Annotated in this window: 44 protein-coding genes, 2 tRNA genes and 3 pseudogenes (2 of these 49 running past the window's edge); 31 read left to right on the top strand and 18 right to left on the bottom strand. The window is 39.7% G+C overall.

Translation table 11 applies throughout. The annotated features are described in order from the left end of the window. From DHU68_RS05725 to DHU68_RS05675, 11 genes are all read left to right on the top strand, one after another. On the top strand, positions 1-694 hold the 3' portion of the coding sequence (locus DHU68_RS05725; RefSeq protein ID WP_160111081.1) for a hypothetical protein. The gene continues 329 nt to the left of window position 1, outside the view; the window shows 694 of its 1,023 coding nt (coding positions 330-1,023); its start codon lies off the left edge, out of view; it ends in the stop codon at positions 692-694. 68 nt (positions 695-762) lie between these two features. After that, positions 763-1,836, top strand: coding sequence for a P22 phage major capsid protein family protein (locus DHU68_RS05720; protein ID WP_255412458.1), 1,074 nt, complete (start codon positions 763-765; stop codon positions 1,834-1,836). 11 nt (positions 1,837-1,847) lie between these two features. Next, positions 1,848-2,318: an N-acetylmuramoyl-L-alanine amidase gene (locus DHU68_RS05715; RefSeq protein ID WP_108822009.1), complete on the top strand. Its 471-nt coding sequence runs from the start codon at positions 1,848-1,850 to the stop codon at positions 2,316-2,318. Positions 2,319-2,324: 6 nt separating this feature from the next. Beyond that, a complete protein-coding gene (locus DHU68_RS05710; RefSeq protein ID WP_108822008.1) occupies positions 2,325-2,729 on the top strand; it encodes a hypothetical protein in 405 nt (134 codons plus the stop codon). Further along, positions 2,716-3,117: a hypothetical protein gene (locus DHU68_RS05705; RefSeq protein WP_108822007.1), complete on the top strand. Its 402-nt coding sequence runs from the start codon at positions 2,716-2,718 to the stop codon at positions 3,115-3,117. The genes DHU68_RS05710 and DHU68_RS05705 overlap by 14 nt, the downstream gene beginning before the upstream one ends. Beyond that, positions 3,099-3,677, top strand: a complete 579-nt coding sequence (locus tag DHU68_RS05700; protein ID WP_108822006.1) for a hypothetical protein — start codon at positions 3,099-3,101, stop codon at positions 3,675-3,677. The genes DHU68_RS05705 and DHU68_RS05700 overlap by 19 nt, the downstream gene beginning before the upstream one ends. A gap of 8 nt (positions 3,678-3,685) precedes the next feature. Continuing rightward, a complete protein-coding gene (locus DHU68_RS05695; RefSeq protein WP_108822005.1) occupies positions 3,686-4,159 on the top strand; it encodes a hypothetical protein in 474 nt (157 codons plus the stop codon). A gap of 228 nt (positions 4,160-4,387) precedes the next feature. After that, on the top strand, positions 4,388-8,134 hold the full coding sequence (locus DHU68_RS05690) for a hypothetical protein (RefSeq protein WP_108822004.1): 3,747 nt from the start codon (positions 4,388-4,390) through the stop codon (positions 8,132-8,134). 1 nt (position 8,135) lies between these two features. Next, complete coding sequence (locus DHU68_RS05685; RefSeq protein ID WP_108822003.1) at positions 8,136-9,083, top strand: hypothetical protein; 948 nt, start codon at positions 8,136-8,138, stop codon at positions 9,081-9,083. A 5-nt stretch (positions 9,084-9,088) separates the two neighbouring features. Continuing rightward, the gene (locus DHU68_RS05680) at positions 9,089-11,446 is read left to right on the top strand and encodes an SGNH/GDSL hydrolase family protein (RefSeq protein ID WP_108822002.1); all 2,358 of its coding nucleotides are present in this window, start codon (positions 9,089-9,091) and stop codon (positions 11,444-11,446) included. Positions 11,447-12,062: 616 nt separating this feature from the next. Next, positions 12,063-14,495: a hypothetical protein gene (locus DHU68_RS05675; protein WP_160111080.1), complete on the top strand. Its 2,433-nt coding sequence runs from the start codon at positions 12,063-12,065 to the stop codon at positions 14,493-14,495. Here DHU68_RS05675 and DHU68_RS05670 read toward each other — a convergent pair. Next, entirely contained in the window at positions 14,492-14,893 is a 402-nt protein-coding gene (locus tag DHU68_RS05670) for a hypothetical protein (RefSeq protein WP_160111079.1), read from the bottom strand. The two genes, DHU68_RS05675 and DHU68_RS05670, sit on opposite strands and share 4 nt — an antisense overlap. A 62-nt stretch (positions 14,894-14,955) precedes the next feature. On the opposite strand from DHU68_RS05670, the gene DHU68_RS05665 reads away from it, so the two are divergent. After that, on the top strand, positions 14,956-15,297 hold the full coding sequence (locus tag DHU68_RS05665; protein WP_108821999.1) for a hypothetical protein: 342 nt from the start codon (positions 14,956-14,958) through the stop codon (positions 15,295-15,297). A gap of 499 nt (positions 15,298-15,796) precedes the next feature. Here DHU68_RS05665 and DHU68_RS05660 read toward each other — a convergent pair whose 3' ends face one another. The 4 genes from DHU68_RS05660 to nhaA form a co-directional block, all read right to left on the bottom strand. Next, the gene (locus DHU68_RS05660; RefSeq protein WP_026625793.1) at positions 15,797-17,140 is read right to left on the bottom strand and encodes a TIGR00341 family protein; all 1,344 of its coding nucleotides are present in this window, start codon (positions 17,138-17,140) and stop codon (positions 15,797-15,799) included. A gap of 99 nt (positions 17,141-17,239) precedes the next feature. Beyond that, positions 17,240-17,938, bottom strand: a complete 699-nt coding sequence (locus DHU68_RS05655) for a TrkA family potassium uptake protein (RefSeq protein ID WP_026625794.1) — start codon at positions 17,936-17,938, stop codon at positions 17,240-17,242. A 12-nt stretch (positions 17,939-17,950) separates the two neighbouring features. Further along, a complete protein-coding gene (locus DHU68_RS05650) occupies positions 17,951-19,345 on the bottom strand; it encodes a TrkH family potassium uptake protein (protein WP_108821998.1) in 1,395 nt (464 codons plus the stop codon). After that, positions 19,345-20,673: a Na+/H+ antiporter NhaA gene (nhaA, locus tag DHU68_RS05645; RefSeq protein WP_080904973.1), complete on the bottom strand. Its 1,329-nt coding sequence runs from the start codon at positions 20,671-20,673 to the stop codon at positions 19,345-19,347. The genes DHU68_RS05650 and nhaA overlap by 1 nt, the downstream gene beginning before the upstream one ends. Positions 20,674-21,071: 398 nt before the next feature. Here nhaA and DHU68_RS05640 point away from each other — a divergent pair, with 398 nt between their 5' ends. Then, complete coding sequence (locus tag DHU68_RS05640; protein ID WP_080904972.1) at positions 21,072-22,250, top strand: hypothetical protein; 1,179 nt, start codon at positions 21,072-21,074, stop codon at positions 22,248-22,250. A 42-nt stretch (positions 22,251-22,292) separates the two neighbouring features. Continuing rightward, positions 22,293-24,290 carry a BCCT family transporter gene (locus DHU68_RS05635; protein WP_108821997.1) on the top strand — a complete coding sequence of 666 codons (1,998 nt, stop codon included), beginning with the start codon at positions 22,293-22,295 and terminating at the stop codon, positions 24,288-24,290. A 97-nt stretch (positions 24,291-24,387) separates the two neighbouring features. Here DHU68_RS05635 and arsM read toward each other — a convergent pair whose 3' ends face one another. From arsM to DHU68_RS05605, 6 genes are all read right to left on the bottom strand, one after another. Beyond that, positions 24,388-25,197, bottom strand: coding sequence for an arsenite methyltransferase (gene arsM / locus DHU68_RS05630; RefSeq protein ID WP_108821996.1), 810 nt, complete (start codon positions 25,195-25,197; stop codon positions 24,388-24,390). Between the two features lie 21 nt (positions 25,198-25,218). Next, positions 25,219-26,253 (bottom strand): ACR3 family arsenite efflux transporter, encoded by a 1,035-nt coding sequence (gene arsB, locus DHU68_RS05625; protein WP_108821995.1) that lies wholly within the window; start codon positions 26,251-26,253, stop codon positions 25,219-25,221. Beyond that, the gene (locus DHU68_RS05620) at positions 26,246-26,671 is read right to left on the bottom strand and encodes an arsenate reductase ArsC (RefSeq protein WP_108821994.1); all 426 of its coding nucleotides are present in this window, start codon (positions 26,669-26,671) and stop codon (positions 26,246-26,248) included. The genes arsB and DHU68_RS05620 overlap by 8 nt, the downstream gene beginning before the upstream one ends. Positions 26,672-26,744: 73 nt before the next feature. Beyond that, on the bottom strand, positions 26,745-27,206 hold the full coding sequence (locus DHU68_RS05615; RefSeq protein WP_255412457.1) for a GNAT family N-acetyltransferase: 462 nt from the start codon (positions 27,204-27,206) through the stop codon (positions 26,745-26,747). 4 nt (positions 27,207-27,210) lie between these two features. Further along, positions 27,211-27,531 (bottom strand): helix-turn-helix transcriptional regulator, encoded by a 321-nt coding sequence (locus DHU68_RS05610; RefSeq protein ID WP_108821993.1) that lies wholly within the window; start codon positions 27,529-27,531, stop codon positions 27,211-27,213. Positions 27,532-27,862: 331 nt separating this feature from the next. Next, the gene (locus tag DHU68_RS05605; RefSeq protein ID WP_108821992.1) at positions 27,863-28,954 is read right to left on the bottom strand and encodes a site-specific integrase; all 1,092 of its coding nucleotides are present in this window, start codon (positions 28,952-28,954) and stop codon (positions 27,863-27,865) included. Between the two features lie 814 nt (positions 28,955-29,768). Here DHU68_RS05605 and DHU68_RS05600 point away from each other — a divergent pair. Next, positions 29,769-30,011 (top strand): helix-turn-helix transcriptional regulator, encoded by a 243-nt coding sequence (locus DHU68_RS05600; RefSeq protein ID WP_108821991.1) that lies wholly within the window; start codon positions 29,769-29,771, stop codon positions 30,009-30,011. Between the two features lie 17 nt (positions 30,012-30,028). Next, positions 30,029-30,643: pseudogene (locus DHU68_RS05595) on the top strand (DNA methyltransferase); the annotation flags it as partial. On the opposite strand, the pseudogene DHU68_RS05590 reads toward DHU68_RS05595, so the two are convergent. Beyond that, positions 30,643-32,015, bottom strand: a pseudogene (locus DHU68_RS05590) (DNA topoisomerase); the annotation flags it as partial. The pseudogenes DHU68_RS05595 and DHU68_RS05590 sit on opposite strands and share 1 nt — an antisense overlap. A 23-nt stretch (positions 32,016-32,038) precedes the next feature. Beyond that, positions 32,039-33,529, bottom strand: a complete 1,491-nt coding sequence (locus DHU68_RS05585; RefSeq protein WP_108821990.1) for a DUF3945 domain-containing protein — start codon at positions 33,527-33,529, stop codon at positions 32,039-32,041. Between the two features lie 352 nt (positions 33,530-33,881). Between DHU68_RS05585 and DHU68_RS05580 the strand changes: the two genes are divergently transcribed. The 15 genes and pseudogenes from DHU68_RS05580 (at position 33,882) to DHU68_RS05510 (ending at position 53,158) form a co-directional block, all read left to right on the top strand. Continuing rightward, positions 33,882-34,268 carry a hypothetical protein gene (locus DHU68_RS05580; protein WP_108821989.1) on the top strand — a complete coding sequence of 129 codons (387 nt, stop codon included), beginning with the start codon at positions 33,882-33,884 and terminating at the stop codon, positions 34,266-34,268. Between the two features lie 566 nt (positions 34,269-34,834). Next, on the top strand, positions 34,835-35,038 hold the full coding sequence (locus DHU68_RS05570) for a DUF2281 domain-containing protein (RefSeq protein ID WP_108821987.1): 204 nt from the start codon (positions 34,835-34,837) through the stop codon (positions 35,036-35,038). Between the two features lie 245 nt (positions 35,039-35,283). Next, entirely contained in the window at positions 35,284-36,447 is a 1,164-nt protein-coding gene (locus tag DHU68_RS05565) for a DNA-binding transcriptional regulator (RefSeq protein ID WP_108821986.1), read from the top strand. A 416-nt stretch (positions 36,448-36,863) separates the two neighbouring features. Next, positions 36,864-39,746: a TonB-dependent receptor gene (locus DHU68_RS05560; RefSeq protein WP_255412464.1), complete on the top strand. Its 2,883-nt coding sequence runs from the start codon at positions 36,864-36,866 to the stop codon at positions 39,744-39,746. 32 nt (positions 39,747-39,778) lie between these two features. Then, complete coding sequence (locus DHU68_RS05555; RefSeq protein WP_108822145.1) at positions 39,779-41,395, top strand: RagB/SusD family nutrient uptake outer membrane protein; 1,617 nt, start codon at positions 39,779-39,781, stop codon at positions 41,393-41,395. Between the two features lie 233 nt (positions 41,396-41,628). Then, complete coding sequence (locus DHU68_RS05550) at positions 41,629-42,606, top strand: Tat pathway signal protein (protein WP_255412456.1); 978 nt, start codon at positions 41,629-41,631, stop codon at positions 42,604-42,606. A gap of 36 nt (positions 42,607-42,642) precedes the next feature. After that, positions 42,643-44,064 (top strand): Gfo/Idh/MocA family protein, encoded by a 1,422-nt coding sequence (locus tag DHU68_RS05545; RefSeq protein WP_108821984.1) that lies wholly within the window; start codon positions 42,643-42,645, stop codon positions 44,062-44,064. A gap of 69 nt (positions 44,065-44,133) precedes the next feature. Beyond that, positions 44,134-45,369: a sugar MFS transporter gene (locus DHU68_RS05540; RefSeq protein ID WP_108821983.1), complete on the top strand. Its 1,236-nt coding sequence runs from the start codon at positions 44,134-44,136 to the stop codon at positions 45,367-45,369. 7 nt (positions 45,370-45,376) lie between these two features. Then, entirely contained in the window at positions 45,377-46,537 is a 1,161-nt protein-coding gene (gene nagA, locus DHU68_RS05535; protein WP_108821982.1) for an N-acetylglucosamine-6-phosphate deacetylase, read from the top strand. A gap of 141 nt (positions 46,538-46,678) precedes the next feature. After that, positions 46,679-47,566: pseudogene (locus DHU68_RS14365) on the top strand (IS110 family transposase); the annotation flags it as partial. Positions 47,567-47,582: 16 nt separating this feature from the next. Further along, on the top strand, positions 47,583-47,918 hold the full coding sequence (locus DHU68_RS14360) for a hypothetical protein (protein ID WP_255412465.1): 336 nt from the start codon (positions 47,583-47,585) through the stop codon (positions 47,916-47,918). A gap of 328 nt (positions 47,919-48,246) precedes the next feature. Beyond that, a complete protein-coding gene (locus tag DHU68_RS05525) occupies positions 48,247-49,224 on the top strand; it encodes a hypothetical protein (RefSeq protein ID WP_160111078.1) in 978 nt (325 codons plus the stop codon). A 251-nt stretch (positions 49,225-49,475) separates the two neighbouring features. After that, positions 49,476-50,804 carry a neutral/alkaline non-lysosomal ceramidase N-terminal domain-containing protein gene (locus tag DHU68_RS05520; RefSeq protein ID WP_108821980.1) on the top strand — a complete coding sequence of 443 codons (1,329 nt, stop codon included), beginning with the start codon at positions 49,476-49,478 and terminating at the stop codon, positions 50,802-50,804. Next, a complete protein-coding gene (locus DHU68_RS05515) occupies positions 50,801-52,120 on the top strand; it encodes an L-fuculokinase (RefSeq protein WP_108821979.1) in 1,320 nt (439 codons plus the stop codon). The genes DHU68_RS05520 and DHU68_RS05515 overlap by 4 nt, the downstream gene beginning before the upstream one ends. Before the next feature lie 117 nt (positions 52,121-52,237). After that, positions 52,238-53,158: a transposase gene (locus DHU68_RS05510; RefSeq protein ID WP_221405552.1), complete on the top strand. Its 921-nt coding sequence runs from the start codon at positions 52,238-52,240 to the stop codon at positions 53,156-53,158. A gap of 127 nt (positions 53,159-53,285) precedes the next feature. On the opposite strand, the gene DHU68_RS05505 is transcribed toward DHU68_RS05510, so the two are convergent. The 5 genes from DHU68_RS05505 to DHU68_RS05485 all read right to left on the bottom strand — a co-directional run. Further along, a tRNA-Asp gene (locus tag DHU68_RS05505) sits at positions 53,286-53,362 on the bottom strand. A 197-nt stretch (positions 53,363-53,559) separates the two neighbouring features. After that, positions 53,560-53,636, bottom strand: a tRNA-Asp gene (locus tag DHU68_RS05500). Positions 53,637-53,847: 211 nt separating this feature from the next. Then, the gene (locus DHU68_RS05495) at positions 53,848-55,947 is read right to left on the bottom strand and encodes a S9 family peptidase (protein WP_108821977.1); all 2,100 of its coding nucleotides are present in this window, start codon (positions 55,945-55,947) and stop codon (positions 53,848-53,850) included. Between the two features lie 182 nt (positions 55,948-56,129). Beyond that, a complete protein-coding gene (locus DHU68_RS05490) occupies positions 56,130-57,044 on the bottom strand; it encodes a sugar phosphate isomerase/epimerase (RefSeq protein ID WP_108821976.1) in 915 nt (304 codons plus the stop codon). 12 nt (positions 57,045-57,056) lie between these two features. Then, positions 57,057-57,671: the final stretch of a Gfo/Idh/MocA family protein gene (locus DHU68_RS05485; protein WP_255412455.1), read on the bottom strand. 750 nt of this gene lie beyond the right edge of the window; the window shows 615 of its 1,365 coding nt (coding positions 751-1,365); its start codon lies beyond the right edge, outside the window — the gene reads right to left on this strand; the stop codon is at positions 57,057-57,059.

The raw sequence follows: 57,671 nt of genomic DNA, 5'->3' as shown, positions 1-57,671 counted from the left end.
AGACCCTAAACTCATGCTTGAGGGGCAAACCTTACCCACAATTATAAAATGTCGTTTGCGCGAAGCTTCTATCGTAGGCATCGGGGCAAACCATAACGCGCTGAAACTATACGATAGTGAGGGCGTAGAGATAGATATAACCGACGAAGTAAAACTCTCTGATTTTATTAAACCATATAAAAAAGTAAACAATATGAATGAGGAATTACTAAAACTATTAAACCTATCCGATAAAGCGGACGATAAGGCTGTTATCTTGGCTATTGTAGCGCTAAAAGATAGTAACAAAACTTTGACTGATGCAAACACAGCTTTGCAGGCTAAAGTCGATAAACTGGAACTCGCCGACAAAGAAGCGAAAAAGGCAAAAGCTGCCGAGTTGGTAGACGCTGCAATTAAAGAGGGGCGTATCAATGCAGACGCCGAAGGTAAAACTCGCAAGTCGTGGATTGACTTATTCGATAGTGATTTTGAAAAAGCTAATAATATGCTGGCTGGTCTACCTGGTCGCAAATCTGTAAAAGAGCAAATTGACGAAGCTGGCGAGAGTTCAAAAACCGAATTAGCCGACCTACTGGCGAAGAGCTGGGACGACCTGGATAAGAGCGGCAAGCTGGTAATTCTTAAGGATAAGTACCCCGACGCGTATGCCGATAAGTTTAAAGAGAAATTCGGGAAAGCTCCCAACGCTTAATCACTCTTTAAATAGTCTTTAAAGGCAATTTAAACGAAACTATTTTATAACTAAAACAGATAGAAACAATGAAACTGAAAACTTTATTTGTGCTTATCACAGCACTATTATTTAATGTCATAGGGGCGCAAGCTATGTCTTTCGCTTCGGGCTTGCCTTTTGCCGCTATTTTTGGCGGTGGGGCGTTGCTTAGCCTTTTCGGTGGGGCGGCTTCGGGTCATGTAAATATGGCTATTCAAAAAGAGATTTGGATGTCTACAATAGTCGAGGGGCTATTTGCTGACAACTCATTCTTAAGTAAGGCTATTAATGCCGACGAGTTTGTCAATATGGGTAAAGTGGTACATATCCCGAACGCTGGGGCTGCATCCAAAACTGAAAAAAATAGAACTACCTTACCAGCCACAGTGAAAAAACGTACCGACAAAGATTTAACATTTAATCTTGATGAGTACACTACCGACCCCGTACTTATCTCTCACGCCGAGACTGTCGAACTTTCTTACAATAAACGCGAGTCTGTAATACGACAAGATAGGTCGAAACTTCACGAAGATGTAGCCAACGGAATTTTATTCTCATGGTCGCCAGCAAAAGCGAATACTATTCTCACGACTGGTGAGGCTATTGCCGCCCATACTGACGCTGCAACTGGCGAAAGAAAAGCGCTGACAAAGAAAGATGTCAATAATGTAATGAAGCGATTTAATAAAGACGATGTGCCTCAAGAGGGGCGTTATTTATTGCTTGATGCTGATATGTATAGCCAGCTTTTGGACTCTATGACAGAGAAAGAAGCGGACGCGTTCCACAACCTGGCAGACCTTAAAAACGGCGTAATAGGTAAGCTTTATACATTTAATGTAATCATGCGCTCCAAAGCTCTTCGCTATACTGGTGCGACAGCCCCAAAAGACTGGGAAACAGCAGGAGCAGCAACAGACTGCGCGGCGGCTTTGGCTTGGCATCAAGATTCTGTATGCCGCGCTTTGGGCGAGGTTGCAGCTTTTGAAAATGAAAAAGACGCAACTTTCTACGGCGATGTGTATTCGTTCTTGTTGCGTGCTGGCGGTCGTCCTATGCGCGACGATATGAAAGGCTTATTGGCAATTGTTCAAGATACTGCTCAAGCAGCAGGATAACCCGTTCAACGATGCCAAACAAATTACAATATTTAGTAATCCATTGCACAGCAACGCCCCAGGGGCGCGAGGTTACAGCCGACGAAATTCGTCGCTGGCATACTAGCCCGCCCCCCGCTGGGCGAGGTTGGCGACAAGTGGGCTATCGCAGGCTAATACATTTAGACGGGTCGGTCTCTGAGCTGGTCGCAAACAATGACGACAATATCGTAGACCCGTGGGAGATAACCAACGGCGTAGCTGGTAAGAACTCAATATCTCAACATTGGGTATATGCTGGCGGTGTGGCGTTGGATGGTAAAACCCCGAAAGATACCCGTACGCAAGCCCAAAAAGATACATTGGAAACGCTGGTAAAAGATTTTAACCGCCGTTTTCCTACTGTCAAGATAGTCGGGCATAATCATTTTGCCGCAAAAGCCTGCCCGTCGTTCGACGTACAAGCCTGGTTAAAACAAATAGGTATTAATCAAACTCTCTAAGGATTTATGGAAGCTTTTATAGAGATATTTCAAAGTATAGTAATGCCAGGCGTAACGCTGATTGTCGGTTACTTCGGGTGGAAAGCTAACGCCGAAAAAAACAAACTGAAAGCAGAAGTCGAGGGCATGAAAGCTACTAACGTAGCCAAAGAAATAGAAAATCAAAACAGTTGGATTGACCTCTATAAAAAGCTCCATGACGATTTAGCTCTTCGTCTTACGGACGCTGAAAAAGAAATATCGGAACTTAAAAAAACAATTTATATACATGAAGTTGCATTTCAAAAGGCTAACGCTTGCCCTTATGGCAATAATTGCCCTATCATTCATGAGCTGTCGAAGTCGAAAAATATTAACAAGCGAAAAAAGAGAGCAGACGACACAGACAACCGACAGCGTGAGCCGCCTTGAACGCCGCACAGTCAAGCCGATAATCACGCCCCAGGCGACAGCTAAATTAAGCATCAAACCCGAAGACCTGGCAAAGCTACCCCCAGGGGCAAAGTTTGAAAACAAACAAGGTAACGCCACGGCTACTGCAAAGGTAGCGCCTGATGGCACAATAGAAATAACAGCCAACTGCGACAGCCTCGTCCTCTTAGTCGAAAATTTAGAAACTGAGGTGTATCGTTTGCAAAAGGAAAACAAGGCACTTGTAACCAATATAAACAAAAAAGAGACCGTAGAGCTTAGCGGTTGGCAACATTTTCAGATAAAAGGCTTTTGGGTCTGTATAACGATAATAGCAATTTATTTAACATATAAAAGAATAAAACGAAAATGGCAGAAGAAAAATTAAAAATAAAATGGCGCGTTGCGGGTATTGACTTTTCTGATAATACCGATATTAAAGACAAAACGACAGCAAACGCCGCAGCTTGGGTTACAGCACCGAGGACTTTACGCGACGACGAGCTGCTGATTACACCGCCGACAGTCAATAAAAACCCTATCTATTCGCATGAGGCAGATGCGCCCGAAGAGAACGAGATAACCATCGGCGACCCGCGTAATATTACGGGTTCATTTATCAAAATGACAACCGCGCAACTGGTAGACCTTGTTGGCGGCAAGATGGACGGCACGGCTTACGTTATGGAAGATGTACTTAAGGTACTCAAGAAAGCAATACGCATCAGATTTCAAGGCGGCGGTTGGGTTGTATTTCCACGCGTCGAGGGTTATGTGTTGCTTGATATGAATGTAGGTTTTGAGGGTAGAATAAAAGCTCCTTTTGAATTTACGCCTTTAGCTTCTGACGATGGCAAGTCAGGCGGTATTTGGGAAACCGACACGTCGGCAACAGCCCCAGCCGCAGCACCACTGGCAGCCCCCGCGAATACTGGAACGACTAAATAATTTAGGCTATGGCTGATACTCAAGTAAAAGCCGCCAATCTATTATTGGATAGGGGTATTCGGTTTAATATACCCGATGCCCCTTTCCTGGATAGAATAAGGCGCAAAAACAAGTTACTCATTCGCCCGCTCAGAGGGGGTACGATTGCCGAAATAGCGGTACTCATTCTTGAGAATGAGTTAAATAAACCTTTGACAAATGTAGAACTGCATGCGCGCCTGAAAGTGATAAGCAAGATAATAGCCACGGCGATACTCAATGACAAAGAAGATATTGCACTCAAGCGCGACGAGCTTGCCGAGCGCCTGCATTGGAAAATACCCGCTCATATTCTTATTAAAGCTTACAGATACATAGAGGACTTAAACGAATATGAGGGTTTTACGAATATTACCAACTTCTTCAATCGGACAATAAAAGTGATCATGACGAAGAGGACGGGGCAGAAGATAAAAGGGAGTCAAAAAAGCGAACAAGAGTAATCGGCTTACATAGCCCTTTTGGTTTAATTCAGCAGCTTAAAAAGAATTACGGCTATACGCATGAGTATATACTTTGGGGGCAACCCTGGATATTATTCTTGTTAGAAATGGCAGACCAGCCGCAGACCGTAACCATGAGCGCCGAAGAGATAGAAAACGAAAATACACCCGTTGTCAGCTCTGCAAACGATGCTTTGCAGATGTTAGGCAGAAAAAAACAATAAGACAATGTTGGAGCCAGTAGAGATAGATATAAACATGAACCAAAACGTCAGCGAAGAGTCTGAGAGGGCGACGCAGGGCGTTAATGATATGACTAATTCGGTTGATGTTCTTGAAAAAGAAATAGCCCGACTCGAAAAGGTCGTTAAGGATATGTCTGTCGCCCTGGCTGAGCAAGAAAAGATTATAGAGTCTTCGAATGCTGATTTTGGCGAGTCCGAAAGCCGAATAGAGAGTATGCGGGAAGCTTTGGAAAAAACAAATAAAGAGCTTGCCACTTATCGCCAGGTAGCCGAGCAGGCAAGCGCTGCCGTATCTCAAGGGGCAGACGTTACCAGCGTAATGAATGATGTAACCGAGGCGCTGGCTGAGACTGAGGCAACCCTTACCGAGAACGCACAAAACCTTATAGATAATCAGAACGAGATAAACGACGCCCTGGACGATGGGGCTGAAAGTGCCGACACATACAGCGCGTCGAACCAAATACTTAGCGAAGCCCTTAAGCGCGTTGCTACTGCTTTGGGTATAGAAAATACTCAAGTAAGAAACGCGGTTACAAATGTGCATGTTATTACTGCCGCCAAAAAGGGCTGGTCGAAAGCCGTAAGTATTTTAACGACTAACCTGGGCTTGTCTACTATGGCAAGTAAAGCGCTTTTATTAACGGGTATCGGGGCGCTTGTCGTAGGTATAGGCGCTTTAGTCTTTGCCCTTAAGTCCTGGTATGATGCCAACGACGCGAATAAACGCGAAATGGAAAATCTAAACAGACTGAGTGAGCTTACGGCTAAAAATTTAGGCGATTTAAGAACAAAGTACGCACAGTTGCGCAGCGAATGGCAAGCCGCAGCCTCAGACCTAAAAACAAAAGAGGCTTTAGTATTGAAAAATATTGACGCGTATAACTCTTTCGGGGTTGTTATTCGTGATGTAAACGACGCTGATAAATTATTTACAGAAAATACGCCCGAAGTTATCGAAGCCATGAATAAGCGGGCGATGGCTGCCGCAGCTATTGAGCTGGCAGGCGAAAAATATAAAGAGTCCGTTCAAAAACTGATGGACGCCGAAGCCCGAAAAGACAACCCGACCTTTTGGGATAAGACAAAGGGTTATATGTCCTGGTTCGGTCTTCAATCGGCAGGCATACATGAGGACAGAGGCAAGCTAATAAAAGAGTGGGCAGAAAAGGGCGCGGCTGATGAAAAAACAGAGGCGGGCAAACTGGAAGCCGAAGCCCTGGACTTTATTAAACGAGCGATGGGCTGGTCTGATGAAGCAACTAAGGAACTCGAAAAAGCGGGCTTGGATAGTTCGGACAAGATTGCCGAGAACTCAAAAAAACACTTTGAAAATATACGTGACGCCAATCAAAAGATAATGGACTCTATGTCTAAAGATATGATAGGGTCTAAGGCGTGGAATGAAGCCAAAAAGAAACGAGACGAAGCGACTAACATGCTTACACTTTGGGATAAAACTAAGCCTGCCAAAACAAACCCCGAAGAGAAAGCAGCCGACAGCCTTGAGAAAATGTCTTACGATATTCAGAAAAAAATAAGTGACGCCCGCGTAAAAGCGATACATGAGGGCGCAGAACGTGAGCGCGCGGCGGCAAAAGCTGAATACGAGCAGACCCAGGCTGATATAGAACAGAAACTTAACAAAATAGCCGAGCTTGAGAAAAAGACGGGTAAGCCTGCCAAAGAACAACGCCTCGGTTTATTAGAACTTGACGTAGCGGCGACAAAACAATACGAGAACGAACTAGACCGTATAAACGCTCGCTCTAAAAAAGATATAGACAGTATCTTCGCCGAAGTGAATGCGCGTTTTGCCTCTGAGCTTGATAGAAACATAGCCGAGATAAACGGCTACTATGCCAGCCTTATAGCCGAAGCTGAAAAGGCGGGGGCTAGTATTGAAGAGGTGCAACGGCTGAAAGATGCCCAGCAAAAAGATATAGACCGCGCAGGCATTAACGACCAGCTACGCAAGGCAGACCTTGACGAAGCCCTCGAACTGGAAAAAGCGGCGAACCTTGAAAGTATAGGACTGACAACCATAGCCGAGCAGACCAAATATGAGATAGTAAAAAAATACCTGGCTGAGCGTATTAAACTATTGCGCGAACTGGGCGATGATTCGGCAAATAAAGAGGCTGATATTTTAGAGGAACGCCTCAAGGGTATGCAGTCAAAAACGGGGTCGAAAAGTATAACGGGGCTTGTCAATGGCGCATTATTTAAACAAGTTTCTAAAGGCTTTGAGCAGGCGGGCATGTCTGCCGAAGATGCCGAAAAGAAAGCAAGCTCATTGTTTGGAAGTGTGCAAAAAGGTGGGGCGACCGCTTCGGCTGTTATCGGCGAGGTCAAAGGCATGTTTGGCGGCTTAAGTGAAGAGTTCGACGCCGCACTTGACAGCCTGGGCAGCATTGCCGAGGGTTTTGCTACGGGCGGTATCGCTGGCGGTGTAATGGCTACCATCGGGCAAGGTATTAAAATGTTTTCTCATTACCGCCAGGTAGAGAAAGAACACCAAAAGGCACTTAAAGAACTTGCCCTGGCTAAACTCGAACTGCAACGACAATATAACCTCTTGCTACTCAAAGAGCAGCTTTATTATAAGCAAGGTAGCAGCATATTCGGCACAGACCAAATACGCAGCGCGGCTAACGCGATCAATACCTACCGCGATACAATGAAAAAGCTTAAAGAGGAAATGCAGGGCGACTGGACGCCTAACAAGCAACTCGAAAAGGCTTTAGAGAAACAAGTCTCAAAAGGCGGTTTCATAGGTGCAATTTACAAAGGTCAATTAGACGACTACAAGCTACATTTAGAAGCTTACAACAAAGGACTTGCAGCGCTGGCAGATGTAGATATAGTAACGGGCAGCAAGAAAAAGGGCGCTCTTTGGTGGCGTAAACGCGTAGATGTTTATTCGCCTTTGCTTGAGGTCTACGACGACTTGATAGATAAAGAGGGTAATCTAAACACGGCGCGACTTGAGGCGGTAATCGCCAACGAGAAAATGAGCGACGAGAACCGCGCCTTACTTCAATCTTTGTTAGACCTCGACGCCGCAGCCAAAGAAGCCGAAGAGCAGCTAAAAAGCTACTTAAGTCAAACTTTCGGGGGCTTGGGCGACTCGCTGGCTGATAGCATCGTTACGGCATTTAGGACGGGCGAAGATGCTGCCCTCTTATTTAAAGAGAATGTTACCAGCGTACTCGAAGACCTTTCTAAACAGATGGTTTTTAGTTTGTACCTAAAAGAAACATTCGACAAACTGGAAAAAGATATACAAGGCGCATACGAAGACCTCGCCAGCGATAAGCTGACAGAAAAACAACTATCTGAAAAGATAACGAATATACTGGGCGGGTTCTTTGGCGGTCTTGATGCAGACGTAGAAAAGGCAAACAAGTTTCTTGACGAGTTTTGGAAAAATGCAGAAGCTAACGGCTTCGACCGACCAGAGGGCGAACGCCAGGGAGCAACGGGCGGCTTTGCCAACGCTTCGCAAGATAGTATAAACGAACTGACTGGCGGCGTGTATGCCGTGCGTCAGATGGTGGGCGATATACGAAACGACAACCGCGAACAGCTACTTATTGACCGTACTATTTTGGGACAGTTGAATATTTTAGTTGAACGCTCCGAGTATTGGTTCTTTCTTTCAGACCTGGACGATATTAAAAAGAGCTTAAGCAGCATAGAGTCTTACGGCTTAAAAATGAAATTGTAAAATGAGGGGTAGTGTAATTATAAACGGCGTAGATATTGCGGACTTTGGGGCTTTTATTCTCAGAGGCGGCGACCATGACATATTGACCATGCCAGCGCGTACCGAACCGAAAAAAAACAACTGGTTCGAGTATGATGGTCTTGATGTCGATTTGTCTGAGGTGTTTTTTAATGCCCGCTCCCTGCTTATTCAGTTCTATTTATCAGCCGATAATAGCTTTGAATACGAACTAAATTTAAGCCTCTTTTCTTCACTGATTACAAGCGGATATATAAATTTATACAGTCGCGAATTTAATCGAACATTTAAATACCGCTATTTGTCAGCTACCGAATATAACCACAAAGGCGGGCTATATAAGCCAGGGGACAAGCGCGGGGCTTTTACAGTTAGCTTTTCGATGGATGACCCTATACAGTTATTTAAAGACCCAACCATTCTAGCTCCCAACTCTACCTATAAGCATGCTACTCATATATTGCTTAACGGTATAGACCTTGGAGAATTTGGTATTATTGTAAACGAAGCGTATAGCTCCATGCTTAAGCTCCCAGTCGTCAAGGCTCCATTAACCCGAAGCTTTGCTCGCCGTTCAGGATTATGGGCTTATCCTAATTCAAACCCTAGATTCGAAGCAAAGGAGATAGCTTTAAAATGTACAATGCGGGCTGATAGCCGTGAGGAATTTTACCACAATTACGAAGCACTTTTTAACAACCTCTCAAAAACCAAATCTTTACAAATCGAAAGTTATATCGGTGAAGCTGAATGCTATTACAGTAAGATGGAAGATTTTAAAAAAATGGGAGTTTTCTCGCGTGGTATATTGGTTTCTTTTACTCTTAAACTTATACAAATTGACGCGGGGCTAACCGTGTTTGTGCTTGGAGCTGAGGACGGCTCAGCTTTATTGACAGAAGCAGGCGAATATATTGAAATAACAAGATAGTAACTATGGCAAAAATTAAGATAATAAAAGGTTCAGAACTACCCATTGTAGAAGATATAAATAAGTCTACTTTTTTGGCTTATGAAAATAAAACAATAGGCTTAAAATCGGGGCGTATTGATTTTTCAAAGATGTCTCCTTTATTCGGCATTACACAAACTATTGATGATTCTACAACGACAGCCCCAGCAAGTAAAGTTATTAAAACGACTTTAAAGACGTTAAAACTGTCTGATAATCCTTTTGTTCCAGAAATACAAGGAAGTGCGGCAATGCCCGTTGAACAATGGCGTAACTTTATTTTGGGTTTAGAGCTTAATATAGAGTATAACCCGAATTTGTTTTACAGCCCCGCTATTGTTGTTAAAACAAGCAACTACATAGCTGTTAATATTTATTCGTCTGAGAATAGATGGACAAACCAAAACGCTAAAACAGTAGCAACTTTTCAAGTTGCGGGAGTGGGTGTCGTTGGTCTTACTAACGATTACGGCTCTATTGTTATTAATACAAATTTTGCGCCCGCATCATCGTTAGAGTCGCAATGGGCTGCTTATGCAGGGTTGTCCTCAAAAGTTTTTAATGCCGATAATAGCGAAAATATTAGATTGTTTAAGGCTCAAAATCAGCTATCAGAAACAAATAAACAGCTTGCAACAAAAAGCCCTATATCTGATAGAGAATATAACCCGTTTGATAAATCAATTCAGGACAGTACAAGTATGACAGTCGAACAATGGCGTAAGTTTATTTTGGGCTTAGAGCTTAATATAGCTTATAACCCGAATTTATTTTACAGTTTTACGATTGTTAATGTGAGCGACTCTAGTCTGAATATTTATATATGGAGTTCTAAGAATAGATGGACTAGCGACGAGGCTGTAAGTGTAGCAACTTTTAACGTTCCTAAAAATGGGGTGCAATATATTGAGAATGCATACGGTATAATTTGTGTCGATACAAACTTTGCGCCCGATGCAAATGTACAGTCGCAATGGTTTGTTTATAGCGGTCTTTCGGCTAGTGTATTCAATAAAGACAATAACGAGAATATCCGACTCTATAAGAGGACAAAAGAAATAACAAGTAATGTTTATGATGCTTTTTTGCCGCCTAAAATGTATGCAGTAGTAGGCAAAGAGTTTAATCTGTATTATGACACTTTCATTCTTTGCCCTGAGTATGGCAACGGGCAACCGCCGTTTATGTTCGATACCGAATGTGTAAAAGGTGCAATGGATAAACGCTCTTTTCGATTTACGCCGACAACCGCCGATGTTGGCGAGTTTGATTTTTCGCTCAGAATGTTAGACAAAAGTGGTAATGTCGTTAAAACGCTAACAAGTAAATTGGTTGTCGTTGATGCCGTTTGCCCCGATATTGAAAAAACTATTATTTGTATTGGTGATAGCACAAGCGATGACACGGCAGACGTAACGAAACAACTTCAATTAAACCTAGCTGAATGTAGCGGGGTTACACCTCTATTTTTAGGCTCACATCACCCCGCGCCGTACAAAAACGAAGCAAGAACGGGTAAAACGTATAGTTTCTTTGCAAATGGTGATACAGCTTACAGATTTAATTTTGAGGGTGTAGACCCGAACTTAGATACAAGTAATATTTACAAATTTAGGGGCTATTACTTTGATAATGTGAATAACGCTATCATGTTGATACACCGATGGAAAATTAACGCAGACGGCACGGGTTATGCTATCGGCTACCATTGGAACGCATTTACACCGCCGACAACTTTTCCCGCAATATTAAAGCCTACAAGTAGTAGTAACCCGACTTTGACCGTTACATCGGTTGATAAAATAAACTATTCGGTATTAAAGGATAACGAGGGCACAGGCGTTTTGAATTTCGGATATTATCGCACTGAAGCTTTAGGGCTTACAAGTGATAAAAAAATAGATATTTTGACAATGGATTGCGGTATTAATGACCTTTCGGGAGTATTGTTTACAAGCTCGCAAATAAATACAGTTGTCAATAATGCAAAGAAAATCATTGATGCTTTTATTACTGACAATCCAAATGGAAAAGTAGTCTTTTGCTTGCCTAAATCCCGAAATAGTGATTTGAGGTCTACAAGCCGCAATATGTTACGCTATAATATTTTCAATTTCAGTAAAAAAGCGGTTGAAACATTCGCTAATTATGAGGGTGTAATTATTTCACAAAGCGGCTTTGCGATGGATAGATTTTACGGTTATCCGTTAATTGAACAAAAGGTTGCAAGCAGGTACGAAGAAACGCTTTTGATGGCGAATAATGATGTACACCCACGCACAGAAGGTTATTATCAAATTGCTGACGGAATGACTGGCGCAGTTTTAGTGGCTTTAAAATAAAACAACTTTTATGGAACGATTTAAAATATTCAGCCATACTGGCGTATTATTGCTTGATGACTTTGTAGACGATAGTAGCTACCGCCTGCGCGAGATAATGGGAGACAACCGCCTTGAGCTTCGTTTCTCGTTACCCGAATTTATACAGATTGACGAGGGTTCATATTGCGATTTTATGACAGAGCGTTACTGGATGCCGCGCGCCCTGGACTATGTAAAAGAGCATAGCGAAAAGTTTACCTATACACTTAATCTTGAGGGGTCGTTATGGATGCTTAAAGCTACAAAGTTTAAATTCTTTGATTATCTGAATGAGGGCAACACGGTAAAGCCGACCAGCTCGTTTAAATTGAAGTTCCCGATCACGGCAACGCCACGAATGATAGCCGACTTGATTGTCGCCAACTTGAAACTGAAATACCCGCAATATCCGTGGGTAGTTGGCGAATGTATCGAAAGCGACCCTATTACGTTAGACTTCAATCACGATTTTTGTTTTGACGTCCTGGCTAAAACAATCAACGGGTTCAAAACAGAATGGGAGCTTGATAAATATACCCTGCATTTTCGCCGCGTCGAACGCCTGGATGCCAAGGGCAATAAGATTAACTTTAAGTTGTCTTACGGTTACAATAATGGTATTTTGGGCGGTATTCGTCGCATACAGTACGACAATACCAAAATAATAAACCGCGTATATATTGAGGGTGGCGAGCGCAATATAGACCGCTCAAGCTATGGGAGTGATACGCTTCTACTGCCTAAAAACAAGCGAATAACTTACGAGGGTATCGAATATACGACCGACGCATCGGGGTCGTATCTTGAGCGCGTTAAGCCCCTGGCTGGGGAAGACGATAGCCTTGATATTACAAAGTTTTACCCGCGCCGTGTGGGTACGGTATCAGCAGTAGAAGAGATAAACGACAAACAAGGCTTTTACAACATCATTGACAAGGATATACCCGAAGACCTCGACTTTTCAAAGATGGTTATAGAGGGTGAGACGATGACGGTTATCTTTCAGACGGGGCAGGTCGCAGGCAAAGAGTTCGACGTCAAGTATAACCATGCTAAGCGTAAATTTGAGCTAAAGCCGATTAATCAAAACGGGCTGATATACCCGCAAGGTAACATAATACCCGCAGTTGGCGACAAATACGCAGTCTTTCACATGCGCATGCCCGACAGTTATATCAGCGACGCCGAAAACGAAGCCCTGGACGAAACGGTAAAACATTTATGGCAAGGCGAGCAGGCACAATATTCGTATCGCTGGCAACTTGACGGTATATACGCCCGCCGCAACTGGGGCGAAATACGCGGCTACTTGAATATCGGCTATTTTGTTGAGTTCTCAGACCCTCAGTTCTTGCCCGAAGCGGTAGACGTGCGCATCGTGGCAGTTAAAGAAATGGCAAACGACCCGCAAAGCCCCGAAATAACGATAGCCAACAACGTAACCAGCAAAACAGTAGGCGCGGTAATAAACGAAATACCGACCGTAGAGCAAGCCGTAGACCGCAAAGACAGAGAAGTTTTAAACTTCGCCCGTCGTCGATGGCGAGATACGCAGGAACTTATTGATAACATTATGGGTATGTCTGATGAGTTTCAAGAAAACTTACTCAGCGCCTTAGTTTTCGAGGGTATGGTATTCAGAGCTGGCGCGCCTACTCTTCAATATCGTTTCTTGGCTGACGACTGGCAGACCTCAATAGAACCAGCTCTATACTTTGATAAGGCAAATAAAAAATTTCATTGCCCAGTTTCAAAGATTAAGCACGAAACGATAGAGATAGACGGTATTAAGCCTTATTGGACAGTACGCGAGTATATCTCAGACCATTTAGAAGCGGAAACCCCGTATTATTTATACCTCAAATGTTCTAAAGACTTGACGTTGGTAAATGGGCGATTGACTGGCGAAGCTGTTTTTTTAATATCTACCGACAAAATAAAGATAGAAGACCTCGACGGCTTTTATATGTTTTGGGTTGCTTTTATCAATTCAGAGAATGAAGAGGGCGACCGCTCCTTTACTACTATGTACGGACTTGCTGAGTTATTGCCAGGGCAACTAACGGTCGATACTATTCGCAGTTCTGACGGGGGTAGCTATTGGAAAGCTCTAAAAAATCAGTTCAAAATGGGCGATGGCAATAATAGCCTAGACTATAATATTACGCAAGAACATACGCTTACTATGACTAACGCCACGGTTCGCGAAGCGCTCAACGTGTACGGCGAGGCTTTTATAGCTGGCTTTCTGTTCTCAAACCAGGTTATAAAATCGAAAGCAACAACGGGCGATCTTAATGCGATGGTTCTTGATGGGCTAAACGGTTCTTTGCAATTCAATAACCATACAAAGCGATGGACTGAGAACGGCGACGAAGAAACGAAAAAGCAATATATACGCCTGGACTCAAGCAATGACGCAAAAGTAGAAGCCTATAACGTTACTGATGGCGATTACGCTAGTCTTTCGTCTCAAGGTGTATTTGCGAACCGAGCGGGCATTAATACCCTGCCAGTATCGGCGGGTATTGATATGAAAGCAGCTATTGCAGGGCTTGGTTATGGGAGCATGGATAAGGAGTGGTGGACGGGTGACTGGGGTATAGTTGGCGTATATGGCACAGCTCACAATAAATCAAACAACCCAACCCCAGCCTATGGCGGTTGGTTCGACCAGTTGAGAATAAACGGGCAAATTCTTAGTATGATAAGCTTAAGCGGCGATGGTGGAGAAACGACCAGGCTAACCCGAAATACATCTTTTGTTTTGGGAAACTCTAAAGGCGTACAACATATTTACCTGCCGACAAATGCTTACAGAGGTACGGTTATTTGGTTCAAACAATGGTGGACGGGCTATATGCGTATATATGCGCCACTCGGTCAAAGATTGTTCGACGATAGCACGGAGAACGAATATATTGACGTTGGCGAGGGCTGGACTGCTATGTGTGTATATATTGGCGAATGGGGTTCAGATGGTGTGCCTTATACTGGTACTTGGATGCTAAGTAAATTCAAATTTTAATTTTTTATATATACTGTATATGCAGTAACAAGCTCAAGCTTTTTATTGGTAGAGTTTATTTGTAAACTATATGTAGTTCCATCGCCTATAATACCCTCTCCATGTATAGTTATTTTATCCTTGTCGCGCTTCCATGTGTGGTCGAAGTCTTGCGAACATCTTTTATGTAGAGCGCTGCCGTCAGTCTTAAGCTCATAAGTGATTTTTGAAAAATTGCAATCATAACTAATAGGATTGCCGTTTTTGTCAATCGCTTTGCTTAGCGTGTAAGTTCCTGCTATCTGTTCATTGCTTAAGCTTAAAACGGGGTTTGTGTTGTCGGGACTTTCGCTATTGTCGTCAGAGCATGATAATAACATGAAAAAAGGAAGTAATAATAAAAGTGAGAGCTTTTTCATGGTCTTTAATTTTTTAGATAAATATTAGTATTAACAATTCAAAGATAATAAACTTTTTAGATATGCGAATAATTGAAAACAAACTACTGCCGACTAAAGGCTTTGCCGCTATTAATCTGTTCGGCTTAATATTCGTTCGCTATGGCACTCAGCTCAGCGACAGAACTAAGCGCCACGAAGCTATACACACCCAGCAAATGAAGTATATGCTCTATGTATTCTTTTATTTGTGGTATGGGGTAGAATGGTTAATCAGATTGATACAGTACGGTAATGCAAAAGAGGCTTACTATAATATCAGCTTTGAGCGTGAAGCATACGCCAACGATAGACAAAGCGACTACCTCAACACTCGCAATCCTTACGCCTGGACGAAGTATATAAAAATAAATAAGCCCCAATAAAAGGGGCTTTAAAGTATATTTAAAAGGCGTTTAAAACAATCAAAAGAAAAGGCATTATTTTATATTTTGCGTACATTTAGATTTTAAAACGTGTACTTTAAGTTTTTGCGATTATACTTTCATGAAATGTTTGATCATATACGTTTTGTGAAAAATAGAAATTTACAACATCGGTTATACCATTCTATTAGTTCGTCTATATAGACTACTAATAGACACTACTCAAATACCAGAGGATAGAAGTTCGGGAGCTTATCTAATCAGAGTAATTTCTATGATTATGACGAAGTATACACCCTTTATTTCTAAAACAGTTATTTAGACAGCCGGGGGAGATTTATTTCAGATAAGATAAATGGAGTAAAACTAATGCATCAAAAGAAATAGCACGTTCTGATATTTGGCATTTCTACAATATAATTTAACACAGGTAGAGGAATAATTTAAAAGACCCTTGATTATTCCATTAAAATATTTCTACAAGTTCGGTCTTGATCAATCAATTAATTCTGTCAAAATAGACCCTAATTTCTTTTTCATTTAATCTTTTCATTAGCCAATTCTTTATTTTCTCCTGATCGTTCTTTGGAAGAATGCGTTTAGATGTGATCATAAATACACCAGTTTTCGCTCTATGCAAAGTATCATTCTGGGTATAGATATATGATTGGGCATACGAACAACTCTCTATATGAGGGTATAAAGGAGTCAACTCAGACAGTAATTGTTTGCCTATAAGATATTGGCTTTGTATACTGTCTATTTTTTGTTTATAATCAGCAATTTCTACATTTAAGCGGACTATTTGTTGCCGGGACCTCTCTTCTTCAGACTGAGCTTTTAGTCTATCCTTAGCTATATCATTATCTATGGCCAACCCTTGTTCTATTGTTATTTTCGCATCATCTAAAGAGAATAAGCTTGCCTGACCGATAATTGCATCTTTGTCTTCTTCTGTCAACGAAGATCCGCCGTATACCAAATTAATTTCTTTCCTGTTTGCAGCAACCTCATTGTTTAATAAATAATTCCCTTTGTATATTCCTACATAACGTGTATATTTTTCGGCATTTACTCTGAATTTCTCATTCTGGGACATCCGGTAACCCAAATATATACTGGGCAATATGATTATAATAAGAACGATTGATAAGCCCTGATTGATACGATTCTTTCTTGTCTCACTTATGTTGGTATCTCTGATCGGAAACTTCAACATTTGAGAAATTAAAACCGAAGCATAAGCAATACAAACAGTGTTGATGGTAAACAGATAGAATGCTCCATAGAAAAAAGAAAATTGGAGCGTAGCTAAACCGTAGCCGGCTGTACAGAGAGGTGGCATCAAGGCCGTAGCAATAGCAACACCGGGAATAACATTTCCTTTCTGCTTACTGCTGATTGCTATAATACCCGCAAATCCACCAAATAGAGCAATTAAAACATCATAAATCGTCGGACTGGTTCGGGCTAAAAGCTCTGAATGGGCTGTATGAACGGGGGTTATCGAAAAATAAACAGTGGATGCTATAAGGCTGGCCAGCACCGCAAAACCAAAGTTCTTTAATGACTGACGAAGCAATCCAAAATCATGAATAGCAATACTGTAACCCATTCCATTGATTGGCCCCATCAGTGGAGAAATAAGCATGGCTCCTATTATCACAGCGGTTGAATTGGTATTAAGCCCTACGGATGCTATGATTATCGCGCAAACTAATATCCATATATTCGTCCCCTTGAACGAAATACCCTGTGTTATCGAATTATGGATTTCTTCAAAGTCTTCGGTTTGCTTTTGCAGACTAACGTAAGTGACTACTTTTCGTATGAAGTTATACATGCTATATATTATTAGTATTCAGACTATACACCTGATTTGAATAACCATGGAAAAGATACTTCTTTTTTATCAATTATATATTTACCAATCACACTTTTTCTATTTATGATTTTTGTTCTTGCTTATAAACTGTTTAATATCTTTGTTAGATCCATAAACAACCAAGATATCATTTTTTTCTAACATGGTATCGGGTGTTGGTATACCTTGAACGTCGGCAACAACTCTGGTTTTCCCTATTATGCTCTTCTTTTCTACATTTTTGATAACAGTCAACACGAGCATATTATATTCCTTACGAAAACCGATTTCTTCGATTGTCTTTCCAACAAGAATATCCGGCACTACAATCTCTACCATGCTGTAATTCTCATTTAACTCAAAAGAATCTACCATTCCCCGAAGCGTTAGTTTCTTGGCCCATCTTTCTGCGGTTTCTTCTTCCGGCCGGACAATCTCATGTACGCCGATTGCCTGTAAAACATTTTCTTGCAGAGGATTAAGAGATCTTCCTATAAGCCGTTTTACATTCAGGTTTTTAAACATGGCTGTCGCCATTATATTAGCACCTTGATCTTCTCCTATACAGACAATGACCACATCTGTATTCTTCAAGGGTAATGTTTCTACTGCAGCAGCATCTGTTACATTCAAACATGCAACATGTGTTATTTTATCTTTCAGTTCATTTACCCGTTGCATCTTTGTATCTACTCCGATTACCTCATTGCCCTGTGATGCTAACTTCTCAGCAAGTGAAGAACCGAATACACCGAGTCCGACAATAATATATTTCATTCTTTCTTCTTTTTAATTAATCAGTATCTCCTCCGATGGATAAGTATAATTAGACATCCTCACTTGCTTAAAGAAAGCAATAAGCAGCGTGAGTGTTGTTACACGTCCTATAAACATCAGTATTATCAGCACCAGTTTACTGGCAGAACTTAAACCGGGAGTTATCCCCAGACTCAGCCCGACTGTACTATAGGCCGAAACCGATTCAAATATAATATCTAATAGCCGCAAGCCTTCATCAAAATAGGAAATAAGTAATGAACCTATCCCCAAAACAACAACAGAAAGTGTCATCACCGCAAAAGCTCGTCTTATGGATGTTTCTGATACCTCCCGACTATACACCTCAATATTCTTTCGCCCTTTGGCCAAACTGATAAAGTTCAGAACGGCTATTGCAAATGTACTGGTTTTTATACCTCCTCCCGTAGAGGCAGGAGAAGCTCCGATCCACATCAAGATGATTATAATAATGAGTGACGATAGATGTAACTGATTAAAATCAACTGAATTGAACCCTGCTGTACGGGGCGTTGTCGCTGTAAATAGTGCTGTGACGAATTTCCCGATTCCCTGATGAGAAGCCAGTATATTATTATACTCGTTGATAAAAATAAGGATGGTTCCGATAACAATTAAAGAGATAGTTGTAACCAGATTTATCTTACTTCCCAGTTTCATCACCCAAGGCTTGTAAACGTCTTTTTTATGATTGAAAATCTGTAAGAATGTTCTTCTGATTAAATGTTTCAGGTATTTCAACAAATTGATTACAATCGGGAATCCTAATCCTCCGAGAACAAAAAGGAATATCAGGCTCAATTGGAATCTGTAGTTATCCACATATCCGTTTTCCATGATACCATGGGGCAATGTGGAAAAGCCTGCATTACAAAAAGCGGATATGGAATGAAATACTGAAAAATAAATCCGATCACTCAGACCAGGCATCAAAGCAGAACTTAAACTAGTAAAAATAAAGAAAGCCCCGACAGCTTCAATACCAACTGTTATAATTAATATCCGCTTTAAGGTCTTAAAAATTTCATCAATCTTCTCTATGTTAGAGATATTGCCCATCGTTAATTGATCCTCATAAGACGAGCCTCCCTTAAAGAAGTAGCTGAAATAACTGGCAAAAGTCAATATACCTAAACCGCCGGCCTGAATCATGACCATGATGACTGTTTGTCCGAACAGTGTAAAATCTTTACTTGTATCCAGTGCTACCAGACCTGTTACACAAACTGCACTCGTTGTTGTAAAAAGAGCATCTATCAGGCTGATGCTCCCGGTTGTGGATACCGGTAATAACAGTAAAATTGTCCCGATAAGAATCAGTCCTAAAAAACTGAGAACAAATAAGCGAGCCGGGTTTAATCCTATATATTTTATTCGGGATAACATTATTTATGCTTTACGGAACGGCTTAATGTGATATATCCTAATACTCCGCCAATGATAGAAGCTGCAAAAATACCAATCTTGGCTTGTACCATATATTCGGGATGAGTGAATGCCAAAGAAGTGATAAATAGCGACATGGTAAAACCAATAGATGCCAGCAAACCTAAACCAAACAGATTACGGACATTCATCCCTTGAGGGAATGGTGCGACTTTCAGCTTTATCAACAAAAGAGTAAAGCCAACCACACCTAACACTTTGCCCAATAGTAGGCCTAGAGCTACGCCTAAAGCTATATTCGTACTGAATAGTTGCTCAACATCAATATTGAGTGAAACCCCGGCATTGGCCAGAGCAAATATCGGTATGATAACAAATGTCACTAAAGGATGCATTCGATGTTCTAAGCGTTGCAATGGCGGAATGGCTTTATTGGTATCTATTTTTATTTCTTCCAACAAATGCAACTGGTCATTTGTAAGCGTCGGAATTTCGTTTTTAGGATCAACCTCCCTGAATTTATTCAGATAGTTCTTTATCCGTTCCACAAATAGATTCTCTCTTATTTTCACATCTGCAGGAATCATAAAGGCGGCAATAACAGAAGCTATTGTAGCATGTACTCCTGATAAGAGAAAAGATGTCCACACTCCGAGAATACCAAATATGGCGTAGAACAAAATACTCCGCACACCCATTTTATTGCCAACGAACATAATAAGAGCAAAGCCAAAACCAATAGCAAGGCTCATAAATGAAATATCGGATGTATAGAAAAATGCAATAACCAAGACAGCCCCCAGATCATCAACAATAGCCAATGCTGTTAGAAACACTTTCAGTGATAGTGGTATTTTACTCCCTAACAGATACAAAACACCCAATGCGAAAGCAATATCGGTTGCCATCGGTATTCCCCATCCGTGATGAACTTCTCCTGATGGATTCAGGATAATATAGATAAGTGCGGGTACGAGCATACCGCCGATTGCTGCACCGATAGGCAAAAGGGCTTTACGCGGATTGGATAATTCTCCTCCTACAATCTCCCTTTTGAGTTCTAAGCCCACTACAAAGAAGAAAACAGCCATCAGCCCGTCATTGATCCAGTGATGAATGCTATATTCAAAGAATGGAATGCCATCAAATATAAATCCCAGTTTATGCTCCAATAAATGAAAATAGTCTTCCGACCATGGGGAATTAGCTAAGATCATAGCAATGATAACACTCAGCCCGAGGACTATACCTCCGGCCTTTTCCTGTAATATAAATCGCTGAATGGGTTGAACCACCTTATCGATAGCTTCTTTTTTTTCTCCTGTCATCTATCCGGATTTTATGGAAATGTTGAATATTTTAATAAACATCAAAAATAATTTATTTTTTTCGACTAGAAAAAATATTACCGATTAACTCTATTTTAATAGGCATAGCATACTTATAATGAGTCATTAAACATAAATTAACTTTTAAACAAGCTCTAATTTTACTACTTTTGTTCCTAATACTGGAAAATCCGGTACTGTTCAGGAGTGGTTTTATTATTAGTCTATTACCTTTCTTTCTATATCCTGAACTCTTTTTTTAATCTTATATGACCGAGGAACTATTTATATCATTTGTAATGATGAGTTCTGCTATTGAGGTATATTTTAGATGCTTTATTTAGCATATATTTTTATTTCTCTACCATAATGAATTAAATAGTCTTATTTAGAAAAACATGTCAAGATTTGTTCCCGTTATTATTTATATCTTTTTTTCTTCCAATCTTAATATTTGGGCATCGGATGGGGAGCCTCAAAAAAAAACTATAAAAATAGGTGGAGCTGTACGGTTTAATATTGCTTCAGAAAACTATGAATCTGCTGCTAGGCCTTTAGATTCTTATATTAAATTAGATACATGGTTTTTGTCAGTAGATGCAGGATATGAGGATTTTGATTTAAGTTTTCAATATAGGCTTTATCCCGGATCAAAAGCACATTTTATACATCATGCCTATGTTAGATACAGGTTAAATGATAGTTGGTATGCAAAATTAGGAGTTTTTCAAAAACCATTTGGAATAGCGCCGTCTGCATCTCATTCTTGGTGGTTCCAACTTCCATATTATATGGGACTGGAAGATACTTACGCAACCGGCATAGGTGCTGAATACAAGATCGAGAAGCTATCTGTTGATATGGCATATTTCAGACAGGCTGCACCAAAAGGTTTCTTAAGTTCAGAGTATGAAGATAATACTGTAGGAAACAGCCGTTTTTCATATGCTGTTGTTCCTACAACAGGGCTTACTGGAGCTAACAGAAGTAAAGCTTCCATCCGCGAACTAGACCAATTTAACATGCGTATATGTTATCAATTGACAGAGATCGCAGAAGTTGGCTTATCCGGACAGTTGGGTAGTATCTATAATGAGACCTTAAATAAAAGGAAATGGAACTTGTCCTGGGCGATACACTCAGTATTCAATTATCGAAGATGGAATTTAAAGGCTGAAATTATTGGGTATAATTATAAATCTCAAAATGACAAAGGAGAACTTTTAGATGCCGTACAAATGGCTGCTTATGGCTCTCCTTATGATGTGGCAAGCAAAGGATTTGTATACCTGGCAGGAATATCATATACTATTCCTATAAAAAGGAAATTCATAAAAAGTATAGAAGCATATGTAGATTACTCAATAGCTGACAAAAGTAGAGCCGGATATAACAATACTCATCATTTAATACCCGGAGTATCCATTGCTTCGGGACCTATTTACACATACATAGATATGGCTATAGGAAAGAATCATCCATGGCTTACGAGCAACTTTGGAGAAGGACTTGCACAAGATAGCGATAATGCCAGATGGAATAGCCGTTTTAATATAAATATCGGATATTATTTTTAAAATTAACACATTACAACAAGTAAAAATAAAACAATATATAATATGATAAAAAGCAAATTACCTTTTCGAACGACATTAACCAAATCAGTTGCTCTACCAGGGCTAATTGTTATACTTTTTGTATCCCTTTATTGTGGCTTCTTCCCTGAACAAGCCAATAAATCTCTGTCGGTTGTGAAAACCTATTTTTTTAACAACCTGAGTTGGGTTTATGTATTGATGGTAACTTTGTTCGTTCTATTTCTTATTATTATAGCTTTAAGTAAACTTGGTAATATTCGCTTAGGTTCGGATAATTCCCGGCCCAAGTATAGCTTCTTTTCATGGATAGCAATGCTGTTTGCAGCCGGTATGGGAATCGGGCTTATGTATTTCGGTGTGGCAGAAACAATGTCTCATTATGCAAATCCGGCTATAGACGATACGCTTCAACGAGCAAAAGAAGCCCAATTATACACTTTTTTCCATTGGGGAATACATGCCTGGGCCATATATGCTGTGGTGGGATTAGTACTGGCTTATTTTGCCTATCGTTATAAATTGCCGTTGGCAATACGAAGCGGTTTATATCCTTTGTTGAAAGATAAAATATATGGGCCAATCGGAAATATTGTAGACACTTTTGCGCTATGCAGTACATTTTTCGGAATTGCGACAACTTTGGGATTTGGTGTTGTACAGCTAAATGCAGGATTGCAAAGTATAGGATTGGTGCCAGAGAACAGTTTTACATTTCAGGCTATTATCGTTATTGTAGTCATGGGTATCGCTATATTTTCAGCTTTTACAGGCGTGGATAAAGGTGTGAAGCGATTAAGTGAACTGAATCTGTCTCTCGCTTTTATTCTGATGGTATTTATTTTGATTGCAGGACCAACAATATATATACTTAGCACCTTTAGTGAAGGTATCGGTTATTACATCAGTAATTTAACAAATCTGACCTTCAATACTTTTGCCTATGAAACAGAAGCTCAGGGCTGGTTCTCGGGCTGGACAATTATGTATTGGGCCTGGTGGATATCATGGTCTCCGTTTGTAGGGTTGTTTATTGCACGTATATCGAAAGGGCGTACCATACGTGAGTTTATTATAGCTGTACTACTGATTCCTTCCTTATTCAATTTCTTATGGATGACTATATTTGGCAGTAGTGGTGTTTGGCTGGATAAATTCGTAGCAAATGGAGAGTTGAGCCTATTGGCGAACGATCCGGATACTCTCCTGTTTCGCTTTTTTGAATATTTTCCATTTACAGGCTTATTGAATATAATAGCAATCTTGATGATTGGGGTTTTCTTTGTTACTTCAGCAGACTCCGGTATATTGGTTATGAACAGTATAGCATCCGGTGATAAAAAGAACTCGCCGAAGTGGCAAAATATATTTTGGGGTGTACTACTCATCATTCTCTCTCTTACACTGCTTCGGGCAGGAGGTCTGGCCTCACTGCAGACGATGACTCTCATTTCCGCATTACCCTTTGGGTTGAGTATGCTACTCTTATGTTTTTCTTTATGGAAAGCTTTGCAAATCGATCATTTATTTCATAATACCAAACTGCCCTATGGTAGTATCGCATGGGACGGGAGCAGATGGAAGGAACGGCTGAACAGAATACTAACCTTTTCCCACAAAAGAGATGTCAAGGACTTTTTGAATGGCACGGTAAAAGAAGCATTCGGCGAACTTCAGCAAGAGTTATCCGAAAATGATATTGAAGCTCAAATAATAACAGGTAAAAACACTGCTCTATCCATAGAGTTATTTATAAGGCATGATAAAATACGAAATTTCCGATATGGTGTCGTTGCTGAGCCTCAAACGATCTCGGAGTATATGATCGAGGAAGAGAATACTCCGAATGTTGATATGGAAACGCCTTATATACCGATTACCTATTTTAATGATGGGCGTAAAGGAAATGATATACAGTATATGACAAAAGAGGAAGTGATAGCTGATGTCCTCAGAGAATATGAAAGATTTATAAGTCTCATCTCTGATGATAAAAACGAATTGCTTATTATTGACAAGTAGATAAACCTGAAAAAGAAGGCTGTGAATAAATTGATAGATTCAGGAAGGAATGATCGTCCTGAATCCATTTATTTGCAACCATATTCTTTAAACTTTGCTATTTTATTCCTGTTACAGTAATCGAATAAATGCCGACATTTCCCGCTTTGTATTTGGCTATCGTTGATTCATCTAAATGCTCCTGTAAAACATCATCAGGAATGGCAACTGTTTTTGTTCGTTCAATCTTTATATCAGTAAAATTAACCTTTTTGATCTCTCCTAAATAATCGTCCTTTTGTATCGCACTGGCAATACAACCCGCATACAAGGAAGCATTATCTGTAAACTCTTTAGGGAATACGCCATTCAGCACAACATCAGAGATACAAAAATGACCTTCTTTTTTCAATACACGATATATTTCTTTAAATATTTTATTTTTTTCGGGTAATAAATTCAAGACACAATTACTTACTACAACATCTATGGAACTATCGGGTAAAGGCATATTTTCAATATCTCCTTCGATAAATTCGACATTGGTATATCCTCTTTTAGTTGCGTTCTTTCGTGCCTTTTCTATCATCTGTGGCGAAAAGTCAATGCCGATTACTTTTCCTGTTTCCCCAACTTCTGCTCTGGCTATAAAACAGTCGTTACCTGCACCTGAGCCTAAGTCTAAAACTGTATTACCTTCTTTAATGCCTGCATACTCAGTAGGTAGTCCACAGCCTACACCTAAATCAGCATCTACTTCATACCCTTTAAGCCCGCTGTAATCTTCGCTCATGATCGTAAAGACCTTTTTTGAAGGAGTCGCAGGATTCGTTCCACAACAGCAATCGGATTTTAAAGCATCGCTATTCAAAGCCAGTTCGCTATATCTCTGTTTTACCAAAGCTTTCTTTTCTTCGTTTGTATTCATATTAAAAGTATTGTAGTTATTTTATTTATAATATTTCTTTCTGAGCCAAAAGGCAATGTTCACCAACAGTATAAGTACAGGCACTTCAACTAATGGGCCTACTACGCCTGCAAAAGCCTGCCCGCTATGCAAGCCGAAGACTCCTATTGCAACTGCGATAGCCAGCTCAAAGTTATTACCTGTAGCTGTAAATGCGATTGAAGCGTTTTTATCGTAAGATACACCCATTAATTTGCCCGCAAAGAAGCTGAGGAAGAACATCACCACGAAATAGATTAATAACGGTATGGCTATGCGCACTACATCCAATGGTATTTGTACAATTAGTTCCCCTTTGAGACTAAACATTAACACAATGGTAAATAATAACGCAATCAGGGTAATTGGCGATATGGCAGGGATAAACTTATCCTTATACCATTGTTCCCCTTTTATTTTAACCAATATCAAACGGCTTAAAATACCCATTAGGAAAGGAATACCTAAATAGATAGCAACTGTTTCAGCTATTGTACCTATGGATATATCTACGATTGCACCTTCAAATCCAAATAACGGTGGTAGCTTGGTTACGAATATCCACGCATAGAAACTGTAAAAGAATACCTGAAAAATACTGTTCAGGGCAACAAGTCCCGCACCGTATTCTGTATTACCTTCTGCCAGGTCGTTCCATACAAGTACCATCGCAATACACCGTGCAAGACCTATGAGGATAACCCCAACCATGTATTCGGGATAATCGTGTAAAAAAAGAATGGCAAGTAAGAACATTAAGACAGGCCCGATAATCCAATTCAGGACTAACGAGACAGTCAGTATTCTGACATTCTTGAAAACTTTCGGCAGTTGTTTGTAATCTACTTTTGCCAATGGCGGGTACATCATCAGGATAAGACCGATAGCCAGAGGAATGTTTGTTGTCCCGCTCGACATGGAATCTATATAACCGCTGAATGAGGGAATAAAATAACCCAATCCTACACCGATAGCCATTGCAAGGAATATCCAAAGGGTTAAGTTCTTATCTAAGAAACTCATTTTCTTTTTACTCATGACCTTTTATCTTGCTTGTATATAGTTCGTAAAATGCTTTTTTGATTTCATCCCTTACCCTGATATACTCGGATTGAATAAATCCGGGTGTTCCTGTAGCTTCGGAAGGGTCGTCAAAGCCGATATGCAGGCGGTTCTTTACTTTTCCCGAGAATGCAGGACAGCTTTCATTTGCACCACCGCAAACGGTTATCACATAATCCCATTCATCATTCATATATTGCTCTACACTATCGGATGTATGGTGCGAAATATCCACCCCTGCATCCTGCATGACTTCTATTGCCTTTGGATTTACTTTTCCGCTTGCTTTTGTCCCTGCCGAATAAACAGACAATGAAGGATCGAATGATTGTAAAAATCCGTGTGCCATCTGGCTACGGCAACTATTTCCTGTACACAGAATTAAAATTCTCATATTGTTTATAATTTCGCGTTTACACTAACAGTTCCTGTTTCGTCGAATAACGAATGCTTGTCTTAAAAAAATATCAGGATAAAACTTTTGACATTTTATAGTTTGTCATGGAAATACCAATGCAAACGGTCTGTTGTTCCAAAATAACATAGCCTTTTTTTGAGAAGAAAGGTTGGGCTGTAATACTGACATCAGCAGTTATTTCTGAAATATCTTTTAACCGTGCATATTCTTCAATCTTTTTAAGTAAGAATGAGGCAACACCTTTTCCCTGATAGTCCTTATGAACAAACATAGAATTTAGATACCCTGATAATTTTAGCACAGCGAACCCTAATATTGTATTATTTTCCTCGGCAAGTATAAAGTATTGCTCATTAATACGTTCCTCCCACACACTCGCTTCTTCTCCTCTTGCAGCCCAACACTCGACCTGTTCAGGAGTATAGTCTTTCAAGTTGACTGAAAGGATAGTTGAACGGAACAGTTCTTTAATAGCAGGGATATCTTTTTTACTTGCAAACCTGATATTCATAATATTAGCAAATATCATCTGTTTTCTGTAATTGAGTAAAAAAGCCACTAAATAGTTCTTTGGCTTTATTCCAGTTCTCGTTATTGATACAATATTTCACGGTGGGTAATGTAATTGTTCCCTGAATCAATCCTGCATCTTTTAACTCGTTCAGATGTTGTGACAGTGTACTTTTAGCGATAGGTAATATCTCCGACATATCGCCATGATAGCAGCATGACTGATTGGCAAGCATTTCAAGTATGGCGATACGAATAGGATGCCCTAATGCTTTAGCAAAACGGGCTAATTGTTCCTGATCGGCTGTTAATTCTTTCTTTGACATAGATTCGATATTTATTGTTCGCAAATATACGAATATTTATTTTGTAAATTATCTTAGAGAAAAATATATAGATATTAATTTAAAGTTCTTAAAGAGGAACGAAAGAGGAAAAGTTTTTCAGTACCTTAACTTTCACTATATAGTATCATTTTTTTTTACTGCCACATAAATTCTATTTGAAGATGAAAATCTAAGAAATTCAGTTCTCTAAAACGAAAATTTTATATCTTTACAAAAGATAAGTTGCTCTTTATATATCGAGAAAATTAAGCATATCTAAGAACTAAGCTGGTTTCTAAATAGTTACCTGTGGACAAAAATGATTTCACAACTAGCTGTACTTCAACAAACTAGAAATGACTATTTGTCTTAAACAATGAGTTGTAAGTGTTTTATTTATAAAACATAAGTCAGCTATTTCTTTCAAATAAGCATTATGCTTTTGATTACTATATATAGGGAGTAAAACATTATTAGTTTTACAATAATCATTGTTGTAGTATTTTTCTATTATTCTAAGAGGCATATTCAATAATACTACATTCGTTGCTATTCCAGTTTTTTGTCTGACTGTTCTTATCCAATAATTACCTTTATTATCTCTTTCTATATGATTCCTTGTTAGCTTCTTAGCATCAATAAAAGATAAACCTGTGAAGCAACAGAATATAAATATATCCCTCACTATATCTAATCTTTCAACAGAAAAACTCTTTTCTATAATTCTATTTAATTCATCTTTAGTTAGAAATATAGGAGTTGTTTCTTCTGCTTTGATACTGATGTTTAGATTTTCTTCCTTTTCAGTAACTAAATCCTTTTTAATAGCTTCTCTAATCATTCTAGCTATGCTTCTAACATATTTTACAACAGTATTATGCTGGCATCTTCTTTCAGCTTTCAGATAATAAATAAACTCTGGAATTATGTTTCCATTAAATTCATCCAGATATAAATCAAGCTTATTATTCAGCCGTAAATACTCATTAAATAAGTCTATAGTTGTTCTGTATCTCTGTATGGTTGTACCTGCCAATTCTATATCTTTAAGTCTCTCAATCTTATCTAAATATTCATTAAAAAAATCTAATACTTTTTTTATTTTCTCAACCTCTCCATATAGGTATAGATTTTTGACTTTTAAGGCTGTAACTGTATCTCCTTTCTTTTCAATAGATAGATGGCATTGGTATATTTGATTCCTTACATTTTCAATAAAACTATTGATTTCTATAGCTAAAGGGGTGTTACCTTTTACTCTTTCTTTTTGTTTATCCCATAATTTAGGATTTATAGACCTATATAAAGAACATTCTGTCCTTTCCTTTGCAATAGTTAATCTTAGGTATATAGGATATTCTCCATTTTTTAAAGCTCTTGATTTCTTTAAAATAAAGGATAAGATAAATGTATTACTAATCATAATTTTAGAATTATGAGAGCATTTACAATTTAGATAAGTGATTGATATTTAAAACATAAGTATATCAAGTGAGAACAGATTTAATTCTTCTTTTTGTTCTCACTATTTACTTAAACAACTCACTTTGTCTTGATGTATAATAGGGAAGTAAATGAGAATATCCAATGAGTATTAAACTTCCATTTATCCAATTCAACTCTGTAATACAGTTAGTTAAAGCTTAAGCAAGCAAAGTTTAGATAATAAAAAAAAGCAGCTAATATTTCTATTAACTGCTTCTTGGCGGTATGGACGGAAAGCCACCTTTTTAGGTTAATTTGCTCTGTTTCAATGCATTACCCTCTTGTTTTTCTTAAGGGGGTACAGTTTAGGTTAGAATCTCCTAACTAACTGATTTTCAATACGTCAACTACTCGTCGCTTCAAGCACCTTGTTTAGCGTAATGGACGAATTTTGAGATAAAGTCGTTAGACCGCTAATTTTCAGTGAATTAATATTTCAAAGACACTTATGGAGTACAAATTAGGTTAGCATTTTATTACCTACTGTTTTTTGGCAGTTCTGGCTGCCATTGGCATCAATTTGTCTGCATAAGATTCAGGTTCAAAGTTACAACTATTTTTGAAACTACCAAAGCATTCTGAGTTTTAACTACTTAGCTTTAGTGCAAGGTGCAAGTTTATCTATATATAGATACTTGCACCTTGCACTAAATGCTGATTTGAATAAAAAATTGGTTGATAGGCTATATGTCTTATCAAAATTGTTATATTTGCATATTATAACATCAAACTTTTGACTATAAAACGCAAATATGACTGGTAAAAATACGATAAACAGGATTAAGGTTGTTTTGGCTGAAAAGGGCAAAACCAATCGCTGGTTGGCTGAACAGATCGGAAAGAATGAGGCGACTGTTTCTAGATGGTGTTCCAACAAAGCACAACCTAGGCTTGAAACGCTATTGAAAATCGCTCGCGTTTTGGAGGTGGATGTTAAAGAGTTACTGAACCAAACACGTGGAGATGTCCAGTTTATCAAAATTCAACAATCATAAAAACCCGAAAAAACAATATGAATAGCAAGGATAGAGCAGATCTCATAAAACGGATAAGTGACATTGAAGGACTAACAGACAAAGAACGAAGTGCTTTGCTGGGCTTGCTTCGCGAAAATAAAACGTATGGCTTGGTATAAGAAGATAAGCCGGAAGATATAGAAGAACGTCTCCGTGACGAATTGCCCATATTAACCGAAGTTCCGGAACGAGCAATTATAAGTGAAGACAAGGACGCACCCAATCACATTCTTATTGAGGGAGATGATTTGGAGGCACTGGCTACACTGGTTTATACGCATGAAGGGAAAGTTGATGTCATCTATATTGATCCGCCATACAATACAGGGAATAAGGATTTTATTTATAACGATAGATATGTGGATAAAGAAGATTCTTACCGACACTCGAAATGGCTCTCCTTTATGAGTCGCCGTTTGAAGATTGCAAAACGCTTGCTTTCTGATAAAGGTGTTATTTTTATTTCTATTGATGATAATGAAGCTACTAATCTTAAGATGTTATGCGATGACAATGAGTTATTTGGTGAAAAAAATTTTATATCTCAAATGATTTGGCAGCAAGGAAAAAAGAGCAGTGGCAATTTGATTGGGATCAATCATGAATATATGTTTCCAGTATAAAGTGTTGGCAGTGCCAATGCATCATCTTCTTCCTTTTCTTCATCCGGTGCGTTCAATACGGCACGCCAGCCCGGAACAAGAATAATACTTCCTTTGACGGTAAACGGAACTCCCGAAGCATCCAACGAAACAGTGGTGTTTTCTTTAGTGCATTTACACGAAAAGGCTTCCAACATACGTCCGGCAATCATATCGTATATTATACGTTGGTCTGCCGAAATACTGTCCGGCATATTTTCGGTAATGATTAGGCCATGGTGGTCGGTTACTTTTTTGTCATTTACAGAACGGTTATTGAGTTCTTGACCTGATAAGACTTTTGCATAACTGCCGAATGTGCTATAACCGGATAGCTGATTGATAAGGGCAGGTATCTCGGCAAAAACATCATCGGAGATATAACGGCTACCTGTTCTCGGATAGGAAATGAGCTTTGCTTCATAAAGCGATTGTGCAACCGACAGGGTTTTGTCGGCAGAAAAACTGTGTCGGCTATTCGCGTCTTTTTGCAAGCTGGTCAGGTCATAGAGTAAAGGCGGCTCTTGTTTGGCTTGCTTTGTTTCTACATTCAACACGCTGACTGATTCTGCGGAGCGGATACGCTCTAAGATTGTGTCTGCGCCTTGCTTCGTGCTGAATCGTTCGTCGGAAATGGCAGCGAACCGGGTTGCATCTTTTGCTGTATGTAGTTTTACCTGAAAATAGGTCTGCGGTTTAAAATCCTTGTTTTCATGGTAACGGCTACAAATCATGGCGAGTGTGGGTGTCTGTACCCGTCCCAAACTCCAAACGCCGTATCCGGCAGATAAGGAAAGTGCCTGGCTCGCATTGATGCCAACCACCCAATCAGCTTGGCTTCGGGCTTTGGCGGAAGCATACAGATTATTGTATTCACTGCCCGAACGAAGGTTCGCCAATCCTTTACGGATTGCCTGTTCCGTGAGAGAGCTAATCCAAAGGCGGTCAAAAGGCTTGGTACATTCCAAATAGTTATAAATAAACCGGAATATGAGTTCTCCCTCTCTACCCGCATCGGTGGCGACAATGATACGGTCGCATTTACTGAATAAATCTTTGATAACTTTAAGTTGCTTCATTACGCCGGGATCGTTCTTGTATTCCTTGCCTTCTTTGATTTGGCGGGGTATCAGCTAAATTCTTCGGGAAGTATCGGCAGGTTCTCACGCTGAAAGCCCGTGATCCCGTACTGTTCGGGCATTGCTAACCCGATAAGGTGGCCGAATGCCCATGTAACGGCATATCCGTTACCCTCCAGATAACCGTCCTTACGGTTACCTGCACCAACGATAGCCGCTATATCACGGGCTACCGAAGGTTTTTCTGCAATTATTACTTTCATTTACTCTTGGATTTTTTAGTGGTTTACATCTTGTGCCCTGTGGATTTCTTTACAACCCGCTTATTATTTTGTTGCTGTTGCTGGTTCTCTGTAGGTTTCTGCTGACCTTGTTTCAGAGGATCTTTTACATTCTTGGTCGCTTCGTTGGTTTTACCTTCTGAATTAACAGCTACCTGTGCTTTGTTCCCTTCGGCTACTTTTACGTCAGCACCTTGCTTCTTGGCTTTGTCGGGATTCCATTTGAAAAAATCCAGTTTACCTTTTTCGTTATTGACCTTTACATAGGCATTGAAAGGTTCGCCTTTGGCATCTTTCAGCATACCTTGAACATAAACCGCTTTATTTCCACGCAGTTTATTTTGTTGGTCTTCGGTAAGATTTACTCCCAATAGTTTCTTAGGAATACGAACTTTATTTTGTTCCTGCACTTGATCTTGCTCTTGTTTGTTGTCCTGTTTGTATTTATTGCGATCTAGTCCATCGTAAGAAAAATCATAACCTCCTTTGGCGGCATTGAACTGTACGTAAGCATCGAATTTTCGGGGATTATCGGTGTCCATTGTCGTTTTAGAGGTCATCCCCTCTACCAAAACCTTTTTACCTTCTTTCAATGCCTGTTGTTGTTCGGGAGATAGTTCAGCACCTTTCAGATTTTGAGAAACTGTTAGTTTATCAAGCGGAACGGCTTCCAATCGGTTGGTCAGTTTATCTATGGAAACAAGCGAAGGTACTTTCTCGCCGGGAGTATGCGGTTCAAGTTCTACGACACGCCCTGAGTTACCTGTTGCCAAAAGGTTTTCTTTAACATCATTCGGCAACATGATACCCTGAAATGGTTTATCCAAATCGACTTGATGCTGATAAGGGTGCGGAATAAATTTCAAGCTACCATCCGGCTGTTCTTCCAACGAAAGGCAGGCTTTCATAGGATAGTCCACGCCCTCGATTTCAGGGTTGATATCTACGAGGTGCGGAGATTTGTACCCATAACTCATTGCTTTGAGTTCGCCCTCTATGTCTTGGGGTTTAATATCGTATTTCCGGTATTCGCTTTCGGGAATACGATTGGTGTCGAATTGCTTAAATTCGCTCTGCTGTTCGTTCTTTTGATTTTTTGTTTCCATTGCTTCTGATTTTTCTTCCTTTACTGATTGTTTTTGAGCTTCCTTTGTCGATTGTTCCTGCTGTTTGTTCAGGTAATCGTTCGGATTGATACGGTACTTTTCCAATTCTTTTTCATCAATGGTCAATATCTTATTCAGCATATCGACCGTTACAGCATAAAAACCCGTATGCGAAGGGTTTTTAGCTTGATTGAAGAAGTTCTTGAAAAAGTTTTCGATAGGGTCGGCGTGTTTGTCAATGACTAAAAAATCACTCTGTTTCGCCTTCATCGGGTCTATGGCATCAATCTTTCCTTTCTTATCAATGCCCTTGACAACTTTGAGTTTGTTGCCCTCTCCTTCATCTCTCATCAGGAGAACTTTGTCTTTCGGATTTAATTTTTCATCCATGATAAAAACTATTTTTTGTTCTGCATCACTATTAATGCAGAATAAAAGTAATCCTAATCACGATGCTGGCTGTTGATTTTTAGGCAGGTGGATGCTTGTGGCTTCGATATGGAAGTGAGTGGCGTTGTTGATTACTATTCAGGGCTATGGTAGTAAAAAAACATATAACTAAATAACTATGAAACGAGTTCCGAAAGTTAAAGGACAAGGAATAAACCCTTTGGCATAAATAACTGCTTAAAAACTGTGGTTCTCTTTTCCTGAAGGAAAATTCATCCGACAAGTGAAACAATAAATAGATAAAGTTGATGAAAGATAGTATCTTTGCACGGTAGTTTTTAAAATAAGTATTATGCCAATCAATCCACATTTTAAGAAGAAAAATCAAAGGAATATTTCCGATGAAGATCTCGACAAAAGTATATATCGTATAATTAAAGTTGATCATTTAGAATTAATGCTCAAAAACAGAACCAATGCATTAGCAAAAACGAGTTCTTGGGAGGATGTGTATGAGAATTTTTTCTTCAAAGAAAAATTTCACACACAAGGCACGCCAGTAACAATGGAACATCTTGCTGATCATATATTTGGGCAATGCTGGAGCACTTTTCGCGATTCTGATGCTATGTGGAGAATTTACTCTCACAATAAAGAAAGCTTAAGAATAAAAACGACAATTGGAAAACTTTATGATTCTATATATACAGAAGATGCTTGTATGGCATCAACATACTGACCGACGGTTGTTTTTTGTATAAGACAAAATCAGGAAAGTTATTGATGATCTGGTCCAGTTTTGCAGAGACCGGTTATGCGGTGGGTATTGCAGAGTCGAGCACCGGGAAGTTGGCAGGCCCCTGGAGGCAACATCCGGAGCCGCTCATGGCTGAGGACGGTGGACATGGAATGCTGTTCCGCACGTTCGAGGGGAAGGATTGTGTCTCGTGCTCCATCAGCCGAATAGCCCGGGAGGGCGGGAGAGAGCCCGTTTATTCGAAATAGAGGATACGGGCGATGCTTTGCGGATAAAGGAAGCATTGTAGTATTTTTGTTTTTTTTGTAATGGAATATTCAGTTATGATTGAAAAACATTCAATAAAATAAATGATTTAAAGACTGTGTTTTTTTGATAATGCTTAGCTATATGTATTTTTGCTTATGATTTGTTTTTATTTCAAGTGTTTAGATATATCAGGGTTTTCATCTATATTTGTAGAATAGCAAGGCGTGTCTCTGCATAGTTCAAGTAAACTTGGCTCTGCATTCGACTTTCGCTATATTTGCTATAAAATGTGATGATATATGGAACAGATACAATTATATACGAATTTACAATATCTGCCCAACGACTTGAAATCAGAGGTTAATAATTTTGTTGAGTTCCTGTTGGCTAAGAGGAAGAAAGAACTAAAGAAAAAGAGTCCTCGATACGGAAGTGCCAAGGGGCAGATTTATATGTCGGCTGATTTTGATGATCCTTTGGAAGATTTTAAAGCATATATGTAATGGAATTACTATTGGATACTCATGCTTTGATCTGGTTTCACAGTGTATTGCCAATCAATTGACCATTGCAACTAAAGATGAAAATATCCGGAAGTATAATATTCGGACAATTTGGTAAGATGAATTGCGTTTGACCTTTTTGCCTAATCAGTTATTCTGTAACAACCATTTCCAAGTTTGGATGATGCTTTTTTGCTAATTTTACCCTTGTTATTGCACACATTTTTCATCTGCGAAATAACAGTATGATAAAAATATTAGTCCTTATTGATTACGCCACAGAATTCAGCCGTCGTTTTTTAACTGGTCTGATCCGGTACTCCAATGAAAGAGGCCCGTGGAATTTCTACCGCTTGCCGGCTTACTATAAAACGTTGTTTGGAGAGGAAGGTATTCTCGAACGCATTAGGGAATGGGAAATCGATGCTGTTTTAGCGCAGTGGGAGTATGAGGAGGTTGGTTTTTTGGAGAAACTCGACATTCCGGTGTTCCTTCAAAGCTATAAGGATGAAAATGACCGGTTTTCCAGGATTTCAGGTGATTATAAGGGAGCCGGTGTTATGGCTGCCCAGTTCTTTGCCAAGAGGAGATTTAAAAATTTTGCCTTTTATGGGAATAAAGATTTCTTTTGGTCGAAAGAAAGAGCCGAAGGTTATCGCCAGGAAGTTGAACTATATGACGGAAACTACTATTATTTCGAATCGGAGGTATTGCACGGAACGGAGTGGAGTGGAAGTTACGTCGATTTGGGTAACTGGCTGCTATCGTTGCCCAAGCCTGTGGGATTGCTCGCCTGTGATGATAATTTTGCCCTGCAGGTGTCGGAAATGTGTAAGATAAACAATATCGATATACCAAATGAATTAGCACTGATAGGGGTAGATAATGACGAATTGATCTGTAGCCTGTCGTATCCTTCCATATCTTCCATCATCACCAACGATGAACAAGGAGGTTATGATACCGGGAAGATGCTTCATTATCAGATAATGGGTAAAATGAATGTTCCCTTTAATATTAATATAGAGTCGATTCGTATCGAACACCGGAAGTCTACTGAAAAATACAATATTTCGGATGAAAATATATTAAAAGCGGTGGACTATATTGAGAAAAATATTACCGAGAATTTAACCGTCGATCAATTGATAGAAATAGTGCCGCTTTCCCGCAGAAGCCTTGAGATAAAGTTCAGGGAAGCCTTAGGTGTATCTCTTTATCAGTTTATATTGGATAAGAAGATGGATTATGTCAGCGATTTATTGTTGAATACAGACAAAGACCTGTTGGATATAGCCATTGAGGCCGGGTTTAATGATGTGCGAAATGTGTACCGGCTTTTTAAGAAAAACAAAGGTTATACCCCTATGGAGTACAGGAAGAAATTTGCAGAGGATAATTATCCATAGATATTTTGCGGTGCTCCTATATCATTGAATTCTATACTGTGAGAAATGGTAATATCTTTATAAAAAAGGGAATATAATTCTTTTTAAGTGAATCTGTTTTCCGTATTATTCATTATGTTGTAATTGATTTGCGTGAATTGTCAGTATTTTTTCGTTTTATATCTAATTTGCCTTGTTTAGACCATTTATCTTTGTCGTAAAATAAATATAAAAAACATAATAAGGTGTTAAATTTTTTAGTATGATAGCCGGTATATCTGTAATGGCTTTGCATAACTGTAATAGATACCCCAAATAAAGAAAACTGTAAAGGTAGGAATCATAAATCTAAACAAATGTAAAATGAGATGAAGAAAAAAGTTTTAAATCTGCCAAAGGGAATTTTGACCGTGATTATATGGACATTTTCCGTATGTATGTTCGCTCAGAACGTCACTATAGAAGGAACGGTTACTGACACAAAGGGCGAATCATTGATCGGAGTAAATATCATTGAAGTGGGTGCTACTTCCAATGGTATCATAACGGATTCGGAAGGGAAATTCAAATTAACGGTTGCAAAAGATGCCGTTATAAGAGTTTCCTATATAGGTTATTTGTCGCAAGATATTAGTGTAGCAGGAAAAGCATCTTTCAATATTGTTTTGGAGGAAGATACTAAAATTTTGGATGAAGTAGTGGTAATTGGGTACGGGGTTGCCAAGAAAAGTGACTTAACCGGATCGGTAGCCTCCGTTTCGGCAAAGCAATTTAAAGATCAACCGGTAAAAAGGATTGAAGATATCCTTCAGGGACGTACCCCGGGAGTACAGGTGACTACCTTGAGTGGAATGCCGGGTGGAAGTGTGCAAGTTCGGGTTCGTGGCACCACTTCCATCAATAAAAGCAGTGATCCGCTATATGTGGTGGATGGAATTGTCAGTTCTGGGTGGCTGGAAGGATTGAATCCGTCCGATATACAATCGCTCGAAGTGTTGAAAGATGCGTCAGCTACAGCGGTCTATGGTTCCCGCGGTGCCAACGGTGTGGTTTTGGTTACTACCCGCAAAGGTTCCGAAGGGCGTACGTTAATCGATTTTGATGCATCGCTGGGTGTTTCAAACATGATGAGATCTTACGATTTGATGAATGCTTATGAATATGCACAGGCGCTGAATGAAATCCAAGGCGCCAATACGATTTCTGCGGCCGATATGGAAGCCTATAAAAACGGTACGAAGGGAATTGATTGGATGAATTTGATGACGCAAACCGGTCTTAGTCAGGATTATAAATTGACTATTTCAGGGGGGAATGCCAAAAATCGGTATCTTATTTCCGGAAATGTGTTGAATCAGGATGCCATAACCATTACGACCAATTTCAAGCGGTATAATGTAAGGGCTAATGTGGATTCGGAGGTAAAACCATGGTTGACTGTGTCTACTCAAGTTAATGCCACAAGTATGCACTCTCATAATGGTAGTGTTGATTTATTGAGTACCGCTGCCTATTCTCCCACCATGGAAATGAAAAATGAAGAGACGGGCGTATATAATCAGGATCCGTATAATTCTTTATTGGATAACCCTTATGGTGTGAGGATATTAAATTATAATGATTATTACAGTTATATTCTGAACGCAAGTGGTTCACTGCTGTTCAAAATTATTGACGGCTTTACTCTCTCTGTACAGGGAGGGTACAATTATGTCCATAATCCTTCTTATGCATTCAATTCGAAATTGGCCCGTTCGGGGGCGATAAATGGTATGTCTAACAGTCATGAATTGACCCGGTACTGGCAAAATACTAATAATTTAACATATCAGAAAGCGTTTGGAAATCATAATCTTACTGCTACGGCTGTATGGGAAATGAGTAACAGTAAATATTCCGTTTTGAAAGCAGGCGGTACGAATTTAAGTAATGAAATTGTAGGGTATTGGAATATTAACAATGCCACTACCAAATGGCAAGGTAACGGCTATTCTGAATACTCCATTGCGTCGGGGCTTGCTCGTGTAATGTATAATTACGGGAGACGCTATTTCTTGACCGGTACGTTCCGTGCCGACGGTTCTTCCAAATTCCAAGGGAAAAATAAATGGGGATATTTTCCTTCCGTAGCTATTGCATGGGATGCCGCGCAGGAAAGTTTCATGAAAGATCAGGATATTTTTGACCAATTGAAGTTGAGAGCCACTTACGGCATTACCGGTAATCAAGCGATTGATCCTTACAGCACATTAGGCATGTTGTCTACCTCCTCCTACGGATGGGGTACTTCTACCGAGTATACGGGGTATTGGGGAAATACATTTGCCACGCCTGGTTTGCGTTGGGAAGAAACGCATCAATATGATTTAGGTTTGGATGCAAGTGTGTTGGGAGGTAAAATCAACTTTACCATAGATGGTTTTCTGAAACAATCAAAAGGATTACTTTTCCAAAAAAGTGTGCCTGGATATAATGGGGGAGGTACTTTTTGGATCAATCAGGGAGAAGTGAAAAATTCGGGATTTGATTTCTCCATTACCGCCTATCCGATAAACAGTAAGGAAGTTACATGGGAGACTAGCTTTAATGCTACCTATTTGAAAAATGAAATTGTGGATCTGGCGGGTGTGGAATCCATTATTACTTCCCATAGCACTTACGGTGGTAACATGCAAATTATGAAGCCGGGGTATCCGTTAGGATCTTTTTATCTGTTTGAACATGCGGGGTTTGATGACAAAGGTGCCAATCTGTATAAAAAAACGGACGGAAGCGTGACGACCAACCCTTCCGGAGATGACTATGTGATTACCGGGAAACCTGATCCTACATGGACTTTCGGATGGAACAATATGGTAAGCTATAAGAACTGGACCATAAGCGCATTCGTTAATGCTGCCGCCGGATCTAAACGGTTAAACTGGACCCATAGTTTGCTTAGTTCAATGACTGCCGGATCACGGTTTATCAGGCTGAGCGACGCATATTTCAAAGGATGGGATCACGTGCAGAACAAAGAGGAAGCCAAGTATCCCAGCCTTACCAATTCTGACAATAAGATCTACCCTAATTCCACTTTTTGGTTGGAAGATGCATCGTTCATAAAATTAAAAAACGTCAGTGTTGCCTATCGTATTCCCAGAACAGTGATCAAGTTTGCAGATGTGCAATTGTCGGTAAGTGCGCAAAATCTGTTTGTTCTTACCAAATATCAGGGAATGGATCCGGAAGTGTATAACAATTGGCCCGGAATTGGGATAGATTATGGTGCATATCCCATACCGCGTACATTTACCTTTGGGACGAAATTTACTTTTTAATCAATGAACAAAATATTTTAATGAAAAAAGACATGAATAGAAAACACTCTATATACAAATACAGTAGTGGAATATTACTGTTTGTATTCTTGGCCCTGGTAGCAATATCCTGTAGTGATTTCTTAGACGAAGATCCCAAAGGGCAATTGGCTACAAAAAATTTCTTTACCAATAAAAATGACTTGGATGCTTCTTTAAATGCACTTTATGCCATTATAGCAACATCACAGAAGTCTAATGACTTGATCGGCACGAATTTTTTAGTGGGCGACGATATCTCTACCCATCCGGCAAGTAATAAACAATCTCTTCGGGAATATGACCAGTTTAATGTATCGGATAACAATGGATGGATGCCTTCTATGTGGCAATATCGATGGATGGTGGTGAAAGCAGCCAACTTTGTGATCAATAATGCAGCCAGGACTCCAGATGTTTCGGAAGATGATATCAAAATTGCAATCGCACAGGCGCATTATTGGCGGGCATACTCATACTTCTATCTGGTGACAACATGGGGCAAGGTTCCTGTGATGCTGGAAGAAGAGATAAATTATGCGGCACCACTGCAATCGGAAGAGGAAATTTATAAACTGATTATAGAAGATTTGAAAATAGCGGAAAAGGGTTGCCCTGTACAATATACCAAAGATCCTTATGTTCGAAACGGTATGAATATTTCCGTCAGCCAGGGAGCGGTTAAAGCAACTATGGCTTACGTGTATATGTGCATGGCCGGTTGGCCGTTGAACAAGGGCGTTGAATATTACAAGCTGGCGGCCGATAAGGCCAAAGAAGTGATCGACGGTGTGGAAAACGGGACTTATTACTATACATTGTTAGACGAATATTGGAAAGTATATTCATGGCAATACAATAATCAAAATCCGGAAGTATTGCTGGGTATTTATTACAACAGAGACCGGACAAAGCAAGACTCGCCATTGGCAGATTTTCTGCTGGATATGAAACAGGGTGGTTGGGGTGATACCAATGGGGAAATCAAATTTTGGAAAGACTTCCCAGATGGCCCACGTAAGCAAGCTTCTTATTTCCCTAAAATAATGCTTAATGACGGTAACTTATACGATTGGTGGTATGATACAGAACCTTCTTCGCGGGCGGTGGTTGCTCCCGTTTTTATGAAAACTGTTGAGGGTGCTGTTAGGGGTACGGAGTTTGATTATACCAACCCGGCTAATCCTGCGCCAAACGGAGATAAGATGCGGCAGCTAATCCGTCTTTCCGAGGTTTATTGCTGGTATGCGGAAGCGGTAGGCCGTTCCGAGCAAATCAACGCCAAAGCCGTAGAAGTGCTGAATAAAGTGAGAAATCGGGCAGATGGTAAGGAGTCGAATATCTATACAATTGCTATGACTCCGACGGAATTGGCCGAAGCTGCTTATAACGAACATGGTTGGGAAATAGCTGGGTATTATTTGGGAGGTTTTGCGCCAAGGGCCCGGGATATGTTTAGGATGTACCGCTACAAGGATCATTTCGAGTTCCGGAAACAAAACCCTTCGATTGAAGTGGCACCGGGCATATTCCGTAAAGAAGCCGTTCCTGTAACAGGTACATGGGACGACAGTAAAATGTATGCTCCTTATCCTTTTTCAGACGCAAGCTTAAATCCAAATTTGAAGTGATAATATATAAATATTTTAAAATCACCAAAGCGTAAACTTTGGTGATTTTATTTTAGTTTTATCTCTTGTTAGCAGTAAATATCAATGTAAATTAGAAAATAAACAACATGGAGAGACGAGATTTTATAAAAAAAATGGCAATTGCTGCAACTGTAAGCAGCTTTCCTTCAATAGATATCTTATCTGACACAATAAAAGGTCAAAAAGAGAATAAAATGATTTGAGCAAATTTATTGCACTTAGGGACAAATATGTGGGAAGACCACCCCTATATAGAGGGCTGGCCGGTTTCTTCGCAAGAGAATATTCATCGTGATGATTTTGAATGCAAGACCTGTCAGGACGCACTTGCCTGGGGGATGAGAGGTTACCGCCCTTCTTTGGTATTCGAGGATTCGGTGTGGAATACCGTGTTGCAACAAATGAAGGAAGCTGGGATGAATATGGTTATTATTGATTTAGGCGACGGTGTAAAATATGAAAGCCATTCGGAAATTGCTGTGAAAAATGCATGGAGTGTTGATAAATTAAGAAACGAACTGGATAAAATTCGCAAGATGGGCTTGGAGCCTATCCCTAAATTAAATTTTGCCACCTCTCATGATGCATGGTTGAAGGAATATTCCCGAATGATTTCCACCAAAAAATACTATGAAGTTTGTAAAGATTTAATTAAAGAGGTGATAGAATTATTTGATACTCCGCGATTTTTTCACTTGGGAATGGATGAAGAGACCGCAAATCATCAATCTACCTATAATTATTCTGTTATACGCCAGCACAATTTGTGGTGGGATGACCTTCTCTTTTATGTGAACGAAACGGAAAAGAAAGGTGTCCGTTCATGGGTCTGGTCCGATTACGGATGGCATAATCCTGATCTCTTTTTTAAGAAAATGCCGAAATCGGTATTGCAAAGCAATTGGTATTACAATGCGGAGTTTGATTTAGATAAAATGAATGATCCGGCCAGAAGCTATGTGAAGTTTTATAATGACCTGGAGGAATATGGATACGATCAGGTACCTACGGGTAGCAATTGGAGCTATAATACCAATATGGAAAGTACGGTAGAGTATTGCAGGAAAAATATTGATCCATCTCGGTTGCTTGGCTTTATGACAGCCCCTTGGTTGCCGACACTTTCGCAATGCCTTGATAAACATAAAAAAGCGATAGCTCAGATAGAAGCGGCTAGAAAAGCTTTTTGAGGGCAGATAATTTATTAATTAGACAAAAATGAATTTATGAAGAAAAAAATTTACTTTCTTTTTGCATGTGTAATTCTCATTGCATGCACGATATCCCCACAGTATAAAGGTGTGGAAAGTGTTTCCCCGATCCATACAGAAGTTATGGAACGCCCCAAAGGTCAGAACCATGTGCTAGGACTTATATCTCTAAAGATTGATACTGTGCGTATAGGTTTTATAGGATTAGGAGGAAGAGGATCGAGTGCGGTTTGGCGTTATCCGTTTATCCCAGGAGTCAAAATTGTTGCATTATGTGATCTACACCCAGACAGAGTTGAGAATTCTCAAAAAGTCCTTGACGCAGCAAATCTCCCACGGGCAGCCGAATATAGCGGGAGTAAGGATGCCTGGAGAGATTTGTGTGAACGGGATGACATTGATTTGGTTTATATTGCTACGGACTGGGAGAACCATGCGAAGATGATGATATATGCTATGGAACAGGGAAAGCACGTTGCTTGTGAGGTTCCTGCAGCCATGACTATGAAAGAAATTTGGGATGTTGTGAATACTGCAGAGCGAACACAAAAACATTGTATGCAGCTTGAAAACTGTGTATATGATTTTTTTGAGTTGACAACACTCAATATGGCTCAACAGGGAGTTTTTGGAGAGATACTGCATGCTGAAGGTGCTTATATCCACGATTTAATAGGATCGAATGACTGGGAACGTTATGAAAGTGATTGGAGAATGAAATATAATAAAGAATATAAAGGAGATATATACCCGACACATGGTTTTGGCCCGGTTTGTCAGGTATTGAATATACACAGAGGGGATAAGTTGAATTATTTGGTGGCTATGGATACGAAACCTGTAAATATACCTGACTATTTGATCGAAAAAAGAGGAATGGATCGTGATAGTGCCTATAATTTTCAAAATGGGCAAAACACAATGACAATAATCCGTACAGAGAAAGAAAAGACCATTCATCTTCAACATGACGTGTCATCTCCCCGTCCCTATAGCCGTATGTATCAAGTAAGTGGAACTAAAGGGTTCGCCCAGAAATATCCTATAGAAGGATATGCTTTTGACGGGAAGAATTTTGCTGATAACAATGTTCCGGATATGGAGAATTTAACGCCTCATTCTTTTGTGTCGGAGGATGTGAAAAAGATATTGATGGACCAATATAAACACCCTATTCATAAAGAACTGGAAGAACAAGCTAAAAAAGTAGGCGGCCATGGAGGTATGGATTTTATCATGGATTATAGGCTAATCTATTGCCTTCGAAATGGACTTCCTCTTGACATGGATGTATATGATCTTGCGGAGTGGTGTTGTATAGCTGAGCTTAGCCGAATATCTATTGAAAACAATAGTATGCCGGTTGCCATTCCTGACTTCACACGTGGACACTGGAATGATTTACAGGAATACAGGCATTCATTTGTTCAAGAATAATTGAAAGAGTTAGATCTAAGCAGATTGTTTGTAATCTCTTGATGAAGTGAATAGTAAAACATAAAAAATATGTCGGAAAATAAAGATAAAACAGTTATAATAGCCTTATTGATGGCGGCTTTATTGTTTTTTGTCTTCGGTTTTTTAACCTGGGTGAATGGGACGTTAATCGCTTTTTTCAAAAAAACGTTCGAACTCAATCACCTGAATTCATATTTAGTGACGTTTGCATATTATCTGTCCTATACTATCATGGCTATACCATCGTCGGTTCTTTTAAGAAAAGTTGGGTTTAGGAACGGTATGTCTATCGGATTATTGATTATGGCCATTGGAAGCGCAATTTTAGTGCCGGCTGCCGTGCTAGCCTCTTATCCAACCTTTTTATTTGGATTATTCACTACAGGTATAGGCTTAACACTTCTACAGACTGCCGTTAACCCTTACGTAACTTTAATAGGACCGATCGAAAGCGGTGCCAGACGTGTCAGTTTTATGGGTTTTTCCAATAAAATAGGAGGTATTACCGGACAAGTAATCTTAGGTAGTATATTGTTGCATGGAGCGACTACCATTGTGCGACAGGACGAACTGAACAAGATCATCATTCCTTACTTTGTATTTGCAGTGATATTTGCTGTGTTGTCTTTTATTCTTAAGAAGAATGATTGGTTTCCGGAAATCGATAAGGATGAAACGAAGGATTCGCTTGACGATTTGTCGCAAACCGATAAAAAGAGCGTATTCCAGTTCCCTAATTTAGTGTTGGGAGTTATTGCCTTGTTTTGTGCCGGAGCCGTCGAAGTAATGACGATTGACAGTATCATTAATTACGGCTTAACGTTGGGGTTTCCTGAAACAAAGGCAAAGTTATTTGGGGCGTATACCTTGATAGCTATGATAGTAGGATACCTGTCAGGGATGATTTTTATTCCGAAATACATCAGGCAAGAGCGCTATTTACTGTATGCGGCTATTGTTGGAAGCATGCTCACCATTTTTGCAATTTATAGTACAGGCTTTTCATTAGTGATTTTTATAGCAATACTTGGTTTTGTGAATGCAATATTTTGGCCGGCTATTTGGCCCTTAGCATTAAAAGGTTTGGGGAAATTTACCAAAACAGGTTCAGCTCTTCTTATGATGAGTGTATGTGCCGGAGCCATAATACCACTACTGTACGGATATATCGCTGATATTATCGGGAGTGCCCAGAAAGCGTACTGGATCATTGTTTCATGCTATTTATACATAGTATATTACGCATTATTAGGATATAAGAAGGAAAACTGGAGCGGTAGATAGATTGATTATGAATACAACATATATAAAAGGAAAACTGCTTCTTGAAGATCGGATTCAAGAAGCATATCTCGGTCTACAGGAAAATCGTATTGTCGGTATTGACAAATCAAAACCAGATGGAGACGTTATTGATTTAGGTGATCATTATGTCCTTCCCGGCTTTATAGACCTGCATATTCACGGCATCCACACTTCTTTGGTGGACAATGGTCCGAATGCTTTGACGGAAATATGCAAAATGCTTCCACGGTATGGTGTGACCGGTTTTTTGCCGACAGTGGCGCCGAGAAGAAAAGGAGAGGATGTGGAATTCCTTTCCAAATTAGTTAAGACACGAACTGAAGGGGCCGAGAAACTGGGGTTTCATCTCGAAGGTCCTTTTTTAAAGATAACGGGCTCTCTGACTTCGGAGGCGATTTCGGGATCGGACACGTCGAGGGTGAAAGCTTTGATTGAGGCGGCCAAACCCTATAAGGCCGTATTCAGTATTTCGCCTGATGTGGAAGGGATCGAACAACTGATACCGCTGATGGCTGAAAACGAAACGCCGGTATTCATGACGCATACGGCTGCAAATGTAGCTGAGACTCAACGAGCAATTGAACTGGGAGCGCGCCATGCTACCCATTTTTATGATGTCTTCCCGTGCCCGGATGTGACGGAGCCTGGTGTGAGGCCTTGTGGTGCTGTAGAAGCGATTTTGGCGGACGAACGGGTAAGTGTGGATTTCATCTTGGACGGCGTACATGTGGATCCGGTCGCCGTAAAGATGGCGTTAGTGAGTAAGCTAAGAGGTCCGGGATGCGTGTGTCTTATTACGGACGCCAATGTAGGTGCGGGATTAAACCCTGGTCGGTTTGTTTTCGGAGGAAGTGGGGAAATTGAGTTTGCTTATCGGGGTGCTCCTGCACGGTTGGTGAAAGACAATACCCTCGCCGGAAGTGGACTGACCATGGATCAGGCGTTGAGAAACGCCGTGAAGTGGTTGGATATGGATCTTGTGGAAACTTCTCAACTGCTTAGTATCAATCCTGCGAGAGTATTGGGGATTGATGATAAAAAAGGAAAATTAGCAGTAGGTTACGATGCTGATTTTGTAGTACTGGACGAGAAATTAGAGGTGTTGCAAACATGGATAAACGGAAAATGTTTTTTTGAAAGGAAATAATATGAAACCTCCATGATTCTCCCCACACCCATGATCATGAAAATGTAGTTGTGTTGGATTGTCATTTATCCTTTTTTATTAGCTTTGTAATGACTGCTTTGCAGTGGTTTTACAAGTTGAATATCAAAGAAAGGATCAATCATGGGAACAGTGCAATTTGAACAAGTTATAAGTCGCGGTTGCGGCTTAGATGTACACAAGAAAACTGTAGTCGCCACCATTGATGGCGAAGGTCTTAAACGTTCGACCCGAGAATTTGGAACGTTTACGAGTTCTTTGACAGAATTAAAAGACTGGTTATTAGACAATGGCATTACGCACATTGCTATGGAGAGTACAGGTGTTTATTGGAAGCCTGTTTATCACGTATTGGAACCCTCTGGAATGAAAGTCTGAATTGTTAATGCTCGTCACGTTAAAAACGTACCAGGGCATAAAACTGATAAAAAAGATAGTGCATGGCTATGCAAGCTTCTTTTGGCAGGATTACTCAGACCTAGTTATATTCCACCTAAGGAACAACGTGAATTACGTGATTTGACACGCTACCGTAAGAAGCTAGTTCAAGACATAGCCTCCAACAAGAACCGAATAGTTCGAATTCTTGAAGACTGCAATGTTAAGCTATCTAGTGTGCTTAGTAGCACAAGCGGTGTAACCGCTACCAAACTAATCGACAAGCTTTGTGAAGGAAAACCCGTAACAATGCAAGACATTGAAGCCGTGTATCACAAAAGACTAGAAGCAACCAAAGAGGAACTTTGGGAAGCCTGTAACGGCATTGTCAGCGAGCATCACGTTTATCTATTACAAACCATTCGTGCCAACAGCCATCATATTGATGTATCAGTACAAGAGCTTAACAATAAGATTAAGAATTTACTGAGTCCTTATGAGAACGCACTGGAGCGACTTCGAGAAATTCCCGGTTTAGGCACCAAAACAGTTGAAGACTTGATAGCCGAAATAGGACTAGACATGGATGTTTTTCCTACATCAGAACAACTGTGTAGTTGGGTAGGTGTATCTCCTGGCAATAATGAGAGTGCTGGTAAAAAAAAGTGGAAGAACCACACACGGAAACAAGCAAGCCAAATCCACATTAATGGAGGCTTCATGGGCAGCCACCCGTACAAAAGGCACCTTTTACAAAGCACGTTATCATCGCTTAGCTGCCAGAAGAGGCAAAAAACGAGCTGCAGTAGCTGTAGCACATTCTATTCTCAAATCGGTTTATCATGTATTGAAAGATGATGTACATTATCGTGAACTTGGAGAAGATTACTTGAATGACAAAATTCAGGATAAGCGTAAGAAGTATTTAAAAAAAGAACTCGAGAGAATGGGTTACAATGTTCAACTGCAGGCTGCACCAGCTTGAGTGTTTGCAAAATGATAATACAAACATAACAGATAGCAATAAACCAAAGGTCGATTTTTTACTAGTGTACGACGCATTTTGGCGTCTAAGCCGAATATGAAACTGACATCAACAGATAAGCACCCCTGATTGTCGCCTAGAGCACGTGTATGAAATTTTAATCTTCTTGTCTGTTTTGCCCATCTGATAACCAGTGCATTTGTCTAAAAGATGAGTGCTATCTTTTATTTTGTCTTAACTGAAGTAAAAGGGTGTTGCGAAAGAATGCAACACGCTAGTAATTAAACAAATTAAATATTTTCGTATGAAACAAATTAAATATTTTCGTATGAAACAAACAGAAAGTACCAAGCCTGACCATTCGATTATTGAGTATCGACCATTTGATTTTAATCCCTCTGGATGGGTGCCGTTTAAGGATAAAGACGAGATTGACAGGGTTGCAAATATAAAAAAGGAGGATATTGAGAAACACCCCAATCCTGAATTTATAATAAAAGTAGTGCCTGATGCCGATGTGGATTTTATCTGGCTGACAGATATGGTCGGCAGGATTAAACATGCGGCTGAAACGGGGAATAGACTTGTGATGATCCTTCCCAATCCGGCACCCATATACAGGCACGTTGCTCGTTTGATAAATGCTTCTAATATTGATTGTCGGAATATTTACGCTTTTGCCATGGATGAATATGCCGATGAGAACGGAAATATAGCCCCTGAAGGATGGGAATTCAGTTTCACCAATGCCATGATGAGGTATTTCTATTATGAACTAAAAGAAGAATTGAGACCACCCAAGGATCATTTTGTCGGATTTACGAACAAGAATTTGAAAGATTACGGGAAAATGATAGACGATCTTGGAGGAGCAGATATCTGTTATAGTGGCCCGGGATGGACGGGACATCTGGCTTTTATAGAACCTGATGCTCCTGAATTTCAGGGTACGCTTGAGGAGTGGAAGAATATGAGCGCTCGGATAGTAACGTTAAGTCCTTTCACGCTTGCGCAAAATTCGTTACATGGTTGTTTCGGCAAGAGTGGTAATCTGGCTGCAGTTCCTCCGAAAGCTGCTACGATTGGCCCTTTAGAAGTGATCAAAGCGAAGCACCGCATGGATGTACATGCTATTACGGTACATGGAACCACTACTGCATGGCAACGTTTTATCTCCCGCCTTGTGTTGCATGGTCCGGTCACACCATTAGTTCCCGAATCCATCTTGCAAACATTACCTACGGACGTATTTGTTTCAGAGACTATCGCACAAAATATAGAAGTGGACTGGTCAAAGGGATATTAGAATAAAATATGATTATGAACCCGAGGATTTCCTTCGGGTTATTTTTTGCGAAAGATATCACTTCCTGAGAACTTATTTGATTCTATTTGGCATATTGGTTGTCCTGTATTGCGCAAAATGCCAGTCGTGATACGGCATATTTCATCTCAAAGAGAATAGTAATTACTTACTTTGGAGTGTAATTAAAGGCATTAATAAAATTAGTGTCATGTGTATGTTATGCCATAAAATAACAGATAAATAAAAGACCCATGATAGGTGACAAATTAAGAGCAGGGGCAGCCACTGTGGATATTACGCCACAAGATGCCCATTTTCTTTTCGGTTATCCGTTCGTAGAACGGGTGAGTGTCGGAGTGCATGATCCCTTGTTAAGTTCTGCTTTATATCTGACTGACGGAAAAGAGAAAGTGTTGTTTATATCAAATGATATTATTTATGTTGATAAAAATATTGTTTCCCGAATTAGAACGGCTGTTTTTGAACAAAAGGGTATTCCTGTTTCCAATATCATGATTGCGGCAACCCATACACATTCGGGTCAGGTGACGGTAGAATGTTTGATTAGCGAAAATGACCCAATCGTCCCGAGAGTAGATGAGAAATACCTGAAGTATATGGAACAGGAGATAGTCCGAGCTGCCTGCCAGGCAATGGAAAATGCTGTCCCTGCTGAGATCGCATTTATAACGGGAGATGCAACGGGGGTAGGAAGCAATCGGCATGATCCTTCTGGTGCCAAAGATATGGAAGTTCCTGCCATGCTTGTCAGAAATAGTGAAAATAAGGAATATATCGCATCCATGTTGGTATGCAGTATGCATCCGACAATACTACATGAAGACTCTACACTATACAGTAGTGATTTTCCATACTATGTGCGCGAAAAACTCCAACAAGATCTATTAGGGAAGGGGTGCCCCGTTATTTATTTTACGGGAGCGGCAGGAAATCAAAGTCCCCGTCATGTGACCCGTGAGAATACGATTGAAGAAGCTTGTCGAATCGGGACGATTGTGTCTGATTCTGTTTTATCGCAACTAAAAGAAAACATTATTTATTCGTCGGAACAAAGAATTTATATTCTACACGCTGATATCGATTTGCCAAAACGACAATTCCCCACGATAGAATGGGCTGAACAGCATAGGAATAGTGTGAAAGGGAGATTTGAAGAATTAAAAAATTCTACGGTAAACCCAAAAGAGATCCGTACGGCAGAAGTGAATTGGTTCGGGGCCGAAGAATTGTTGTTTCTTGCCAAAAAGACCCATTCGAATTTATTGGATGAGGCTTATAGGAATTGTTTACCGGCAGAGATACAAATAATCAGGATTGGAGATTGGAATTTTGCAGCCTGGCCAGGAGAGATTTTTGTGGAATATGCGCTTGAATTAAAGAAATTGCATAAAAACATGGCGCTAATCACTTATGCAAATGGAGAATTACAGGGGTATATCACTACGGAGGAAGCTGTGGATAAAGGTTTCTACGAAGCGGGGAATTCTTTTTTCGATTATAGGTCCGGGGAAATATTGATAAAAGAAACGACAAAGCTAATTGCACAACTGGATAAATGAGTTTCTTTCTGGGAATAGATTTAGGTACAACGTATTTCAAGGCGGGTATATTTGACGAGACCGGAAAATTATTCGGTTTAGGAAGATATCCTGTGAAAAAGAATACTGCTGGCGGAAATATTTGTGAGTTGGATGTGGAGGTTTTCTGGAAAACATTAAATCTTTCTATTCGGAAGGCCATAAAAGAAGCAGATATATCGCCAAAGCAAATAAGGGCTTTGTCTTATTCTTCACAAGCCAATAGTTTTATTTTACTGGATGAGTTCGATAATCCTTTAACATCACTGATTTTATGGAGTGATGAACGGGTTGTGGGTGAATCTGTCCGATTAAAGGAATTCCTGTTGGGGGAGGACTTCTTATATAAGACAGGACTAGGTATCTCTCCTGGCCGGCATTCCCTTATCGCTAAAGTCAACTGGTTTCAAAGTCAGCAACCTCATGTCTGGAAAAAGGTGCGGCATATAATGTCGATATCGGATTATTTGGTATTTATTCTCACCGGCAATCGTATAAGTGACATGAGTACCTCTTCTATGACGGGGTTGCTGAATGTACAGGAAGGGCAATGGTGGCGGGATGCTCTGGATACTTTTCATATTGATGAAAAGCAATTATCGACTCTTTTTAATGTAGGGATTCAGATGGGAAATCTCTCTGAAAGAGGAACCCGGCTGATAGGTTTATCTGCCGGCGCTCTGATATTCTCAGGTGGATTAGACCATCATATGGTGGCTATTGGCGCCGGCATTCCCTATTCGGGGAATATCAGTGAGTCCACAGGGACTGTGTTGGCTTGCGTAAATTGTCAAAACGAGTACAAACCCCGGGCTGGTGTGAATATTGCGCGAGGATTAGACGATAGCCACTATTTTCAAATGGCATTCGCTTCAAATGGGGCAACGGCTTTGGACTGGTATCGATCGAACTACGCTCCCGAATTGTCAGTTCCTGCACTACTTGCAATGGCCGAGAAGGTGCCGCCAGGATGTGAGGGAGTGGTTGCAAAACCTTCTGCAAATGAATATGAGGGGTTAAAAGGTTTTACAGGGATAAATGGCGACCATATGCATGCGCATTTTGTAAGGGCGATCCTTGAATCGACTTCCTTAAGTTTGGGTGAGTTGATTAATTATTTAGACAGGAGCCACACACGGGCAATAATTCCTTCCGGAGGGGGAGCCCGTAGCCGGTTGTGGTTACAAATTAAAGCCGACATGCTCAACCGGACTTTTTTATTGCCTGAATCAGGAGAACTGGCCTGTAAAGGTGCGGCGATGCTATGTATGGTCGGAATGTCTTGTTTTAAGGCTTAGTAGCATCAGGCACTCATTTGACTCGTGAGTTTGCCGCTTTTTTAAAAGCATTATCTTGACAGCGAGCCTATAAATAGTTCTACTTTAGGCAAGTTCTTCCACCTGAATGGTAAACGATTGGAGGAATGGTACCGTTGCCACTTATCCAACTTTCATGAATGGACAGAGCGTGAGCATGCTGATACTTATTTAGTTTTCCCTGAAAATGTCGGATCTCATTTAAGTATTGATGAGACTTCTTTGAGATATGATGAACTTTATACGATTGTTACCAATAAGTCCGCTAAGGGAAGAAAAGGAGCTCTTGTGGCTATCATCAAAGGTACTGCAGCAGATACAGTTATCGAACACTTATCCAAGATTAACCTTTCCAAACGCAAGAAAGTCAAAGAAATCACCTTGGATATGGCTCCCAATATGGAGCTGATAGCCAAGAGTTGTTTTCCTAAAGCCATTCTGGTAACCGATAGGTTTCACGTACAAAAGCTAGCTGTTGAAGCTTTGCAAGATATGCGTATTGCTCATCGCTGGCAGGCTATAGACCTTGAAAATACAGAAATAGAGTTAGCCAAGGAATTGAGAAAGAGCTACAAACCTATTCTATTAGAAAATGGTGATACTCATAAACAATTATTAGCTAGAAGTAGATATTTATTGTTTAAAACCGAGAATAAATGGACTCCAAGTCAAAGATTCAGAGCTAGTGTTTTATTCAAGTATTATCCCGACTTAGAAATAGCTTATAAATTAACGATGCAGCTCAAAGGGATTTATGAACACACAAAAGACAAAATGGTGGCATTGACGAGACTAGCCAGATGGTATGAATCGGTAGAGCAATCAGGCTTTAAAACCTTTGGTACAGTTAAAAGAAGCATAGCTGCACGTTATCAAACCATACTTAATTACTTCGACAATCGTTCCACCAATGCCTCGGCAGAATCATTTAATGCTAAAATAAAAGCTTTTAGAGCAACACTGAGAGGAGTCAATTATATACCATACTTTCTATTTAGATTGACAAATATTTATGCCTAGTCCACAAGAATACGGCATGCTCCCTTTTTTGACTGCTTTTTAATGGGATTTTCTGCTAGGGTCTGAAAACAAATAAGTCCTGAATTCTGCTGAATATCAGGACTTTTCGTCGATTTGTAAATCTTACTGGCGGTATGGACGGGACTCGAACCCGCGACCCCCTGCGTGACAGGCAGGTATTCTAACCAACTGAACTACCACACCATTTTTATTTAATATTGCACTTTCTCTCAAATGCGATGCAAAGATATGATAAGAATTCCAATTCTGCAACAGTTTCTAAAAGATCTGATAATATTTTTTCTTTTTCCGAAACAATTATCAATATTCAATAAGCAAACTCATCCTTTATAAAGGAAAGCAAAAAAAAGAAGCAGCTAATATTTCTATTAGCTGCTTCTTGGCGGTATGGACGGGACTCGAACCCGCGACCCCCTGCGTGACAGGCAGGTATTCTAACCAACTGAACTACCACACCATGCTTTTAAATATTGCACTTTCTCTCAAATGCGATGCAAAGATATGATAAGAATTCCAATCCTGCAACAGTTTTCGAAAGATTTTTTAGAATAAAAATAACAACACAATCGTTCGTTTTTATAGATAATTTATTTTCAAACAATTAATAAAATAACAGAGCCGATTGAAACTATATCAATCGGCTCCTATTATATATCATAAATATATATTTATTTCAAATAAGTATCGAACCAACGAGCAAATTCGCGTTGGAATAGGATTCCATTTTGAGGTTGAGAAATCCAATGATTTTCGTTCGGATAAATCAGCATACGTGTAGGAATACCTTTCAGCTTAGCAGCATTGAATGCCATCATTCCTTGCGAAGCTAATATGCGATAATCCAATTCTCCGTGAGTTATCATTATCGGAGTATCCCATTTTTCGATAAAACGATGTGGAGAATTTGCATACGAACGCTGTGCAATGGAATTATTTCTATCCCAGAAAGAGCCTCCAAGATCCCAATTGGCAAACCACATCTCTTCTGTTTCCAGATATTGAGCTTCTAAGTTAAAGATCCCAGCATGAGCCAAAAAGGCTTTAAACCTCTTATTATGATTACCAGCAAGCCAATATGTAGAAAAACCTCCATAACTAGCACCTGTACAACCTAACTTAGTTTCGTCAACATAAGGTTCTTTAGCCAAAGTATCAATTGCTGAAAGATAATCTTTCATATTTTGGCCACCATAATCTCCACTTATTTGTTCTAGCCATTCTTGACCAAAGCCAGGCAAACCTCTTCTGTTTGGCGCTACAATTATATATCCATTAGCTGCCATCATTTGCAAATTCCAACGATACGACCAGAATTGACTTACTGTACTCTGAGGTCCACCTTGGCAATACAAAAGAGTAGGATATTTCTTGTTCGGATCAAAGTTTGGTGGGAACACAACCCATGTCAACATTTTTTTATTGTCAGTTGTTGTTATCCAACGTTCCTCTACTTTCCCCATTGTTAGCTGCGAAAGAATTTCTTTATTCTCAAAACTCAACTCTGTAGCATCTCCGTTTGCAATATTGACTGCATATATTTCATTCGGTTGCGAAAGAGAATGACGTGTTGCAATCAATTTATCTCCAGCAATACCAAAAGACTCGTAATCATAGTGCCCAGTAGTAATTTGTTTAATCTCTTTGGTATGAATATAAGCTTGAAATAAATGAGTTTTAGCCTCTACGCAAGCAACAAAGTAAATACTTTGATTATCGTCATTCCATGCTAAATAATCCGTATTGTAATCAAAACTTTCTGTCACATATATTTTTTCTCCTGTAGAAAGGTTCATTACGAACATTCTATTTTTATCCGACTCGTAACCATCGCGCTCCATACTTTGCCATGCTATATACTTTCCATCAGGCGAAAACGTAGGATTTGTATCATATCCCATCATTCCTTCTGTTAAGTTTTTAGTTTCTTTGGTTTCTATATTGTATAGGTAGATATCGGAATTTGTAGATAAGCTATATTCTAACCCTGTCTTTTTACGACATGTATAAGCTATTGTTTTACCATCAGGACTCCATGCTAATTGTTCGACTCCACCAAATGGCAACATAGGGCATTCGTATGGTTCTCCTTCTAAAATATCTATACCTTCTGACATTTTATTTCCATCATAATCAGCAACAAAGGTATGAGGAATCTCCTCTATCCATTCTGACCAATGCTTATACATCAAATCTTCAATTATACGACCCGATGCTTGAGGTAGATCTGGATATTTATCAACAGTACGCTCGCCAAATTTGATATTTTTGATGTACATAATTTTTCTACCATCAGGAGAATATGAAAATCCGTTAATATCTCCATCAATATTACTCACTTGCACTCTACTTGTACCATCAGGGTTCATTTCCCAAATTTGAGAAGAACCACTCTCACTATTTAAGAATGCAATTTTTTGTCCTCCTTTTACCCAAACAGCATTGTTTTCACTTTTAGGGGTATGAGTAATTTGCTTTTTATCCGAACCATCAATGTTCATTACGAACAACTCTCGATTCGTTTTATTTTGTTCAATACTAACGTAGGTCACCCCATAAAGGATCTTCGATTTATCCGGAGAGACTTGAACATCTGATATCCTCCCAAAGTTATACAACACCTCCGGAGTCATTATTCCATCTTTTACTTGAATTGTTGATTTACCAATAATGGGCGTTTCAGCTACATCTTCAGCCTCTTTCTTATTATTTGGAGAACAAGCCATTAATGATACGCCACAAATAAATGTCATAATCGATTTATATTTCATAGATTTAAATATTTAGCGAGATCAAAGGTATTTCTTTTGTTGTAGAAAGCCAAAATACAAACCTTTATTTATTCTTTACTTCTTTATTTCCGATTAATATTATAAGAAATACTACTATAAAAGAACATTGACGAACCTACAAAGATCCGTCAATGAAATAAATATAATAAACATTAGTCTTATTACATCTGCAATATTTTATCAAAGCGCGAGCTTAGGTCTTTCAAGTCCTCAAGAGTAGGACCGTTTCCCTGCTCGGTGGTTAACCAAGTATGTGGATAGACTTTTCTAATTTCATTCATCACCTTTGACCAGTTAACATCACCTTCAGTTAGTTTGACTCCAAAGCCTTTCCATCTACCTGAAGAATCTGCGACTTTTTTGCTAAACTCTTTGATATGAATACGCCCTATTCTTTTTCCCAAAATTTTGATCCATTGCTCAGGCCACCCATAAACCAATATGTTTCCACAATCGAAGTAAAATTTTACATTCTTACTCTTAAATTGGTCAACATAGTTACATGCTTCTATAGGACTAAGTAAAAAATTGTTCCAAACATTTTCTATACAAATAGTTACATTCAACTTCTTTGCTATAGGCAATAGTTTTTTTATGCTTTCTTTTGAACGATCCCAACATTCGTCATAAGAGACATCATCACCAACTGTTCCCGGCACTAACAATATTGAATCTGTTCCATACATCTTAGCATCTTCCATTGCTACAATAGCGCCTTCAATTCCCTCTTGACGAACAGAAGCATCGGGGTGAGAAAGAGGCTTAGCCCAATGGGTAGAACAACATACGCTAGAGGCAATCAACCCTGTAGATTTCATAGCATCTATCACCTCTTCCCTATTCATATGACTACTTGGTTCTATTCCATCATAGCCTGCAGCTTTTACCGCTTTACATTTATCCAGAATTGAACCTTCAAATCCTATCGTTTCCCACATTATTGATTTCTTAAAGTTCGATGAAACCGAACTTTTAGGACTTCTCAATGCATCGCTTGCTGTAAGGATTTCTGTATCCATAAGGGATAACATTCCTACTCCCACAACCGTTTTCTTCAGAAAGCTTCGACGTTCCATAAATTAAAAGGTTTAAATTTTTGGAGCTGATCCAGCTACTGGTATTTCTTCTAATATTCCTGGCACAGGTCCAAATTCATAAGTATCTGGTCCTAATTTCATATCAGATGCCATTATCTGATCCCAAGTCACAAATTTCCCGGTATAAGCAGACTCTCTTCCCATGATAGCCATCAAGGTTGATTGCACATGCTGCTCTGTATCATTCACGGGTTTCTTAGTTCTTATTGCTGTGACTAAGCGTACATGTTCTTGTCTGAATGGATCAGGAACAGCCATAGATTGATCGGCATCTTCCGGTTTCGGATGTGGATATTGCCATGCAATCGATCCATCTAAGTTAAATATTGTATCGAAACAGTTTGTATATCCTTTTGTTCCATAAACAAAAACAGTGTGACGATTATCGCAACCATCTATCTGACGCGATGTACAATGTGCTCTAACTCCATTTTCATAAACATACTCGATACTAAAGAAGTCATACATATCTCCTGTTACGCGACGTTGGCGTCCTCCGGTTGCTTCGGCGCTTACAGGCTTATTACTTCCCATAAACCACGACATCATGTCTATTTCGTGTACAAACTGTTCTGTTACAAGATCACCCGAAGTCCAACAGAAATT

Origin of the sequence: Dysgonomonas sp. Marseille-P4361, from assembly GCF_900343125.1 — a bacterium.
Lineage (GTDB): Bacteria > Bacteroidota > Bacteroidia > Bacteroidales > Dysgonomonadaceae > Dysgonomonas.
The sequence above is the reverse complement of the archived record's forward strand: the minus strand, read 5'-3'. Positions and strand labels throughout refer to the sequence as shown.

Coding starts and splice junctions, on each gene's coding strand:
- DHU68_RS05720 (WP_255412458.1), top strand. CDS start 763: ATGAAACTGAAAACTTTATTTGTGCTTATCACAGCACTATTATTTAAT.
- DHU68_RS05715 (WP_108822009.1), top strand. CDS start 1,848: ATGCCAAACAAATTACAATATTTAGTAATCCATTGCACAGCAACGCCC.
- DHU68_RS05710 (WP_108822008.1), top strand. CDS start 2,325: ATGGAAGCTTTTATAGAGATATTTCAAAGTATAGTAATGCCAGGCGTA.
- DHU68_RS05700 (WP_108822006.1), top strand. CDS start 3,099: ATGGCAGAAGAAAAATTAAAAATAAAATGGCGCGTTGCGGGTATTGAC.
- DHU68_RS05695 (WP_108822005.1), top strand. CDS start 3,686: ATGGCTGATACTCAAGTAAAAGCCGCCAATCTATTATTGGATAGGGGT.
- DHU68_RS05690 (WP_108822004.1), top strand. CDS start 4,388: ATGTTGGAGCCAGTAGAGATAGATATAAACATGAACCAAAACGTCAGC.
- DHU68_RS05685 (WP_108822003.1), top strand. CDS start 8,136: ATGAGGGGTAGTGTAATTATAAACGGCGTAGATATTGCGGACTTTGGG.
- DHU68_RS05680 (WP_108822002.1), top strand. CDS start 9,089: ATGGCAAAAATTAAGATAATAAAAGGTTCAGAACTACCCATTGTAGAA.
- DHU68_RS05670 (WP_160111079.1), bottom strand. CDS start 14,893: ATGAAAAAGCTCTCACTTTTATTATTACTTCCTTTTTTCATGTTATTA.
- DHU68_RS05665 (WP_108821999.1), top strand. CDS start 14,956: ATGCGAATAATTGAAAACAAACTACTGCCGACTAAAGGCTTTGCCGCT.
- DHU68_RS05660 (WP_026625793.1), bottom strand. CDS start 17,140: ATGTATAACTTCATACGAAAAGTAGTCACTTACGTTAGTCTGCAAAAG.
- DHU68_RS05655 (WP_026625794.1), bottom strand. CDS start 17,938: ATGAAATATATTATTGTCGGACTCGGTGTATTCGGTTCTTCACTTGCT.
- DHU68_RS05650 (WP_108821998.1), bottom strand. CDS start 19,345: ATGTTATCCCGAATAAAATATATAGGATTAAACCCGGCTCGCTTATTT.
- nhaA (WP_080904973.1), bottom strand. CDS start 20,673: ATGACAGGAGAAAAAAAAGAAGCTATCGATAAGGTGGTTCAACCCATT.
- DHU68_RS05640 (WP_080904972.1), top strand. CDS start 21,072: ATGTCAAGATTTGTTCCCGTTATTATTTATATCTTTTTTTCTTCCAAT.
- DHU68_RS05635 (WP_108821997.1), top strand. CDS start 22,293: ATGATAAAAAGCAAATTACCTTTTCGAACGACATTAACCAAATCAGTT.
- arsM (WP_108821996.1), bottom strand. CDS start 25,197: ATGAATACAAACGAAGAAAAGAAAGCTTTGGTAAAACAGAGATATAGC.
- arsB (WP_108821995.1), bottom strand. CDS start 26,253: ATGAGTAAAAAGAAAATGAGTTTCTTAGATAAGAACTTAACCCTTTGG.
- DHU68_RS05620 (WP_108821994.1), bottom strand. CDS start 26,671: ATGAGAATTTTAATTCTGTGTACAGGAAATAGTTGCCGTAGCCAGATG.
- DHU68_RS05615 (WP_255412457.1), bottom strand. CDS start 27,206: ATGAATATCAGGTTTGCAAGTAAAAAAGATATCCCTGCTATTAAAGAA.
- DHU68_RS05610 (WP_108821993.1), bottom strand. CDS start 27,531: ATGTCAAAGAAAGAATTAACAGCCGATCAGGAACAATTAGCCCGTTTT.
- DHU68_RS05605 (WP_108821992.1), bottom strand. CDS start 28,954: ATGATTAGTAATACATTTATCTTATCCTTTATTTTAAAGAAATCAAGA.
- DHU68_RS05600 (WP_108821991.1), top strand. CDS start 29,769: ATGACTGGTAAAAATACGATAAACAGGATTAAGGTTGTTTTGGCTGAA.
- DHU68_RS05585 (WP_108821990.1), bottom strand. CDS start 33,529: ATGGATGAAAAATTAAATCCGAAAGACAAAGTTCTCCTGATGAGAGAT.
- DHU68_RS05580 (WP_108821989.1), top strand. CDS start 33,882: ATGCCAATCAATCCACATTTTAAGAAGAAAAATCAAAGGAATATTTCC.
- DHU68_RS05570 (WP_108821987.1), top strand. CDS start 34,835: ATGGAACAGATACAATTATATACGAATTTACAATATCTGCCCAACGAC.
- DHU68_RS05565 (WP_108821986.1), top strand. CDS start 35,284: ATGATAAAAATATTAGTCCTTATTGATTACGCCACAGAATTCAGCCGT.
- DHU68_RS05560 (WP_255412464.1), top strand. CDS start 36,864: ATGTTCGCTCAGAACGTCACTATAGAAGGAACGGTTACTGACACAAAG.
- DHU68_RS05555 (WP_108822145.1), top strand. CDS start 39,779: ATGAATAGAAAACACTCTATATACAAATACAGTAGTGGAATATTACTG.
- DHU68_RS05545 (WP_108821984.1), top strand. CDS start 42,643: ATGAAGAAAAAAATTTACTTTCTTTTTGCATGTGTAATTCTCATTGCA.
- DHU68_RS05540 (WP_108821983.1), top strand. CDS start 44,134: ATGTCGGAAAATAAAGATAAAACAGTTATAATAGCCTTATTGATGGCG.
- nagA (WP_108821982.1), top strand. CDS start 45,377: ATGAATACAACATATATAAAAGGAAAACTGCTTCTTGAAGATCGGATT.
- DHU68_RS05525 (WP_160111078.1), top strand. CDS start 48,247: ATGAAACAAACAGAAAGTACCAAGCCTGACCATTCGATTATTGAGTAT.
- DHU68_RS05520 (WP_108821980.1), top strand. CDS start 49,476: ATGATAGGTGACAAATTAAGAGCAGGGGCAGCCACTGTGGATATTACG.
- DHU68_RS05515 (WP_108821979.1), top strand. CDS start 50,801: ATGAGTTTCTTTCTGGGAATAGATTTAGGTACAACGTATTTCAAGGCG.
- DHU68_RS05495 (WP_108821977.1), bottom strand. CDS start 55,947: ATGAAATATAAATCGATTATGACATTTATTTGTGGCGTATCATTAATG.
- DHU68_RS05490 (WP_108821976.1), bottom strand. CDS start 57,044: ATGGAACGTCGAAGCTTTCTGAAGAAAACGGTTGTGGGAGTAGGAATG.